Annotated in this window: 52 protein-coding genes (1 of these 52 cut by a window edge); 18 read left to right on the top strand and 34 right to left on the bottom strand. The window is 62.6% G+C overall.

The annotated features are described in order from the left end of the window. Positions 1–232: 232 nt before the first annotated feature. Positions 233–580 carry a hypothetical protein gene (locus DRB19_RS03980; RefSeq protein ID WP_114184741.1) on the top strand — a complete coding sequence of 116 codons (348 nt, stop codon included), beginning with the start codon at positions 233–235 and terminating at the stop codon, positions 578–580. 122 nt (positions 581–702) lie between these two features. Here the strand turns inward: DRB19_RS03980 and DRB19_RS03975 are convergent, their stop codons facing one another. Both DRB19_RS03975 and DRB19_RS03970 read right to left on the bottom strand, forming a co-directional pair. Then, complete coding sequence (locus tag DRB19_RS03975; RefSeq protein WP_114184740.1) at positions 703–975, bottom strand: DUF2312 domain-containing protein; 273 nt, start codon at positions 973–975, stop codon at positions 703–705. 146 nt (positions 976–1121) lie between these two features. Further along, positions 1122–2555, bottom strand: coding sequence for a pyridoxal phosphate-dependent decarboxylase family protein (locus tag DRB19_RS03970; RefSeq protein ID WP_114184739.1), 1434 nt, complete (start codon positions 2553–2555; stop codon positions 1122–1124). 2085 nt (positions 2556–4640) lie between these two features. Here DRB19_RS03970 and DRB19_RS03960 point away from each other — a divergent pair. Next, positions 4641–4880 carry an SMc00767 family acetate metabolism repressor gene (locus DRB19_RS03960; protein WP_114184737.1) on the top strand — a complete coding sequence of 80 codons (240 nt, stop codon included), beginning with the start codon at positions 4641–4643 and terminating at the stop codon, positions 4878–4880. A 262-nt stretch (positions 4881–5142) separates the two neighbouring features. Here the strand turns inward: DRB19_RS03960 and DRB19_RS03955 are convergent, their stop codons facing one another. Then, the gene (locus tag DRB19_RS03955; RefSeq protein WP_114184736.1) at positions 5143–5394 is read right to left on the bottom strand and encodes a dodecin family protein; all 252 of its coding nucleotides are present in this window, start codon (positions 5392–5394) and stop codon (positions 5143–5145) included. 171 nt (positions 5395–5565) lie between these two features. Between DRB19_RS03955 and DRB19_RS03950 the strand changes: the two genes are divergently transcribed. Beyond that, positions 5566–5757: a hypothetical protein gene (locus tag DRB19_RS03950; RefSeq protein WP_114184735.1), complete on the top strand. Its 192-nt coding sequence runs from the start codon at positions 5566–5568 to the stop codon at positions 5755–5757. Between the two features lie 86 nt (positions 5758–5843). Here DRB19_RS03950 and DRB19_RS03945 read toward each other — a convergent pair whose 3' ends face one another. Continuing rightward, a complete protein-coding gene (locus DRB19_RS03945) occupies positions 5844–6428 on the bottom strand; it encodes a hypothetical protein (RefSeq protein WP_114184734.1) in 585 nt (194 codons plus the stop codon). Between the two features lie 202 nt (positions 6429–6630). On the opposite strand from DRB19_RS03945, the gene DRB19_RS03940 reads away from it, so the two are divergent. The 3 genes from DRB19_RS03940 (at position 6631) to DRB19_RS03930 (ending at position 8401) form a co-directional block, all read left to right on the top strand. Then, a complete protein-coding gene (locus DRB19_RS03940; RefSeq protein WP_420870158.1) occupies positions 6631–7293 on the top strand; it encodes a metallophosphoesterase family protein in 663 nt (220 codons plus the stop codon). 258 nt (positions 7294–7551) lie between these two features. Beyond that, positions 7552–7854 carry a hypothetical protein gene (locus tag DRB19_RS03935; RefSeq protein ID WP_114184732.1) on the top strand — a complete coding sequence of 101 codons (303 nt, stop codon included), beginning with the start codon at positions 7552–7554 and terminating at the stop codon, positions 7852–7854. A 235-nt stretch (positions 7855–8089) separates the two neighbouring features. Next, positions 8090–8401: a hypothetical protein gene (locus DRB19_RS03930; RefSeq protein WP_114184731.1), complete on the top strand. Its 312-nt coding sequence runs from the start codon at positions 8090–8092 to the stop codon at positions 8399–8401. Between the two features lie 34 nt (positions 8402–8435). On the opposite strand, the gene DRB19_RS03925 is transcribed toward DRB19_RS03930, so the two are convergent. From DRB19_RS03925 to DRB19_RS03885, 9 genes are all read right to left on the bottom strand, one after another. Beyond that, the gene (locus DRB19_RS03925) at positions 8436–9725 is read right to left on the bottom strand and encodes an NAD(P)/FAD-dependent oxidoreductase (protein WP_114184730.1); all 1290 of its coding nucleotides are present in this window, start codon (positions 9723–9725) and stop codon (positions 8436–8438) included. Positions 9726–9824: 99 nt separating this feature from the next. Beyond that, positions 9825–11942, bottom strand: coding sequence for an adenylate/guanylate cyclase domain-containing protein (locus DRB19_RS03920; RefSeq protein ID WP_114184729.1), 2118 nt, complete (start codon positions 11940–11942; stop codon positions 9825–9827). Between the two features lie 133 nt (positions 11943–12075). Continuing rightward, positions 12076–12570 (bottom strand): GAF domain-containing protein, encoded by a 495-nt coding sequence (locus tag DRB19_RS03915; RefSeq protein WP_114184728.1) that lies wholly within the window; start codon positions 12568–12570, stop codon positions 12076–12078. A 73-nt stretch (positions 12571–12643) separates the two neighbouring features. Continuing rightward, positions 12644–14446, bottom strand: coding sequence for an ABC transporter ATP-binding protein (locus DRB19_RS03910; RefSeq protein ID WP_114184727.1), 1803 nt, complete (start codon positions 14444–14446; stop codon positions 12644–12646). Positions 14447–14758: 312 nt separating this feature from the next. Further along, entirely contained in the window at positions 14759–15301 is a 543-nt protein-coding gene (locus DRB19_RS03905) for an MOSC domain-containing protein (protein ID WP_114184726.1), read from the bottom strand. A 64-nt stretch (positions 15302–15365) separates the two neighbouring features. Next, positions 15366–15812 carry a DUF488 domain-containing protein gene (locus DRB19_RS03900; protein ID WP_114184725.1) on the bottom strand — a complete coding sequence of 149 codons (447 nt, stop codon included), beginning with the start codon at positions 15810–15812 and terminating at the stop codon, positions 15366–15368. 15 nt (positions 15813–15827) lie between these two features. Continuing rightward, positions 15828–16406 (bottom strand): cyclase dehydrase, encoded by a 579-nt coding sequence (locus DRB19_RS03895; protein ID WP_114184724.1) that lies wholly within the window; start codon positions 16404–16406, stop codon positions 15828–15830. 9 nt (positions 16407–16415) lie between these two features. Next, the gene (locus DRB19_RS03890; RefSeq protein WP_114184723.1) at positions 16416–17594 is read right to left on the bottom strand and encodes a zinc-dependent alcohol dehydrogenase; all 1179 of its coding nucleotides are present in this window, start codon (positions 17592–17594) and stop codon (positions 16416–16418) included. A gap of 137 nt (positions 17595–17731) precedes the next feature. Then, entirely contained in the window at positions 17732–18157 is a 426-nt protein-coding gene (locus DRB19_RS03885) for an NUDIX hydrolase (RefSeq protein ID WP_114184722.1), read from the bottom strand. A gap of 197 nt (positions 18158–18354) precedes the next feature. Between DRB19_RS03885 and DRB19_RS03880 the strand changes: the two genes are divergently transcribed. The 4 genes from DRB19_RS03880 to DRB19_RS03865 all read left to right on the top strand — a co-directional run bounded on the left by DRB19_RS03880 (position 18355) and on the right by DRB19_RS03865 (position 23795). Next, positions 18355–19149 (top strand): inositol monophosphatase family protein, encoded by a 795-nt coding sequence (locus DRB19_RS03880; RefSeq protein WP_114184721.1) that lies wholly within the window; start codon positions 18355–18357, stop codon positions 19147–19149. 193 nt (positions 19150–19342) lie between these two features. Further along, positions 19343–20389 (top strand): ABC transporter substrate-binding protein, encoded by a 1047-nt coding sequence (locus DRB19_RS03875; RefSeq protein WP_114184720.1) that lies wholly within the window; start codon positions 19343–19345, stop codon positions 20387–20389. Between the two features lie 107 nt (positions 20390–20496). Beyond that, entirely contained in the window at positions 20497–22683 is a 2187-nt protein-coding gene (locus tag DRB19_RS03870; RefSeq protein ID WP_114184719.1) for an ABC transporter permease, read from the top strand. A 38-nt stretch (positions 22684–22721) separates the two neighbouring features. After that, a complete protein-coding gene (locus DRB19_RS03865) occupies positions 22722–23795 on the top strand; it encodes an ABC transporter ATP-binding protein (RefSeq protein WP_114184718.1) in 1074 nt (357 codons plus the stop codon). Positions 23796–23798: 3 nt separating this feature from the next. Here DRB19_RS03865 and DRB19_RS03860 read toward each other — a convergent pair whose 3' ends face one another. Then, positions 23799–24593: a potassium channel family protein gene (locus DRB19_RS03860; RefSeq protein WP_245439268.1), complete on the bottom strand. Its 795-nt coding sequence runs from the start codon at positions 24591–24593 to the stop codon at positions 23799–23801. Between the two features lie 118 nt (positions 24594–24711). Here DRB19_RS03860 and DRB19_RS03855 point away from each other — a divergent pair, with 118 nt between their 5' ends. Continuing rightward, positions 24712–25371, top strand: coding sequence for an HAD family hydrolase (locus tag DRB19_RS03855; protein ID WP_114184717.1), 660 nt, complete (start codon positions 24712–24714; stop codon positions 25369–25371). 12 nt (positions 25372–25383) lie between these two features. Here the strand turns inward: DRB19_RS03855 and DRB19_RS03850 are convergent, their stop codons facing one another. Then, positions 25384–25758: a winged helix-turn-helix transcriptional regulator gene (locus DRB19_RS03850; RefSeq protein ID WP_114184788.1), complete on the bottom strand. Its 375-nt coding sequence runs from the start codon at positions 25756–25758 to the stop codon at positions 25384–25386. Between the two features lie 118 nt (positions 25759–25876). On the opposite strand from DRB19_RS03850, the gene DRB19_RS03845 reads away from it, so the two are divergent. Further along, the gene (locus tag DRB19_RS03845) at positions 25877–26479 is read left to right on the top strand and encodes an NADPH-dependent FMN reductase (protein WP_114184716.1); all 603 of its coding nucleotides are present in this window, start codon (positions 25877–25879) and stop codon (positions 26477–26479) included. A gap of 75 nt (positions 26480–26554) precedes the next feature. On the opposite strand, the gene DRB19_RS03840 is transcribed toward DRB19_RS03845, so the two are convergent. From DRB19_RS03840 to DRB19_RS03820, 5 genes are all read right to left on the bottom strand, one after another. Continuing rightward, a complete protein-coding gene (locus DRB19_RS03840; protein ID WP_114184715.1) occupies positions 26555–27718 on the bottom strand; it encodes an iron-containing alcohol dehydrogenase in 1164 nt (387 codons plus the stop codon). Positions 27719–27726: 8 nt separating this feature from the next. Next, positions 27727–29121, bottom strand: a complete 1395-nt coding sequence (locus tag DRB19_RS03835) for an aldehyde dehydrogenase family protein (RefSeq protein WP_114184714.1) — start codon at positions 29119–29121, stop codon at positions 27727–27729. A gap of 10 nt (positions 29122–29131) precedes the next feature. Continuing rightward, positions 29132–30502, bottom strand: a complete 1371-nt coding sequence (locus DRB19_RS03830) for a glutamine synthetase family protein (protein ID WP_114184713.1) — start codon at positions 30500–30502, stop codon at positions 29132–29134. 60 nt (positions 30503–30562) lie between these two features. Then, positions 30563–32098: an amino acid permease gene (locus tag DRB19_RS03825; protein ID WP_114184712.1), complete on the bottom strand. Its 1536-nt coding sequence runs from the start codon at positions 32096–32098 to the stop codon at positions 30563–30565. 64 nt (positions 32099–32162) lie between these two features. Next, positions 32163–32951: an N-formylglutamate amidohydrolase gene (locus DRB19_RS03820; RefSeq protein ID WP_114184711.1), complete on the bottom strand. Its 789-nt coding sequence runs from the start codon at positions 32949–32951 to the stop codon at positions 32163–32165. 138 nt (positions 32952–33089) lie between these two features. Here DRB19_RS03820 and DRB19_RS03815 point away from each other — a divergent pair, with 138 nt between their 5' ends. After that, positions 33090–33962 carry a MurR/RpiR family transcriptional regulator gene (locus DRB19_RS03815; protein ID WP_114184710.1) on the top strand — a complete coding sequence of 291 codons (873 nt, stop codon included), beginning with the start codon at positions 33090–33092 and terminating at the stop codon, positions 33960–33962. Positions 33963–33969: 7 nt separating this feature from the next. On the opposite strand, the gene DRB19_RS03810 is transcribed toward DRB19_RS03815, so the two are convergent. The 4 genes from DRB19_RS03810 to DRB19_RS03795 all read right to left on the bottom strand — a co-directional run bounded on the left by DRB19_RS03810 (position 33970) and on the right by DRB19_RS03795 (position 37453). Next, entirely contained in the window at positions 33970–35016 is a 1047-nt protein-coding gene (locus tag DRB19_RS03810) for an AbrB family transcriptional regulator (RefSeq protein WP_114184787.1), read from the bottom strand. Positions 35017–35133: 117 nt separating this feature from the next. Beyond that, positions 35134–36336, bottom strand: a complete 1203-nt coding sequence (locus tag DRB19_RS03805; RefSeq protein ID WP_114184709.1) for a pyridoxal phosphate-dependent aminotransferase — start codon at positions 36334–36336, stop codon at positions 35134–35136. A 140-nt stretch (positions 36337–36476) separates the two neighbouring features. Next, a complete protein-coding gene (locus DRB19_RS03800; protein WP_373867363.1) occupies positions 36477–36968 on the bottom strand; it encodes a VOC family protein in 492 nt (163 codons plus the stop codon). 50 nt (positions 36969–37018) lie between these two features. After that, the gene (locus DRB19_RS03795) at positions 37019–37453 is read right to left on the bottom strand and encodes a DoxX family protein (RefSeq protein ID WP_114184786.1); all 435 of its coding nucleotides are present in this window, start codon (positions 37451–37453) and stop codon (positions 37019–37021) included. Positions 37454–37556: 103 nt separating this feature from the next. Here DRB19_RS03795 and DRB19_RS03790 point away from each other — a divergent pair, with 103 nt between their 5' ends. Both DRB19_RS03790 and DRB19_RS03785 read left to right on the top strand, forming a co-directional pair. After that, positions 37557–38471 carry a LysR family transcriptional regulator gene (locus tag DRB19_RS03790; protein ID WP_114184707.1) on the top strand — a complete coding sequence of 305 codons (915 nt, stop codon included), beginning with the start codon at positions 37557–37559 and terminating at the stop codon, positions 38469–38471. 88 nt (positions 38472–38559) lie between these two features. Next, a complete protein-coding gene (locus tag DRB19_RS03785) occupies positions 38560–42069 on the top strand; it encodes a PAS domain-containing hybrid sensor histidine kinase/response regulator (protein WP_114184706.1) in 3510 nt (1169 codons plus the stop codon). A 33-nt stretch (positions 42070–42102) separates the two neighbouring features. On the opposite strand, the gene DRB19_RS03780 is transcribed toward DRB19_RS03785, so the two are convergent. The 10 genes from DRB19_RS03780 to DRB19_RS03735 all read right to left on the bottom strand — a co-directional run bounded on the left by DRB19_RS03780 (position 42103) and on the right by DRB19_RS03735 (position 51809). Further along, the gene (locus DRB19_RS03780; RefSeq protein WP_114184705.1) at positions 42103–42807 is read right to left on the bottom strand and encodes an aspartate/glutamate racemase family protein; all 705 of its coding nucleotides are present in this window, start codon (positions 42805–42807) and stop codon (positions 42103–42105) included. Between the two features lie 72 nt (positions 42808–42879). Beyond that, positions 42880–43503, bottom strand: a complete 624-nt coding sequence (locus tag DRB19_RS03775; RefSeq protein WP_114184704.1) for a 2-hydroxychromene-2-carboxylate isomerase — start codon at positions 43501–43503, stop codon at positions 42880–42882. A 168-nt stretch (positions 43504–43671) separates the two neighbouring features. Beyond that, a complete protein-coding gene (locus DRB19_RS03770) occupies positions 43672–44157 on the bottom strand; it encodes a M10 family metallopeptidase C-terminal domain-containing protein (RefSeq protein ID WP_114184703.1) in 486 nt (161 codons plus the stop codon). Positions 44158–44166: 9 nt separating this feature from the next. After that, the gene (locus DRB19_RS31810) at positions 44167–44373 is read right to left on the bottom strand and encodes a hypothetical protein (protein ID WP_114184785.1); all 207 of its coding nucleotides are present in this window, start codon (positions 44371–44373) and stop codon (positions 44167–44169) included. A gap of 390 nt (positions 44374–44763) precedes the next feature. After that, positions 44764–45273 carry a DinB family protein gene (locus DRB19_RS03760; RefSeq protein ID WP_114184702.1) on the bottom strand — a complete coding sequence of 170 codons (510 nt, stop codon included), beginning with the start codon at positions 45271–45273 and terminating at the stop codon, positions 44764–44766. A 60-nt stretch (positions 45274–45333) separates the two neighbouring features. Next, entirely contained in the window at positions 45334–47541 is a 2208-nt protein-coding gene (locus DRB19_RS03755) for an FAD-dependent oxidoreductase (protein WP_114184701.1), read from the bottom strand. A 122-nt stretch (positions 47542–47663) separates the two neighbouring features. Next, complete coding sequence (locus tag DRB19_RS03750; RefSeq protein ID WP_114184700.1) at positions 47664–48872, bottom strand: acetyl-CoA C-acetyltransferase; 1209 nt, start codon at positions 48870–48872, stop codon at positions 47664–47666. A gap of 135 nt (positions 48873–49007) precedes the next feature. Next, complete coding sequence (locus DRB19_RS03745) at positions 49008–50801, bottom strand: acyl-CoA dehydrogenase C-terminal domain-containing protein (RefSeq protein ID WP_114184699.1); 1794 nt, start codon at positions 50799–50801, stop codon at positions 49008–49010. Positions 50802–50965: 164 nt separating this feature from the next. Continuing rightward, complete coding sequence (locus DRB19_RS03740) at positions 50966–51289, bottom strand: YnfA family protein (protein ID WP_114184698.1); 324 nt, start codon at positions 51287–51289, stop codon at positions 50966–50968. Between the two features lie 97 nt (positions 51290–51386). Continuing rightward, positions 51387–51809, bottom strand: coding sequence for a MerR family transcriptional regulator (locus tag DRB19_RS03735; protein ID WP_114184697.1), 423 nt, complete (start codon positions 51807–51809; stop codon positions 51387–51389). 378 nt (positions 51810–52187) lie between these two features. On the opposite strand from DRB19_RS03735, the gene DRB19_RS03730 reads away from it, so the two are divergent. The 3 genes from DRB19_RS03730 to DRB19_RS03720 form a co-directional block, all read left to right on the top strand. Then, positions 52188–55418, top strand: a complete 3231-nt coding sequence (locus DRB19_RS03730) for an SEL1-like repeat protein (protein WP_114184696.1) — start codon at positions 52188–52190, stop codon at positions 55416–55418. A 99-nt stretch (positions 55419–55517) separates the two neighbouring features. Continuing rightward, positions 55518–56447 (top strand): sulfite exporter TauE/SafE family protein, encoded by a 930-nt coding sequence (locus DRB19_RS03725; protein WP_114184695.1) that lies wholly within the window; start codon positions 55518–55520, stop codon positions 56445–56447. Then, a protein-coding gene (locus DRB19_RS03720) for a TIGR02186 family protein (RefSeq protein WP_114184694.1) crosses the window boundary here: on the top strand, positions 56444–56994 show its 5' portion. The gene runs 208 nt beyond the window's last position; the window shows 551 of its 759 coding nt (coding positions 1–551); it begins with the start codon at positions 56444–56446; the stop codon falls past the right edge of the window. The genes DRB19_RS03725 and DRB19_RS03720 overlap by 4 nt, the downstream gene beginning before the upstream one ends.

Raw genomic sequence — 56994 nt, 5'->3', positions numbered from 1 at the left:
GAGCTCCGCGTCAAAGCCCGCCTCCCGATCTGCCGCCAAGAAAGGGACCTCCGCTTCCAAGCGTGCGCAGCCCAAGGCAATGGCGGGATCCCGATCCGCAACGAAGTCCCAGGCTGTTTCCGCGAAGTCCCGCTCCTCCGCAGGATCGCGCACAGCAGCACGCTCAACCTCCGGCGCGTCAAGATCGCCTTCTACGACGCGGGCCCGCTCCGCATCCCGCTCGCAGGGCAGCATGTTGAACCCGATGGCATGGCTCTCGAGCCTTGAGACAACGCTCACCTCGCCGCAGGCACGCGCCGTGATGGCGGAAGCCCTCAGGGCAGTCGCGAACGTACTTGAGAGGCCACAGGGCAGCGAGCAGGGACGGGGCAGCGGAACGCAGCAAGGCAGGGACGCCGTGTCGGCCGCAGGAAGCCTCGGCGCTGAGATCGTCGCTGCTCCGCTGGAGGTCGCCGCGGCTGCCATCGGTGCCGCCGGCCAGGTCATGACGAGCGCACTCGGCGGATCATCGGGCGAGGACAGCGGCTCCGGCGCCAGCCGGAAGGGTGGCAGGCGCACCTCCCCGCGGAAGAAATCATAACGGCCGGCAACTAGCCAGCCTAATGACCTGACGATCGGCCAGACGGCTGCGCGTTGCGAGGGAAAATAAAAAGGCCGCCTCATTGTAGGCGGCCTTTTCACCTTCAGAGCTCTAGGACGTTGTCAGGCTGCCTCGGCAACAGGTGCAGGGCCGGCTTCGTCCATAGCCCGCATGTAGACGTCGAGGAGGGTATCGTGCTCGTCGCGCTCGTCCTGATCCTGCTTGCGCAGTTTGATGATCTCCTTAAGGACCTTCACATCAAAGCCCTCGCCCTTGGCCTCGGAGAAGACTTCCTTCTTGGCCTCGTTCAGGTCCTTGATCTCGTTCTCGATCTGCTCGATGCGCTCCACGAACGAGCGGATCCGACTACCCGGAATTCCAGCGACGTCACTCATGGCTTCTCCTTTGCCGTACGTAGGCCGGCACTATCGGCCAAGGGAGTAAGCGGCCCGTTAATTCGGAGCAGCAGCCGCGCAGGAAGCATCAACAGGGAACGTCAGGACTGGGCACTCCCTGGACTAAAGATCTTGGTCGGCTTCACCTATCGAGAGAAGCGAATATCCCGCCACGCGCTCAAGATCGCCTCAGCGGAGCGATCAACGTCCGCTACCGTGGTCGTGCCTGAGATCACCGACAGTCGCATTACCCATTCGCCCTTCCACTTCGCCCCACCGGCAAAAAGGGTAGCGTCATCCTGGATCCGTCGGATCGTTCGAAGGGTCAGGCTATCTCCTTCAGTCAAAGGCTCGTTCGATCCGAAGCGGACAATCACTTGGTTGAGCACCACGTCATTGACGATGCGAACTCCGGACTCCCCTGCCAAGCGCTGAGAAAGACGTTGCGCCAGCAGACAGTGCTCCTCGACCATGCTGGCGATCCCTTCGCGCCCGAGATGACGGAGCATGGCCCAAGTGGCAAACCCCCGTGCTCGACGGGATAGCTCTGGGACGTAATGAGATGGGTCACGCTCGCCCTCGCTAATACCCGGTAGATAACTGGCGGCACTGGTCATAGCTCGTCTGTGAGCTTCGGCATCCCGAACAATGGCGTAGCCGCAATCATAAGGCGTCTGGAGCCACTTATGCCCATCTGTAGCCCAGGAATCTGCTGCCTCTATTCCGACACCAAGGTGAGCGCGGCCTGGACAGGCCCGCGCCCACAGACCGAATGCGCCATCAACATGCACCCAGGCTCCATGCGCGCGGGCTTTCGAAACGATGCTGGAGTGATCATCGAACGCCCCGGTGTTGATCTGGCCAGCCTGTGTGATCACAATCGTTGGCTGTTGGCATCGAGAGAAAGCCTGGGCGAAGGCATCTGGGCGCATGCGTCCCTGGTTATCTGTTTCAATTCGGATGACCCGGTCATGACCGAGACCCAGAAACTGCAACGCGGAGAATACGGTCGTATGGGCCTCGTCTCCGATGAGCACGTGAATGGAAGGTGCTCCAAAAAGGCCACTGCGCTCCACATCCCAGCCTACTCGGCGCAGAACCTCACCGCGGGCCGCGGCCAGGCAGACGAAGTTCGCCACTGTGGCTCCTGTCACAAAGCCAATGGAGGCTTCCCGCGGAAGATCCAACAGATCGAGCAGCCACTGAGCAGAGACGGTTTCAGCGGCTGCCGACGCGGGAGAAGCCGTGTGGTTACCGGCATTTTGCCCCCAGACGGAGGTGAGCCAATCCGCAGCAACGCCAACCGGATGCGAGGCCCCAATAACCCATCCAAAGAAGCGTGGTCCTGTGGTGGCGTGGAGACCAGGGGAAGCCCGTTGGACGAGTTCATGGATCACGTCCTCAGCCGGCGTGCCGATCTCAGGAGTGGGTGCAGCAAAAGTAGCCACGGCGTCCGAGTACGTATGTTCAGGTCGTTGAGGACGTTGACCGATGCCGTTTCGATAACGAGAAGCTTCGGATACGACCGTCTTGAGCAGCGCGTTCGTCAGGCTCCCGTCAGTAGCTTTGCTCCGGTCCATCGTTTGGGCTCCCGGCAACCTCGCCACAACGTGAAGCGGCGATTTGGCTGTAACAACCAGTGACAGCGTACCGCGGCCTCCAGAGAGAACGCAAGGTCACTTCCCCTTAGATATGAGCTGATGACGGGAGGCATTGCGTTCGATGCTCTCTGAACGACAGGATCAGGAAGCGACGCAAGAGGTCCATGCTCACCTGTTAAGTGAGGCCCTAGGTCTCAGACCGAGGTCTGTTTTTCGGCTCGTCTGGAAGATCTATAGGTGTGCCATCAACCATCCTCCGGGATCAACCTGGAGATAATTTCGTGGAGCGCCAATGTTCGAGGAAAAGTATGGGTTCGAGTTCACGACTGAAGTGTCCAATAGGATCCTCAAGCACATGATAGGCTGGCCGTTGCTTATAGGCCTTCTCTGGTACTTTGCTTGATCGCATCGGAGGCCTCAACGCAGGAGCCCCAATCGCTCGGCCATGATCTCCTTGAAATAGCGGCTGGGCAAAATGTCGACCATCATGACGCGGTCGTCAGAACCTCGTGCTTGGTCTTGCGGCGCACGTGCGCTTCGGTCCCGCCGAAGCAGGCTGACTACTCATGGCTTGTCGAGAGTTCCATCCTAGGTTCAATCTCCCAGTTGGGAAGCTGAGCGAACGGATCAGCAGGCTGTGTGCGCATCCGCCTGCCGTTCACGATGCAACTATCTTCGCAGATGCTGCGCTGGGCTCGCCGATTGATTGATTCGAGGCGGAGGTTCCGTTGGTCTTCCTGCTCCTGCGCCTTTTTTCGTGCCTCGTCTGGGAAGTAGAACGGTCTTTGCTGCCGTTCCTGCGCCATGCAGAACGATGCAACCAAGATCCCTGCCAAGCCAAGAGGGACTGCTTTTAGCGAGTTTCTCATGAACATTACGTAGCGGAAAGCATCATAGGAGGAAACTCCGCGTCGCGAGGATCCTCTGTCACCCGGGCTCTTACTGCGTCAAAAAACTTGGCCTCTCGGTCTGTTTTTCCCTCGACCCGACGAACGACCCGGAGTGAACCAATTGCTGTTCACAGCTTCGGTGGAATTGACGAAATCAACGACACCGAGAAACAACACAAACGAGGCGAGGAAGAAGCCGACGCTCAATACGAGGATCATAAGCCAGTCCATGGTCCTGCCCCTCATGGCTAACAGAACTGACTATGATCCTACTCTGAGTCGCCAACAATATTCTTCAAAGGATTACCTCCATTGAAAGGAAGGCTGGCCTATCTCACACATGGCTGACCAACGTGCAGCGATAGCTGAGGTCAGAGGCCATGGGCGCGCCCCTGTGGATGGTAAGGCTCGGAGCGCCGCTCACACGTCACGGCAGCTTAGATGGGTGCAGTACCAGCCTCCGGGCTGCCCTGCCTTAGGGCCCCCTCTCGGAAGCCAATCGCAGCAACTGAGAGGGTGTATCGTTTGAGCACGTGTGAGAGTGCTTTTGCGGTCCTTCGACGACACGTTATTGGGATACGAAGGCCGAGGCCAGGATTGTAGTTGCGTAAGCTGACAGTGCAAAGACAGGGCCAAGGACAGTGGCCGACACAAGCAGGGCGAACGAGAGTTTAAGGGTACGCATCACGGGACTCCTTCACTTCTGAGTCGCAAGCCTAGCCCGAAAGTCTTAACCTTAAGCAAACCTTGGCTTTAAGAGTCCGCCGCCCTCTACCAAATTGAAGCCCCATTCCTAAGTTCACCTAGGGCCGCGCCTCTCGATACGGAGCATGGCTAGTGGCTTCATCCTTTGAACTCGTTCTTCTCCTGTCCCTTGCAGGGCTTACGGGAGCTATCGGGCTTCGCTTCATGTGGATCAGCCATAGACCACCGCCACTTAGGAGACGAAAGCATGCGGACGTTGATCCGATCATTAATCCGAGCCTGCGGATCAAAGTTTATGCCTCAGGCGATGCATTCATCCCGATGCCAGACCATTTGAAGACCCGGGATGAGATGGTGGCTTGGATGACCAAGGAATTACCGAGGCTTACCGCTGCTCCATCGAAATAGTGGGTGCCCGGCGGTCCCTCGTGGCTGTACCATGGCCACTAACGCGGGAGACACAACAGCAATGACCACATCAGATAAGCCCCAAATGAAAAACAGGATTGAGGAGGCCTCATCCTCAATGTCCCCTGAGCAAGAATCTGCAATTCGTATTCTGGCCAATGAACTGCACAGAGTTAATGAAGCTGTTGCGAACTGCGTTCAGAATGGCCTGTCCGTGGAGTTACAAAGGGTGAAGCGGGTTCATTCCGACGAAGGCTACTGGGGTGACATGATCGTTCCTATCATCGTGAAACAGAGGTGAAGGGATTATCCTGTCAGCACTTTCTCTTCAGTCATGACCGTCTCGCTACCGATGATTTGCCCTTGTCATCAGAAGCAAAGAAATAAACATGAAAAAGCCCCGTCCCAAGCACCTTGAACGAGGCTGAGTCTGCCAGGGTGGATCAGGGGATTTTGCCGCGGGAAGTGCGAGAACACCTCCGCACGGAGTCAAGCCTTCGTCTTGATCACTTCTCTATGCTCTCACAGCGCAGCTAGGTGCAACGCTTCTCACACACGCATTCTTACTCGACGCCCAGGATTTCCTCGTTGCCCATGCTCCTCACGCTCTCGCTGTCGTCGAGCTGGAAGGCAATCTTCAGGATGACCCTGAACTGAGTGACTCTGTTGGCATCAACCGCGGCCTCGAACTCCTTGACCCAGACGGAGCGAATGTTCCGCAGCGAGCGCGAAGCGCGCTCCACTGCTTGCCGGGTGGCATCCTCCCAACTCTCGGAGGATTGGGACGACAGCTCAATCATCTTGACGATCGACATGTTTCCCTCCTTCGTGACGTCCTGAACGGGCGTCTAGAGGGAAAGCGCAAGGCCTGCCGCCGTTCCTGGCAAGAAAGGATTAACGCGGCGCGAGCGTCCTCACCTACGCTCCTAAGAATGGCGCGCTGCTGCTATAGTAGCTGTGTCCTTTGGTGACTTCGGAGGAGTGCCATGACCAGTGACGCATTCAAGGTCGGTCAGATTGTCAGGGTAAGAGCAACTGCCCACAACCTCCCACGCGGCTCCTACAGAGTTCTTCGGGTTCTCCCGGCCACAGCCGGTGGGGTTGCCCTGTACTGCATCAAGAGCGAAGCCGAGATGATTGAGCGCGTCGTTGAGCAGCAGGATATTGAGGCGGCATAGGCTGCACGAGCCCCGTTCCAATCAGGCTCGGCTTCTCCCCTTGAGAGGGAGAAGCACTCAAGCAGCAGTTCGATTGCGGCTTACGATCAATTGAGAACCTGGCAGGACTTCGGCACGCCGGGCGCCGGATCCCCGAAGGCCCGGTTGTCGCACGGGGTGCCGTCACGGGACACCCGCTCGACGAAACGGCCCCGGGCTCCGTACCGGACCCTCCTGACCCCACGGAAGTCGCAGAAGCCATGCTCTCGGGCGCAGCTTTGCCAACCCATCATGTCGTCGCCTCTGTCGCGGCCGCGGAAATCGTCTCGCGGCCCGTCGAATCTCCTGCCGGGTCCATCAAACCCTCTGTCTGGACCACCGAAGCCCCTGCCCGGTCCGTCTCCCGGCCAGCCGTCGCCGCCTCTGCCGTATCCCCGGGCGATGTAGGCGCAGCGCTTCGGAATACCTGGAGCAGGATCGCCGAAGACCTCGTTGCTGCAAGGGATGCCACGCCCTCCGACCTCGCGGGCCGAGCTGCGGCCGGGGATGCCATAGATGACGCGAGTCGGATACGGCACACGGCAAAAGCCGTGCTCCTGCGCACAAGGGACAAGATCCTGCGCGACCGCCGCCGGCATGGCGACGATTGATGCGCCGATGGCGAGCGTTGCTGCTACGAGTGAACGAAGCATGTTCTTTCCTCCACAAATGATCGCGGATGCTACGCTTCCCTACATTAACAATCGAATAATGTAGCAATCGGTCGCGGGCCCTCCCGGAAGAGTGACCTCAAGGCATGCGCCGCGTAAATCGTGACATAAGCCCGAAAGACCAGCGTGTTGTAGGCGCTCTGCCCTGCGCATCGGCCCCGAGAGACCTATATTTGCGCCGATGATGACTTACGCGATCGGTGACATTCATGGACGGCAGGATCTTCTCCTGCTGCTGCTCGACAGGATTCGCGATCACGCGGGGGATCGTCTCCACAAGCTCGTTTTTCTCGGGGACTATATCGACCGCGGCCCCGACAGCGCAGCCGTCATCGAAACTGTCCTGACGCTTCAGGATGCACGGCCTGAGACGGTCATGTGCCTCATGGGCAACCATGAGAGCATGCTGCTTAGAGCCGTAAGCGACCCAACGGTCACCTATTGGTGGCTGCGCAATGGAGGGGACGCAACGCTTGTGTCCTTCGGCGTGCGCGAGCCGGCCTCCCTGCCGGCCCACGTCCTAGAATGGCTCAGGAGCCTGCCGGTCTCGTTCGAGGACGAGACGCATTATTATGTCCATGCGGGACTCAGGCCCGGCCGGCGCCTCCAGGAGCAGTCGGACGAGGACAAGCTCTGGATCCGGGAGCCCTTTCTCGATGTGGACTGGGACTTCGGGAGGCACGTGGTCCATGGGCATACCCCGGTTCTGACAGGCGGCCCCGAGACACGCCCTTTCCGCACAAACCTCGACACCGGAGCCGTTTTTCAGGGCATTCTGACTGCGGGGATCTTCGATGAGCGGCAAGGACCGCCCACGGGTTTCATCAGCGCTTCCCTGCCTGACTGAACAATCAGCCGAAGAGCCTCTCCTTAACCCGGGCGCATGGCTGGAAATCGCTACGTTGTTTCCTATAATTCATTGGTGTGGGAGAGTTCGCGACAGCGATGGGCCGCAGAAGGAAAATCTTTACCAAAAGCCATGATTCCGCAGGAATCCGCAGGTTACCTTAGCTTGCCGGATAGCTCTGAGCCCTAAACGGTTCCATGATAAATTCGGCTTGGTTAGTCAGTAAAACCTCACCTGCCGGTGGGGAGGGTCCCTAATATGACGGGTTTCGACGAGGAGTACGCCAGACGGGTCCGCGAGGAATGCTTCAGGGCGATCCTGGAAGCGTCGGTTCGGGATGGAAAGCTCCACTTGAGCGAGCCGGAGATCTACGATGGCGTCATGAGCGCCATCGCGATGATCCATTCCTCGCAAGACCAGACCCCGTCGGTGGAGGCGACCGCGCAGGTATCAGAGGCCATCGCTCGCCATTTCCGCCAGAGGGTCAAGGAACTCAAAGCCGCCAAGGAACAGCTTGGCGTATCGCTGGCTGACGCCGGCAACGGCGAGAACGTGCATTGATCCCGAAGGCCGGACTCAAGCGATTGTGATGTAGGTCGTTAGGCCTGCAAAAACCTGCCCCCGCGTCGATAAAGCCTTGGGAATCTGCGCTATCGGCGTGACAACCCTCCGGCCCTGCGAGGAGAACTGGCCTTGATGGCCCACTGCTGTCCGGCCTTTTGCCGTCATCTTCCCTTGCGGAGTATACAAGGACAGGCTGGATAAGGATCATTGAGATTCGCCACGGGAGCCTTTCATGACGTCATCTTTCTCCGCCTGCCTCGCGGTCGTCCTGGGATTGTCGATACCGACGATGGCCCTTGCGGCAGAACAGGAGCCGTCCCGCGACCAGGACGAGATGCAGGCTCAATTCCGCTCGGGCGAGCGCACCTACTTCCGCGAGCACAGGCTCCGCGCTTACGAGCAGACCAGGGCCGACACTCAGCAAGGGGCAACGTGCGTCACTCCCAAAGGCGTCTGCTGGATTGTGGACCCGCTGCCGCAAGGCGACTCATGCTCGTGCCAGAGCCGGCGTTTCGAAACCTTGCACGGGACCGTGGGGGGCTGAGCAAAATAACCCCGGACGCATCGCCCAAGGCGCTCTACCGGGAGCGGTATTCTCTTGCGGCGTCCGTTGCCTGGTAGGTCCAGTAAGTCAATTGGGCGGCGGCTTTTCCGAAGATGCCGCCGTTCCAGACAAGGCCAAAGGGTTCGAAAAGACGGTACCGGTCGCTCGCGCCGGCGATGCCCTCTGCAATGACGGTCCCACCGATGGCAGTGGTGTTCATGCCATGTCCTCCGAAGGCCGTGCAGAACCAGACACCTGGCTTCAACTGGCCGATTTGTGGCATCAGATGGCGTGCATAGGACATGAGGCCAGACCATGCCACGTCCACCTTCAAGTCCGCGAGTTGCGGATATGTCGTCACCATCTCGCGCCGGAGCATGGCCGCGATATCGCGCGGATCGGTTGTCCTGGTGGTGATGCGTCCACCCCAGAGGATGCGGCTTCCCCCATCGACAGCGCGATAGTAATCCCCTGCCCGGCGGTCATCGAGCACTGCCGCCGACGTGCGGATGGCGCTTTGGACGAGTTCCGGCGCGTGCTCGCTGAGAAGCACATAGGTGGCGATCGGCAGATACGCGCTTCGAAGCTCCGGAAGAACGCCGTCGGTATACCCTCCGGTTGTGAACAAAACCTGCGCCGCGGAGATTTCAGCGTCCGCGGTCCGCAAGACTTTTCGTGGCTGATCGAGGCGAGCGGACATCACGGACGAGTTTTCATAAATCGACACACCAAGGCGAGCCGCCTCCCGCGCCAGGGCGCGTCCGTAATTCAGGGGGTGGAAGTGAAAAGCGCCCTCGTCGAGAACCGCCTCGCGGTATTTCGGCGAGGCGAACATCTCCCTGGTCTCATCTCCAGACAGGTAGCGCAGGTTCAGGCCGAAATCCCGCCTCAGCTTATCGGACGATGCGCGTAGGGCTCCGCGTGAATCGTACCGGAGCGCCTTGGCGATGCCGGCGACCGGATGCGCCGACTTGATGTCGAGATCAGCAATGTTCCGGCGCATGATCTCAACGCCCTCCATGGAGAGACGATAAAGTTCCTTTGCCCCGGCGGCTCCGACGCGTCGCTCGATCTGGGCGAGCCCAGTGGCGTAGCCCGCTGAGACGAACCCGCCGTTCCGGCCCGATGCACCCCAGGCAATGCGGCGCGTCTCGAGAAGCACGACGGATCGTCCGTATCGGGCGAGGGTCAGAGCGGCCGTCAGACCAGCCAGTCCGCCACCGACGATGCATATATCGGCCTCGATCCTGCCATTTGCGCTCGGATATATTTCAGACGTGTCGAGGGTGCGGCTGTAATAACAATCGATGTAGGACGCGGACATGACTTGGTGCGATGCGGGGTGGAACATTCGGCATAGAGGCGTTCAGGTCGGTCTTAGCGCAGGTCCTGAGCACGCCGCACAATAAGCCCGGCCTGAACGTCATTCGGCCTGCGAAGGCTGCAGGTTAGCATGGCAGCGTTGCAGATAAACCTGAAAAAGCCGATCGCCGGGCGCGATGGCGGCAAGCTCGTCGAGTTTGGAGCACGCACCTCTCCAGTCCCCGGAGTCATAGCTCGAACGGGCTTGCTCCCAGGCGGGCAGTGTCTCGAGGCGGTCGGCCGGCGCCTTCAGTTCCGGCTCGTCGGGGTCGAGCGCGCCAAGGAGTTCATACACGGCGATCGGCTGGTGGGCCCCGTCCGGAACCGTTTTGTCCACATAGCGAAACACATACTGGTCCTTCGTGGCCTCGCGCACCGCCTCGCTGACCAGAATGGCTGTCCCATAGCGCTTGTTCAGCTTCTCGAGTCGGGATGCCATGTTCACCGTGTGGCCGAGAGCCGTATAGTTGATCCGATCCACGGACCCGACATTGCCGACCACGGCCTCGCCCGTGTGAAGCCCAAACCGCGTCGGCATGGGAGCTCCGCCTTCAGTGATAAACTCGGCATTGAGATGGTCCAGGCGACGACTGGCGCGCAGGGCCCCGAGGCACGCAAGGGCCACGTGATCCTCGCGCTCCTCGGGCGCGTTCCAGAACGCCATGATGCTGTCGCCGATATACTTGTCGATCGTCGCGCCGGAGCGCACCAGTTCGGCCCCCACCTCGCTGAAGTAGCGAGAGGTCTTGGACATGACCTGCTCGGGATCAAGGCCTTCCGCCATGGTGGTAAAGCCCGCCACATCCGTGAACAGCAGCGTGACGGGCTGACGTTTTCCGCCGAGTTCGGACGAAAAGGTGCGCCCGATAATGCGGCGCACGAGAGCGGCCGGCACATAGCGCATGAAATTGCGCAGGGCGAGTTCGAGCGTGTCGATGGCGCGGGACAGCTCCTGCACCTCGATCACATGGGACTGGGCCGGCTGCGTCTGTCCGAACTCGAACTTCATGATGCGGCGGATATCGCCGGTGGCGCGCCTCAAAGGCAGCGCCAGGTGGCGGGATGCCAGCAGGACGATCAGCAGCGCGAAGATGACGGAGCCGCCGCTGATGACCAGAAGGCTCAAGCGGATCTGTTCGGCCGGTCCCATCATCGTGTCGTAGGGCACGGCAAGGCTGATGAAGAGATTATCGAAGCCGTCGCCCACCTTCTCCGTGCGGCCGAAATAGCGTTCGCCGTTGACGGTGAAGGATGCATTCCGCTCCTGCTGTCCGGGCGCCTCCTGGAAGACCTTGTACATGCCGCTGAGAAGCGGCGATTTCAAGTCGTCCACCGTCAGCAGCCTGTTCTCCTGATCGGCTTGGCGGATCATGCGGTAGGAGTTGCCGTGGGGATGCGCGATCAAGGCGCCGGATGCATCGAAGACCAGGAGTTCCAACTCCGGCGGAAACCGCAGCCGGTCCAGAAACTGGTCGAGGCTCGCCAGGGTCATGTCGACGCCAAACACCACGCCGGGCTTCTGTCGGGCCTCCCGCGCCAGGGTGATTCCGGCCTCCGGCACGTTGCCGAAGCGATAAGGGGGCGTCAGAACCGTGCCTGGACTCGCCAGGCCGAAGCCATACCAAGGACGTTTGCGGGGATCGAAGGCCGTCGGCTGTGGGGCGATCCTGCGAACTTCCCTGCCGTCTTGGTCGGCAACGATCCAGCGGACCATCTGCCCGTCGGGGCTAGGCTCGACGATCATGAAAGCGTACACGCCGTCCTTGAGATCCGTGCTGATCTCCGGAGGCTTCGCGTCATCGATGAGCTGGGTGACCACATGGGTGCCATCGGGCCGGCCCACGAAGATGCCCATGGCGGCGGGCAGAACCTTTTCGAGATCCTTGAGCACCAGGGTCAGGGTCGTGGCGAGTTGCTCCGGGGGCAATTCGGGATCAATGGTCAGGGTGGCGGTATCGAGGACGGATCCGGCAATCCGCAGGCTGCCGGCGAGCTCGTTCCTGACGTTCCCGGCGATCCTTTGAAAGTCGCCCTCGGCGTCGCGAAGGGTAAGCGTGGTCAACTGCTGATGGTTGAAGCCGATGAGCGCGGCCGAGATTGCCAGGACGATCAGGGTGAAGACCAGCGCGACGACAGCCTGGAGAGACCAGCCAATGGACTTCTGCGTCACGCGCTGCATCGCCCATCATCCATGAAAGGCATCCGGTTTCGCCGCACAGGACGGCTTGACCATTAGTAGCACGCAAAACGGGCCTCAAGAAAGGGACCCGAGGCGGCCCACAGGGTGGACTGCTCTGGATGGTCCGGCGCCGCTAAGGGAGCTCAGAGGCGTTCAGGTAAATCTGGACCAGCTGCTCGCAGCCCTGGCGGTCCACCTCGTCGAAACGGGCCGGGCTCGGGCTATCGAGATCGAGAACGCCTAGGACCTCCCCATTCTTGACGAGAGGCACCACGAGCTCGGACCGGGAGGCGCTATCGCAGGCGATGTGGCCCGGGAACGCATGAACGTCCGGCACGACCATCGAGGCCTTCCGCTCCACCGCCGTGCCGCACACGCCCCGCCCGACCGCAATGCGGACGCAGGCGGTCTTGCCCTGGAACGGCCCCAGGACGAGTTCCGGCCCGCGCATGAAGTAGAAGCCGGCCCAGTTCAGATCCGGCAGCAGATCATAGAGCAGGGCCGACATGTTGGCGGCGTTCGCAATGGCATCCGGTTCACCTTCCAGCAACCCCGAGAGCTGCTGAGCGAGGGAAGCGTAAACGTCCTGCTTGCTGGCGGACGCTGGAAGAGCTGCGGTCTGGAACATCAGGCTGATTTATGAAGCCCGCCTGCACTTGTCCAGGGGCAGTCGAACGAACCGCCCTTAGACGGAACAGAACTCACTCCGCCGCCATGTCCGGCCGGGTGAACATGAGCCCTTGGTGGTCGCACAGGCGGCGATAGAGGCCGCCCCTGCCGTACAGGCTTGCATGGGAGCCTTCCTCCACGATTCGCCCCTTGTCGAACACGATGATGCGATCAAGAGCCCGCACCGTCGAAAGGCGGTGGGCGATCACGATGGAGGTACGGCCTTCCATGAGCCTTTCCATGGCTTGCTGGATCAGCGTCTCCGACTCGGAATCGAGCGCGGAGGTCGCCTCATCCAGGATCAGGATCGGCGCATCGGCCAGGAATGCGCGAGCGATGGCCACCCGCTGGCGCTCACCGCCCGAGAGCTTCACGCCCCGTTCGCCCACGAGGGTCGCATAGCCCTTCGGCAGACGCATGATGAAGTCATGGGCGTTGGCGAGTTGCGCGGCGCGCTCGATCTCCACCATGCTGGCGCTCGGACGCCCATAGGCGATGTTCTCCGCAAGCGAGCGGTGAAACAGGATCGGCTCCTGCTGCACGATGGCAATCTGACCGCGGAGCGACGACTGCTTCACCTCGGCTATGTTCTGACCGTCGATCATGATCCGGCCGCCCGTGACGTCGTACAGACGCTGGATCAGCTTAACGAGGGTGGTCTTGCCTGACCCGGACGGCCCGACGAGTCCCACCCGCTCGCCTGCGCGGATGTTCAGCGAGAGGTCGTGGTAGAGCGGTGTCGCGTGGCCGGCATAGTGGAAGTCCACATGATCGAAGAGGATCTCGCCGCGCGTGATCCGGATCACCTTGGCGTCCGGCCCGTTCTTCACCTCCGTCTTCTCGGCATGGATGGCAACGAGCTCCTCCATGTCGTTCACGGAGCGACGAAGATTGTTGATGTGCATGCCGACGTCGCGCAGGTAGCCGTGGATCACGAAATAGGTCGTGAGCACATAAGCCAGATCGCCCGGCGTCGCCTGACCGCGCCACCAGAGCCACAACGCCGTGCCGATGATCGCGGCGCGGATGCCGAGCAAGGCGATGAACTGCACGGTTCCGCTGTTGGTGCCCCGTTGCCAGACCCGGCGGGTGCGGCTTTCCCACTTATCGAGGACGCGCAGCAGGCGGGCATCCTCCCGCGTCTCCGCGCCGAAGGCCTTGACCACCGCATTGCAGTTCAAGGCGTCCGCAAGGGTGCCGCCCATGCGCGTGTCCCAGGTGTTCGCAAGCCGCGTCGCCGGCGCAACGTAATGCGTTGCAAGGAACGCCGTCATGACGATGTACGCGACGGTTCCGATGGCAATGACGAGTCCCATGACCGGCCAGTGCAGGCCCAGCACGACCATCGAACCCAGCAGCACCACAAGCGATGGGAGCAGCGCCAGCAGAAGCGTATCGTGCATGAGATCGAGCGCCCACATGCCGCGCGTGATCTTGCGCACGGTGGAGCCCGCAAAGCTGTTGGCATGCCAGTCCGTCGAGAAACGCTGCACGCGGGCAAACGCGTCCTGCGCCACCCGTGACATGACGCGCAGGGTCAGCTCAACGATGCCATAAAAGGCCAGGTGCCGCATGACGATGGTCAGGAGGCCGAGGCCCGTCATGACCGCGAAAGCGACCATCGCCGTATGCAGCGCAGCCTCGCGGCTGACGCTGCCCGCCGCAATCGCGTCCACGAGTTGTCCGGCAAAGACCGGCATGAACACGTCGGCCAGAGTGGAAACCATCATGGTGGTGACGACAAGCGCTACGTAACGCGGCTCCTCGCGCCAATGACGGAATGTGAAGCTCAATACATCACGGGTTGAATCCCCGTTCTTCATCTGCTGTGTCATCGTTCGGCCAGGCAGCACAAAGGCGTGCCTCTCCTTGAAAGTCCGGAGGAGCGATGAGTAGAAGCCGCTTTCAGCAAGCGCCCGGTATCGCTCTCAATGTCGGTCGTGGGGAAGGTTTAAGGGTACAGGACCCGGTGGTCCCGCTTCGTCCGGCCTAACGCTTTGGTGCTGGCTCGATGACGGGAGGAATGGTCGGCAAGCATACGACAGCCATGCAGTCCTCCCTCGCTTGAAAGCTAAACCTGACGAATATGTAACGTATTCACGTCGAATTGGCAACCGGGGACAGTAACGGGCGAGAACCGGCGTGATTCAGACGCATTCAAGCGCATGATGCGGCCCTTGCGGGAGTTCGATCCGGATCGGATCGCCCGGCCCGATGTCGCCCCCTTCGACGACGATCGCCATCACGCCAGACTTGCGCACGAGACGTCCCTCGCCGTCACGTCCCAACAGTGCTTTCATCAGGCCTTTCTGAAAGCGATCGATCTGGACACAAGGATTGCGCAGGCCCGTCACCTCGATCACGGCCTCGCCGCCAAGGTGGAGCCGCGTTCCCCTCGGCAGCGCAAGAAGATTGATGTCCCGGGTAGTAACATTCTCACCAAGCTCGCCGGCCGAAACGTGAAAGCCTTGTGCCTGCAGCTCGTCGAACAGTTCGGCATGAATGAGATGCACTTGGCGCAGATTTGGCTGGCTCGGATCTTTTGCTACGTGGAAGCGATGCTTCACGGTCGCGCCTCGATGCGCATCGCCTTCGACGCCCAATCCCTTCACGAGGCGAATGCTCATCTGGTTCTGCTTGCCGAAGCGGTGGCGCAGGCTGCAACTGACGGCCGTGATGATCGCATTCATGTTCTTTGCGCTCGGGGTTCGCTGGGGACAACGGAACGCCGCGCAAAGACCTTGTCAAGGCGACTTACAAGACAGTGAGATCGACGATCTCCCAGCCTTGCTCGGCCAGCCGTTGCGCCAGAACGCGGCGATGGCAGTTTTCCGGATCCCGCTCGAAGCACAGGAGACAGATAGGTTGATCGCCCGCCAGGACTGCGAGTTCCCGGAAGGCATCCTGCGCCGGAGCCGAGGTCAGCACCTCCTCGCAGTAGATCCGCCGCATCAGCGCGCTGTCGCCTGCCCGCGCCGCCTGACGCCCCTCCTTGGGAGTTCCGAGTTCTCTGAAATGACGGTAGCCGATGTCCTGACCCGCTAGCGCGTCGCGTAAGGCGGATTTGGAGAACCCGCGCTTTCGCGAAAGCGCCACGGCCCGGACATCCGCAAGCGTCTCTACGCCTGCGTCCTTCAAAGCCATGAGGAAGCGGTCAACATCCGCTCCCTCATAGCCGATCGTGAAGACACGCTTCGCCATATGGCAGCATGTATCCTACATGGACGGCTGCGGGGTTCCGGGCGCCTGAGGCTGCGTCCAGGGTCGCAGCGCGTCGGGGATGCGCATGTCGCGCGGCATCTCGAAATCCCTTGCGGCGCCCCGCATCTCGTTCGGCGACCGGGGCAACCCGCTCCGATCGCTGTAGTCCCAGCGCTGCTCTCTGTTCGACCTGTCGGACTCCCCCGTGAGGGCGTTGGCGCAGTAGATGTCGAGCGCCGTGGCGCCGGCGACCGCGCCCATGGCAATCATGACGTTGTCCCGGTGAGCCCTCGGATCGCTGAGGCCCTTGCCCAGGGTCGCAAGATCGAGCGCGTCGCCGGCGACGCGGCCCCACACCCATGGCGTCGGATCCTTCGACGTCAGAATGCCGACGCCCTTGACGATCTCGCGTACCCCATAGGCGCGGATCAGCGTTTCATGCTGCTCCATGCCAAGCCAGCGGGCCACGCTCCGGCCGCCAAAGACCTCGATGGCGCCAAGCGCAATGCTGAACCATCCTAGACCCTGTGCGAGAGCGTGGGCCGAAGAGTTGTTGTGATGGCCGTGAGACCGGCCTTCGCGATGATGAGCCATGGCGGCACCTCAGCTGGTTTTGAGAACGACCTTGATGCAGCCGTCCTTCTTGTCACGGAAGATTTCGTACATCTCGGGCCCCTGCTCGAGGCCCACCGTATGCGTGATGACGAAGGACGGATCGATCTGACCTTCCTCGATGCGGCGCAGGAGATCGTCGCTCCAGCGGTTCACGTGGGTTTGCCCCGTGCGGATCGTCAGTCCCTTGTTCATGACGGCGCCGAACGGGAGCTTGTCGACGAGGCCGCCGTAAACGCCCGGAACGGAGATGACGCCGGCGGGACGGCAGACATAGATCATCTCGCGCAGCACGTGCGGCCGGTCGCTCTCCAGCATCACGGCCTGCTTGGCGCGATCATAGATCGTGTCAGGCTGGCGCAGGGACACATGCGATTCCATGCCGACGGCGTCGATGCACTTCTCCGGCCCCTTACCTTGGGTAAGTTGATTGAGCCGTTCGATGACGCTCTCCTCATCGAAGTTGATGGTGATCGCTCCGCCCGCTTTCGCCATGCTGAGACGCTCGGGCAACCGGTCGATGGCGATGACCTGCTTGGCGCCAAGAAGAATGGCGCTGCGGATCGCCATCTGGCCGACCGGTCCGGCGCCCCAGATCGCAACCGTATCGGTCGGCTGGATATCGCACTGCACGGCTGCCTGCCATCCGGTCGGAAAGATGTCTCCCAGGAAGAGCACCTGCTCGTCCGTCAATCCATTCGGAACCTTGATGTGCGTGGTATCGGCGAAGGGAACGCGGACATATTCCGCCTGTCCGCCCGGATAGCCGCCGGTCAGATGGGTATAGCCGAACAGGCCTGCCGTCGTGTGGCCGAAGGCCGTGGCGGCCAGTTCGGCATTGCGGTTCGTGCGTTCGCAAACCGAGAAGTTCCCACGCTTGCACTGATCGCATTCGCCGCAGATGATGGTGAAGGGGATGACCACCCTGTCGCCGACCTTGAGCTTGCTCTTGGCTTCCTGCCCGACCTCGACGACCTCGCCCATGAACTCATGGCCCATGATGTCGCCCTTCTTCATGCCCGGCATGAAGTGGTCGTACAGGTGGAGATCGGAGCCGCAGATGGCGCAGCTGGTGACCTTGATGATTGCGTCGCGGGGCTGTTCGATCTGCGGATCCGGAACGGTATCGCAGCGGATGTCGCCTTTTCCATGCCAGCGCAGAGCTTTCATAAGTCGTCTCCCCTTCATCGTGAGTCACGGATGGCCGAGCCCCGGCGGCCCGTCGACAGAGGAAAGACTTCTTGGATGCCTTTGCGTTCCCTTACGCCCGGCAAAAATCGGGATGATGGCTCCAAACGCCGGTGCTGTCAGAGGCTTTCCGGCAGGCTGAGGATAAGCTGGGCAAGAGCAGGCTCGAGCACCTGATGGGCCGCCTCCTCCACGTCGAACCATCGTGCGTCGCGCTGCCCCTTTTCGCGCCAGGAGCTGAGCTGTTTCGAGACCTCGAGCGGATAGACATCGACCCGGCACAGATCGAAATGCGCTGCCCGCCGCTTCCAATAATCATAATGGCCGAGAGGCTTCGGCTTGATCTCTCCCTTGACCCCCGCCTCCTCGACCGCCTCCTGGGCGGCCGCCTTATGGGGCTTCTTACCCTTCATCGGCCAGCCCTTGGGGATGAGCCAACGCTTGGTCTCCCGCGACGTCACGAGAAGGACCTCGATCCTACCGTCCTTGATCCGGAAAGGGAGAGCCGCAACTTGGCAGAACTGTTCTTTTGGGCTCTTGGGCATTCGGAAAGGGTGGGGATTTCCTGACGATGTTGCTAGCAGCCTAGTTGATTGAAGCCGGCTAATAAAGGATCAATTCAGCGGGTCATGGAGACATTGTCTTTCGCCCCGAAGGCAGATTCACGCAAATCTGGCAGATGACGATGACGGCCTGACGATAGCGAGCAGGCTTTTTTGATCCTGGGAGGCGAACGGAAGCCATGACGACGGACGGTTTGGAAACGAGGTTCGCAGCGGCCTGCGCAACGGCCTGGGAGGCCGGCCTTCTGGCTCGCAGGTGCTTTCTCGAGCGACCGCGCTCGCAGCTCCCGGATTTCAAGGGCCATCAGGACTTCCTGACCGCGACGGATGCCGAGGTGGAGGAGCTGATCAGAGCCCGGTTGCACGAGCTCTTCCCCAACGATGCCTTCTTCGGCGAAGAGGGAGGCGGCTCCTTCGAGAGCGATGTATGGGTCGTGGACCCGATCGACGGTACGGCGAACTTCGCCCGCGGCATTCCCCATTTCGCCATTTCGATCGCCTTCGTTCGCGACGGCCGGACCGAAATCGGCGTGGTCTACGACGTGATGCAGAACGAGGTTTACACCGCTCTGCGGGGCCGCGGCGCGCGCCTCAACGGCGAACCGATCCGCGTGAGCGGCCTTTCCCAGATCCGCCAAGCGACCGTCGAAGCCGGTTGGTCCTCCCGCCTCGCCCACGACCCATACATTGCCGTGGTGGAGAATCTGAAGGCGGCTGGCGCGAACGTACGCCGGGCAGGCTCGGGAACCCTTGGCCTCGCCTATGTGGCGGATGGGCGGATTGACGCCTATTGCGAGCTCCACATCAATTCCTGGGACGTCTTGGCGGCTCTTCTCATCATCGAGGAGGCTGGCGGCTGGACCAACAATTTCCTGGCCAAAGACGGCTTACGAAAGGGTAACCCCGTCCTCGCTTGCACGCCGGAACTGGCGGATCTTCTGATCGCCGCAACCGGAATTGCCAAGGAGCCGTGAGCTTGCCAAGGCCGCCGGGGACGGGGTGTGACGCGTCCGAAGCGCCTCCCTCCCGGCAGGCAGTCCTCAGGCCGCGCCTCGTTATCCTAAAAGGCAGCTTCAAAACTTCGGCAAAGCTCTTGACCGGCAGACGCAATGGATGGAGCTTAGCCAGCCAAACAAAAACAAATAAATCCAACGGGAGGATCAGTTTATGAGCAAAAGAAGACATCTCATCGCTGCCAGCATGCTGGCAGGCACGGTTACGGCCTTCTCCTTCATGTCCGCCGGCACGGCTCAGGCGCAGGGCGCGCTGGTCATGTATTGCGGCGTGCAGGAAGAATGGTGCCGCGCCATGACCACCGCCTTCGAGCGGGAAACCGGCGTCAAGGTCTCCATGACCCGCAAAAGCGCCGGCGAAGTGTTCGCCCAGGTGAAGGCGGAAGCCGCCAATCCCCGCGCGGACATCTGGTGGGGCGGCACGGGCGATCCCCACATGCAGGCGGCCGAAGAGGGCCTGACCGTGGAATATAAATCGCCGAAGATGGGCGAGCTACAGGACTGGGCCGTTCGCCAGTGGGAGCAGTCCAAGAACCGCACGGTCGGCATCTATTCGGGTGCGCTCGGGTTCGGCTACAACACCGAGCTCGTGAAATCGAACGGCATTCCCGAACCCAAGTGCTGGGCCGACATCCTCGGCGCCAAGCTGAAGGACGAGGTGCAGGTCGCCGACCCGAACTCATCCGGCACGGCCTACACCCTGCTCGCCACCATCGTGCAGCTCATGGGCGAGGACAAGGGCTTCGAGTACCTGAAGTCCCTGCACAAGAACGTCAACCAGTACACCAAGTCCGGCGCCGCGCCGGCCAAGGCCATGGCCCTGGGCGAGACTACCGTCGGCATCGCGTTCATGCACGACATCGTCACCATGGTGGTGGACAAGGCTCCCATCAAGGTGGTCGCTCCATGCGAGGGAACCGGCTTCGAGATCGGCTCCATGTCGATCATCAAGGGCGCCAAGAACCTGGATAACGCCAAGAAGTTCTATGATTGGGCCCTGACGCCCGCAGCCCAGAAGATCGGAGCCGAGGCCAAGTCTTATCAGGTGCCCTCGAATAAGAGCACTCCGGTTCCGGCCGAAGCGCCGAAGCTCAGCGAGATCAAGCTGATCAACTTCGATTTCGCGAAGTACGGCTCTTCGGAAGAGCGCAAGCGCCTGCTGTCCAAGTGGGACGCAGAGGTGAAGAACCTGCCGAAATAGTCTGGCGGCAAGTCCCGCTCGGCGGAAAGACCTCGTTTCGCCGAGCGCATTAGGCACCTATCCGGGACAGAGTCTGCCTCTGCTCCGGCCTTCGCGAGAGAACAGGCATGTCACGGGCCACCGTTGGCTGGATCGTTTTGGGCTGGGTCGGCTATGTGCTCCTGCCCTGGTACGGCTTTGAGAGAGGAGCAGCTCCCTCCCTCACGGACTACTTCGTGGGCGGGTCGGGTCTCGTGCGGGGACTCGCGGGAGCCTGGTGGCTCCTGCCGATCCTCGTGCCGCTTCTCCTGGCCCTGCGACCGGCCTTGGCGGGATCCCGCCCGGTCGGAAGCAGTTGGCTCGTCGCCTCGGGCCTGTTGGGACTGGCCCTGGTCGTTCTTCAGGGCTTCCTGATCGGCCTCAACGGCTGGACCGTAGACGCCCTGAAGGTGTTCGCCGATCCCGGACCGAGCCAGGACGGCATGGGGTTCGGGGCCGCTCTGACGGCGAGCGCCTTCCTGATCATCCTGTGCCATGGGTTGGCCGCCCGCGGCTGGTGCAGGGGCGACGCCTTTGTGACTTCGTCCATCGGCGTTGTGATCGCCCTGATCGTCATCTTCGTGTTCTTTCCCGTCAGCACCATTCTGGCCAGTGCCTTCGCGGACGACGGCGGAAACTTCGCGCCGCTGACGTTCCTGACGAAGTTCATGGATCGGTCGATCTGGGGGCTCGACTGTCTGACAGGCGAACTGCGTTGCGGCGTGGCCTGGAACACCCTGTTCCTCGGCGTGCTCGTGGCCTTCGGCACCACGGCCCTGGGCCTTGCCTTCGCGCTCATCGCGACACGCACGGCCTTCCGCTACAAGAAGCTCCTGCGCGTGATGAGTGTTCTGCCCATCATCACGCCGCCTTTCGTGATTGGACTTGCGCTGATCCTGCTGTTCGGACGCTCCGGCGCGCTCTCGGCGGTTCTGTTCGAGTGGTTCGGCGTCCCGCGTTCGCGCTGGATCTATGGTCTGCCGGGCATCCTCATCGCACAGCTCCTGGCTTTCACGCCTATCGCGTTCCTGGTTCTGATCGGGGTGGTCCAGGGCATCAGCCCGACCCTGGAGGAAGCGTCTCAAACCCTACGTGCCAAGAGCTGGACGACCTTCCTGACTGTGACGCTCCCGCTCATGCGTCCAGGCCTCGCTAACGCGTTCCTGCTGGGATTTGTGGAAAGCCTTGCGGATTTCGGAAATCCTCTCGTCCTCGGCGGCAACTACGAGGTTTTGTCGACCAAGATTTTCTTCGCGGTCGTCGGGGCGCAACAGGATCAGGGCCGAGCAGCGGTTTTGTCCATCATCCTTCTGGCTTTCACCCTTGGGGCCTTCTGGCTTCAGCATGCTTGGCTCGGCAAGAAGGTCTACACCACCGTCACCGGCAAGGGAGATGCGGGCATTCCCCTGCCCCTCCCGCGGCGGGTGGCTTTGGCTTCCTATCTCACGGCGATCCCCTGGGCGGTTTTCACGCTCGCCATCTATGTGATCATCGTGATCGGCGCATTCGTGCGCTCCATGGGCCGCGACTACACACCGACGCTCGAGCACTTCATCACGGCCTTCCGGATCGAGGGGACCGAGCGCGGCCTCTACTTCTCCGGCTCCGCGTGGGATTCCTTCTTCGCCACCATGAAGGTCGCGGCGCTCTCCGCCCCACTCACGGCGGCCATCGGCCTCCTGACCGCCTATCTCCTGACGCGCCAGCGCTTCTCGGGCCAGCGCGCCTTCGAGTTCGGCACCCTGCTCAGCTTTGCCATCCCTGGTACGGTGGTGGGCGTGTCCTATATCCTCGCCTTCAACGTTCCGCCGATCGAGATTACCGGGACAGGCTTCATCCTCGTGATGTGCTTCGTGTTCCGCAACATGCCCGTAGGCGTGCGCTCCGGCATCGCGACCCTGAGCCAGATCGACAAGAGCCTCGACGAAGCATCGCTCACCCTCGGAGCGCGGTCCGCCACGACAATGCGGCGCGTGGTGCTGCCTCTGCTGCGGCCGGCCATCGTGGCTTCCCTGGTCTATTCCTTCGTCCGCGCGATGACGGCCGTGAGCGCCGTGATCTTCCTCGTGACCGCGGAGTACAACATGGCGACGACCTATATCGTCGGCCGCGTGGAGGCAGGCGAGTTCGGCCTTGCCATCGCCTACTCCACCGCGCTCATCCTCGTCATGCTGCTCGCTATCGTGGCGATCCAGCTTGCGGTCGGCGAGCGGCGTCTCGGTCGCCGGTCTGCCGCCGCGAACGCTCCTGCCGTCGCCGTCGAGGCTCTGCCGTGAACCAAATGACCTCCGTTACTCCCTTGGGTCCCTCCGCCATGTTGAAAAAGCAGGCTGCTTCGGTCGAGTTCCGAAACGTCACGAAGCGCTATGGCAGCGTCACCGCCGTGGACAGCGTCTCGTTCGTGATTGAGCCCGGCCAGCTCGTCACGCTCCTCGGCCCCTCGGGCTGTGGCAAGACCACGACCTTGCGGATGATCGCGGGGCTTGAAATGGCAAGCGCCGGGCAGATCCTGATCGGCGGCCGTGACGTGACGAACCTCTCCGCGGCCGACCGGGATGTGAGCATGGTGTTCCAGTCCTATGCCCTCTTCCCGCACATGTCGGTGCTGGAGAACGTGGCCTACGGCCCCACAGTGCAAGGCGCTTCCAAGAAGGATGCCGTGGCGATGGCGATGGAGAAGCTCTCCCTCGTGGGTCTCACGGGCCTCGAAAAGCGCGCTCCGTCCGAGCTTTCCGGCGGCCAGCAGCAGCGGGTCGCGGTGGCGCGCGCGCTCGTGCTCGAGCCCCAGGTGCTTCTCTTCGACGAGCCGCTCTCGAATCTCGATGCCAAGCTGCGCCGCCGGGTCCGCGAGGATATCCGTGAACTGCAGCAGAACCTCAACCTGACGGTCGCTTATGTCACCCATGATCAGGAGGAGGCGCTTGCCGTCTCCGACCGGATCATCGTGATGTCGAATGCCCGGATTGCTCAGACCGGCACGCCGCGGGAACTCTATGAGGAGCCGGCGGATCTGTTCGTGGCCGACTTCATCGGCGACGCCAACATCCTGACCGGTGCGGTCGTAGATCTGGCTGGCCCGCAGGCGCACGTGCAGATCGACCGCCTGCGGATAGAGCTGCCGCATCGCGGCGTGATGAAAGGCCCGGTGAAGCTCGCGGTGCGGCCGGACGCGATCTTCCTCGACGAGACCATGGCGCAGCCGAACGCCGTCTCCGGCACGGTGCGGAAGGCCTCTTACCTCGGCACCCAGATCGAGTACGAGGTCGAGAGCCCGATTGGCGAATTGTTCGTGGTCCAGTATGGCCGCAAGGAACCTATCGCTCCCGGCACTCCGGTTGCGATCTCGTTCGCGCTTCAGCGCGGAGTCGCCATTATTCCTGGGGCTTGAGCGTTAGATCGCGCCTTCGTCGGGAATGTTCAGGATCGTCCCGCAAGCCTTGCAATGAACCGCATCCCGGTCGTGCCGCTGCAAGGCGCAGGCGGGGCAGGCAAAGCGTACCTTATTAGGCCTCAGCAGAACCTGCACGAGGCGCAGAAACAGCGTCACGCCGCAGATCATGATGACCACCGACAGCAGATGTCCCCACGTTCCCGTGAGCGTGATGTCGCCGAAGCCCGTGGTGGTCAGAGCTGCGATGGTGAAGTAAAGCGCGTCGATGTAGTTGCCGATCTTCGTGTTCGTCCAGCGTTGCGTCTCGAAAACGAAGCCCGTCATGACAAAGATGAAGACGCCTAGATTGACCGATGCGATGATCAATTCCTCATTGCGGCGAAAGAAGACGCTGTCCGCACGCAGGCGCGCGAGCAGTTGATAGGTATGCAACAACCGCAATGTGCGGAGGATCCGCAAGAATCCGATGCCTTCGCCGACGACCGGGGCCAGGAACGAGATGATCGCGGCTACGTCCGCCAGGGTGGCAGGATGAATGAAGTCCTTCCACCGGTTCCGGCTGATGACGAGGCGAGCGATGAAATCCGCCAGAACCACGCAACCGATGATGACGTCGAACCATTCCAGCGCCTGGAACCGCGGCAGGAAGGATGAAACGACGATGAACAGGATCGTCGTGACGTCGAAGACCAGCAGGGCATAGCGAAACTGATGCGCCTCGTGGGTATTCCCTTCATAGAGTTCCCGCAGCCGGCGGACCATTCCGGTCCAGGGCCTCGAAACGCGGGGGGACATTTCCTGGTCCATCACGGGGCACCGTGTGCGGTAACAGTTTATCGTCAGCCGATTTATCTATAAGGCAAAGGCCAGATTCCAACTGGCAGCCCCTGGTTTCCACGAACGAGACGACCCGATGCTCAAAGCCTTGATTTTCGACATGGACGGCACCCTGGTGCACAGCGACCCGGTTCACCTGCAGGCCTTTGCCGAAATCCTGGGGCCGCAAGGGGTCGTGATCGACGAAGAGACCTATCGCTCATCCATCATCGGACGCACAAACGAGTCGATCTTTGCCTCTCTGCTCCCCAGCCATAGCGTTGACGAGCACGAGGAATTGGCGGAGCTCAAGGAGGCGGCCTTCCGCAGACTGGCTTTGGACCTGAAGCCCCTGGATGGGCTCCTCGACGTTCTCGATTGGGCCGAGGAGAACCGTCTCAAGATTGCGCTCGTGACCAACGCTCCAGTTCTGAATGCTACCCACATGCTTGACGCTCTCGGCATTGCGGAGCGGTTTGAGGTCAAGATCACCATCGAGGAAGTGGTGCGAGGAAAGCCGGATCCCCTGCCCTACCTGACGGCGCTGGAAAGGCTTGGCCTTCAGGCAGGCGAAGCCATCGCGTTCGAGGATTCCCCTTCGGGCATGAAGGCCGCCAAGGCGGCAGGTCTTTTCTCGTTTGGCGTGCTGACAGGGCTCTCGGCAGACGAGATGAGGGAGGTCGGTGCGGATCTGACAATCGAGACCTTCCACGACCAGGCGCTCTGGGACGTCTTGGACAGTCACTTGAAAGGGTGACGGCAGAGAACCTTAGGCCGCGTCTGCCTCACCCTCCGAGGCTCCCTGGTCGTAACGGCGCCTAGCCTCCGCAATCTCATGATGGTGTTGCCGAGCCCAGTCACCGAGGCCGCGCACAGTCATGAGCAGGGAGCAACCCAGCTCTGTGAGTTTGTATTCGACCCGAGGTGGAATGGTCGGATAGACCGTGCGTGTCACTAGCCCGTCCCGCTCGAGACCACGCAGGGTCAGGGTCAGCATCCGTTGCGAAATGTCGCCGATGATGCGCCGTAACTCATTGAAACGTCTTGGCCCTTGGCCGAGTTGGACCACGACCTGAACGCTCCACTTGTCGCCGATTCGCGACAGGACACCGGTCACGGTCTTGCAGTCGCCGGTTACATTCATGTGCCCGAGTTCCAAAAAAGTGCCTCCTTGCGGCTTCGTGGAAAAGTTACCAAATGAGCGTCAGTCACAAATCGTAACTTAATCATCCTCTCGCCTCGCGGCAAGTTCAGGAAACAAGATGACGCTCAAGCTTCACACCATCGTCGCCAGCACCCGCCCCGGTCGCGTCGGCCCCAGCGTTGCCAGATGGTTTAACGAGTTCGCCGCCGAGCATGGCAAGTTCGAGCCGGTTCTGGTCGATCTAGCAGACTTCAACCTGCCGATCTTCGACGAGCCCGAGCATCCCATGAAGCAGTCTTACCAGCACGCCCACACCAAGGCCTGGGCCGAGAGCGTGAAAGCTGCCGATGCCTTCGTGTTCGTGACGCCGGAGTACAACTATGGCCCGCCGCCATCCCTTGTGAACGCCTTGAACTATCTTTCCCGCGAATGGAATTATGCGCCCGCCGGCATCGTGAGCTATGGCGGCATCTCCGGCGGCCTGCGCGCGGCGCAAGCCGAAAAGCAGCTCCTGACGACGCTCAAGATGATGCCGATCCCGGAAGGCGTGCCCATGCCGATGGTGTTCCAGCACCTCGACGAGAACGGCAATCTCAAGCCCCTCGACATCTACAAGACGTCCGCCGCGACGATGCTGGACGAACTCTACCGCTGGACCGAGGCGCTGAAGTCCCTGCGCGCGGAGCGCAAGGCTCCCGTCGAAGCCAAGGCGGCTGCGTAAAGCGGTCGAGCGCGAGAAACAAAAAGAGCGCCGTCATCAACCGACGGCGCTCTTTTTTATGGTCATATGCCCGGCTTAAACTTGGCCGGCCAGTGCGCTCTCGTAGAGCTTGCGAGCGCTTTCCTTCGTGATCGGCACCGGATTGCCGCCCGCCGTCGGATCGTCGGGCGCCATGGTGGACATCTCGTCGAAGCGGGCATTGTCGATCTTCAGGCCCTCCAGGGTGTGCGGCACGCCGAGATCCCGACGCAGTTTCAATACCCAGTCGAGGAAAGCCTGGAACGAAGCCTCGAGGCCGATATAGGCGGCAAGGCGCTCGATCTTCTGTTCAATCGCCTCGCGGTTATAGACCAGCACGTAGGGCATGAAGACCGCGTTGGTGAGGCCATGGTGCGTGTCGTAGAGCGCGCCCGCCGGATGCGAAAGCGCGTGGATCGCTCCCAGGCCCTTCTGGAACGCGGTGGCGCCCATGGCGGCGGCGGACATCATGTTGGCGCGGGCCTCGATATCCTTACCGTCCTTATAGGCGCGCGGCAGATACTCCTTCACGAGGCGGATGCCTTCGACCGCGATTCCGTCCGCCATCGGATGATAGCCGGGCGCGCAATAGGCCTCGATGCAGTGAGCCAGCGCATCGAGGCCCGTTCCGGCCGTAATGTGGGGCGGCATGCCGACCGTAAGCTCCGGATCGCAGATCACGATCTTCGGCATCATGAGAGGATGGAAGATCACCTTCTTGGTGTGGGTGGCCTCCTGGGTGATAACGCCCGCGCGGCCTACCTCCGAGCCGGTGCCGGCGGTGGTCGGCACCGCGATGATCGGCAGGATGCCCTTGGGGTCCGCCCGGGTCCACCAATCGCCGATATCCTCGAAATCCCACATGGGGCGGGTTTGGCCTGCCATGAAGGCGATGACCTTGCCGGCGTCGAGCGCCGATCCGCCGCCGAAGGCCACGACGCCGTCATGCACACCGGCCTTGAGAGCTTCGAGACCCTTATAGACATTGGTCTCGACCGGGTTCGGCTTGATGTCCGAAAAGATCGCGGCCTTGAGGCCTGCGGCGCCGAGCTGAACGAGCGCCGCCTTCGTCATCGGCTGCGTCGCCAGGAACGGATCGGTGACGATGAGAGGAGCCGACATGCCCACCGATCGGCAGGCCTCCGCCAGCTCAGAGATACGGCCTGCGCCGAAGCGAACCGGGGTTGGGTAGTTCCAATTGGAGCGGGGAGAAGCGGTCATGTCAAAACTCAAAGCGCGTGGCGCAGGTGGTAGGATTTCGGACGGGTGAGCGACTCGTAGGCCAGCCGCGACAGGCTCGCGCCGCGGCCCGTATCCTTCACGCCGGTCCAGGCAAGGGCGGGATCGAGATAGTCGCAGCGGTTCATGAAGACGGTGCCGGTTTCAAGCTTCTCGCCGATGGCTTCCGCCGCATCCACGTCGGAGGTCCAGATGGCGGCCGAGAGACCGTAGGGCGAGTCATTCATAAGACGGATCGCTTCCTCGTCGCCGCTGACCTTCATGATGCCGACGGTGGGACCGAAGCTCTCCTCGCGCATGACGCTCATGGAGTGATCCACATTCGTGAGCACCTGCGGCGCCAGATAGGCGGTGTCGCCTACATCCGCCGCGAACTTCCGGGCATCGATATGCGCCTTTGCGCCTTTCGCAACCGCTTCTGCATTCTGCTCGCGCACGAGGTCCGCAAAGCGCTTGTGCGCCATTGGACCCAGCGTCGTCGCTTCCTCCAGCGGATTGCCGAGAACATACCTGTTCACGAGATCGACTGCGCCCTCGACAAAGCGGTCATAGTGCTTCTCGTGCACATAGATGCGCTCGATGCCGCAGCAGCACTGGCCCGAATTGAAGAACGCGCCATCCACCAAGTTTTCGACAGCATGGTCGAAGTTGGCATCCTGGCGCACATAGGCCGGGTCCTTGCCGCCGAGCTCGAGTCCGAGCGACGTGAAGGAGCCTGCCGCCGCGCGCTCGATGGAACGCCCGCCGGAGACCGAGCCGGTGAAGTTGCAATGATCCACGAGGCCCGCACCCAAGATGCGGCTTGTCTGGTCATGGCTCAGCACGAGGTTCTGGAACAGACCCTTGGGCATGCCGGCACGGTCCATGGCCATCTGGAAACGCTCGCCCGCGAGCAGGGTCTGCGAGGCGTGCTTCAAGAGAACCGCGTTGCCGGCCATGAGCGCGGGCACGATGGTGTTGATGGCCGTGAGATACGGATAGTTCCAGGGCGCGATCACGAGCACGAGGCCGACAGGCTCGCGTTTGATCATGCGGCGGAATCCCGGCTTTTCGTCATCGGCCGGAATAGGCCTCAGGCTCTGCTCCGCGATACGGATCATGTAGCGCGCCCGCTCCTCGACGCCGCGGAACTCGCCGCCGTAGCGCACGGGACGGCCCATCATCTGGGCGATCTCGGGCACCACCTCCTGGTTCATGGCGAGCAGCGCATCGAGGAAGGCCTCCACCTTCCTGGCGCGCTCCGGGAGGGGCACGTTGCGCCACTCTCGCTGCGCCTCGCGGGCCGCCTTGACGGCTGCCTCGATCGCGGCCTCAGACATGATCGGACGGCGTACGAGTTCGCGCCCATCGACGGGGGAAATGCAGACGATATCGGTATCGGCCATGATCTTGCTTTTAGATGATCTCGAAATAACGGGCGAGCTGCCAGTCCGTGATGGCCTTGCGGGCCTCGCGTTCTTCCCATTCGCGCGTCGCGGCGTAATGGTCAACAAAGGTGTCGCCGAAGAGCTGACGAGCGGCCTGCGACGCTTTCAACCGCTCAGCCGCCTCCCCCAGCGAACGCGGCAGGGCCCTCTCCTTCGGGTGCTCCACCGCATAGGCGTTGCCCTGGATCGGCTCGCCCGGCTCGACCCTGTTCTCGATGCCCCAGAGCCCTGAGCCGATCGCGGCCGCAAGCGCGATGTAAGGGTTGATGTCGGCCGCCGCGACCCGGTACTCGACGCGTTGAGACTTTTCGAAACCTGGGATGACCCGGAGGGCCGTCGTGCGATTCTCCACACCCCAGGCGGAATCCGTGGGCGCCCAGAAGCCCGGAATGAGCCGGGTGTAGCTGTTCACCGTGCAGGCCACCATGGCGAGAAGTTCCGGCATCAGCTGCTGCTGGCCGCCGACGAACCAGCGCATGGCGTCCGACATGGAATGCGGACCTTTGGGGTCGTAGAACGCGCCCTTGCCGGTCTTGATGTCCTGCAGGGAGGTATGCAGATGGCCCGACTGGCCGGGCCAGTCGCGCGACCACTTGGCCATGAAGGTGGCCATCCAGCCTCGCCGCTGAGCGATGATCTTGGTGAAGGTCTTGAACAGGGCCGCCTTGTCGGCAGCCTTCAGGGCATCGTCGACACGGATCGCGGCTTCGAGCACGCCCGGTCCAGTTTCCGTATGCAAGCCTTCGATCTCGAAATCCATCTTGTTCGCGACGTCGAGGAGCTCGTGGTAGAAATCCGCGTGGACGCCGGCGCGCAGTACTGAATAGCCGAAGAAGCCCGGCGTGATGTTCTTCAGATTGCGGTAGCTTTTCTCGCGAACGGAGTGCGGCGTCTCCTCGAACAGGAAGAACTCGAACTCCGCCGCGGCCGAGACCGCATAGCCCATGTCTTCGGCCTTTTTAAGCACCCGTCGCAGCACGCCGCGCGGGCAGGCATCCTCCGCATAGCCATCGAACTCGGCCAGGAAGAACGGCAGATCGTTTTCGAACGGAATGAGCCGCATGGTCTCCGGCAGCACGCGCACCGGCGCATCCGGATAGGCGGTGTGCCAGCCGGTCAGCTTGGTGTTGTCGTAGAGCTGATCGTTCGAGTCCCAACCCAGCACCACGTCGCAGAACCCGAAACCCTTCTCGAGAGCGGATTCGAATTTGTCGCGCGCCATGTACTTGCCGCGCATGATGCCGTCCGTATCGACGATGCCGACTTTCACGAACGGCAGATCGCGGCTGCGCACATAGGCCACTGCGTCGGCGGCCGTCTTGATCTTGGGAATGTCCATGCAGGAACCTAACGGAATGAGGGAGACGGGAGCGCGCCCGAGGCGCGCTCCCCTGCAACATCAATAGGACTTGTACTCGCTCTGTCCCTTTGTAAGGGCAAATTCCTCCTCGGGCGAGAGGATGAGCTTGTGACGTCCATGGACGAGGAAGTAGGCCATCATGATCGCGTAGTAGATCGCCACCCCGAGAACGCCCTTCTGGAACACGGGATCCGTGAGCTGGAAGTAGAGCGTCACGGCGGCGATGACCATGCAGACCACTGCGCCTGCGATGCCGAACGGGCTCACGTAAGGCCGATGGAGGTTCGGGAACTTCTTCTTCAGGACGATGTAGGACATGCCCTGCATAAAGTATGCGAGCATCGCACCTGCGACCGCCATGTTGAGAAGCGTGCCGCCGATGACGCCGGCACCCGCCTCGGCGCCCACCGAGAACCAGATGACCAGCATCACCAGAAGGCCCATCACGGCGCCCGCGATCAACGCCACGTGAGGCGTCTTGCGAGCTCCGTGGGTCACCGAAAGGAAGCTCGGGAAATAGCCCGCCCGCGAGAGCGAGTAGATCTGCCTTCCGAACGCGAAGATGATCGTATGGAACGATGCGATCAACCCGATCACCGCGATGGCCGCCAAGATCTTGGCGATGTCGGAGCCGAACAAGGTGCGGAACCCGTCAAGAAGCGGCTCGCCCGATTTGCCCAGGCCCACCGCGCCCGGCGCGATGCTGGTGTTCAGGAACAGCACGAGGAAGGCCGAGACGATCAGCGTCAGGATGCCGGCGATGATGCCCTTGGGCATGTCACGCTGCGGATCGTGCGACTCCTCGGCTGCCAGGGGCAGCTGCTCGATGGCCAGGAACAGCCAGACCGCGAAGGGAAGCGCCGCCAGAACGCCACCGACCCCCATGGGCAGGAACGGCCCGTTTCCATTCGGCAGTTCCGCGCCATCGGAACCGATGTTCAGCGCCCAGCGGGAGAAGTCCAGCTGGCCGGAGAACAGAACCGACAGATAGAAGGCCGCCAGCACCGCAAGAGCCATGACGGTCACCGTCACCGTGACGCGGAACGAGAGTTCGACGCCGATGATGTTGAGGCCGACGAACAGGGCGTAGCACAACACCCAGTAGACCGGCTGGAAACCCGGCGCCGTGCCGAAGATCGCCGACAGGTACGAGCTGATGAAGAACACGATCACGGCCGGCGTCAGAACGAACTCGATGTTCTCCGCGATGCCCGTGATATAGCCGGCCCATGGGCCCATCGACGTACGGGCGAAGGAGTACGCTCCGCCCGTATGTGGAAGAGCGGGCGACATCTCGGCCAGCGAGAAGGTCAGGCCGAGATACATGGTGGCGATGATGATGGTGGCGAAGAACATCGAGCCGAAGCCCTGCGTCAACCCGAGGTTCCAGCCCGAATAGTGACCGGAGATCACCGCTCCGACGCCGAGCGCCCAGAGGGACCACACGCGGGCATAGCGCTTGAGACGCCGGGCCTCGAAATAGCTGTCGTCCACTGTCGTATAGGTAATGCCCGCGGCGCCCTGCGCTCCTGCCGGCGGGGCGTGAGCCCCTGTACTCTCTTGACCAACTGACATCGACTCTTCCTCCAAGAATAAGTCTGTCCCCTGAGCCATGGCACACCCTGCGCCATTCTCGTCTTCACAGCGTCCGCGCTCCCTCCCTCAACAGAGGCGCAAGACGTTTCGACCACGACGCCTGTCCGTCTTCCGTGCGGATCAGGTCGTTGCGGATTTCGATCATCAGAGACGCGAGACCGCGCCGTTCTGCGTGGCGCTCCAGGGTGTGGAACACCCGGTCTGCTGGTGAATAGGGTTGGTTCATGCCGATGGTCAGAGCAGGATCCTGCCTGAGGCCGGATTCCACGCTGCGGGCGAACCGCTCGTCCCGGTCAAAGATGAGCCCGATCTCCCAAGGCCTTTGAACATCGCGATAGACCGGCGTGAACGAATGGACGGAAACAACAGCGCTGACCTGTCCGGCCGCCCTGCGGGCCTCCGTGAAAGCGTCGACGGCGTCGTGAAAAGCGTCGTAGACCTCCCTGACGCGCAGGGCGCGCTCCTCCGGACCCAGATCAAGATTGCCGGTGATCGTCGTGCGCTCGCTCAAGGTCGTGATCGAATCAGGCGCGGAAGGATCCCGGTTGAGATCGAGCACCAGGCGCGACACGGTCGCGTGGATGAGCGGCGCATCGAGCAGTCGCGACAGGTCCTGGGCGACCGCGAGCGCCCCCGGATCCCAGGCAATGTGGCTCTCAAGCTCGGATGGGCTCAAGCCCAGGGTCCCGTAACGACTTGGAAGGGTGTTGGAGGCATGCTCGCAGATGAGGAGGATGGGGGAAGCGCCCTGGGCATTGTCAATGCGAGCAACCGGCTCTCCAACCTGAACAGCTGGCCGGGCATCGGCGGCTCTGCGACTCGCATGCTCCATGCGGTCCTCCGTTAACCTGCTGCGGGCAGGCTGGCACCCCTATTTGAACGTTTGGTACGTCCATTCATGTTTTTATTGTCTTGAAATTTCTGATACGGCTTTCGTCAACAGTCAAGGCAGGGTTGTGGATCTTCAGACATGCGCAGTGGAAACAATGTTGCTTCGGCCGATGGCTCAAGCCTTGCGGAACGCATTCGTCATGAGATGGACGCCTTCACGCCGAGCGAGAAGCGGGCTGCGCATCTGCTCCTGAGCCACTACCCCTTTGCGGGACTCGATACGGTGGCGGAATTCGCCTCCCGGGCCGGCATCTCGGCTCCGTCGGCCCTGCGCTTCGTCACGCGCCTTGGTTTCAGCGGTTTTCCCGAGTTCCAGAAGCATCTGCGCGAGGAACTGGAGGCACAGCTCCTCTCCCCCCTGGCGAAGGCAAGTCCAGGGGACAAAAGCCACGGCGCGCCGGCCCTGTCGTCCTTTGCCGAGGCGGTGATCGCGAATCTGACAGCGACCGTGGAAAACATTGCGCCGACGGAATTCGACGCGATCGTGGCCCTGCTGAGCGACCGGCGCCGACACATTCATTTCACCGGTGGGCGCTTCACCGGAGCATTGGCCCGCTATGCGGAAAGCCATTTCCGCATCGTGCGCAGCGACGTGCACTTCATCGAGAGCCAGCCGGCCCTCTGGCGCGACCGGATGATCGAGATCGGCCGCAAGGACGTGATCGTGTCCTACGACATCCGCCGCTACCAGGAAGACGTGATCGCCCTGTCGGAGGCGGCTGCCAAGCAGGGCGCGACGGTGGTGCTTCTCACAGACCCCTGGCTCTCGCCCATCGCCCGGGTGGCCCGTCACATCCTTCCCGCGCATGTGACGGTTCCGTCCAACTGGGACTCCTCGGCGGGCCTGATGCTGCTGACGGAAGCCCTGGTGGCGGCGGTCACAAAGCATCTCTGGGAGACCGCAAAGCCCCGCATGGAAGCGGTCGAGCGGTTGCGGAACCCGAAGAGCTGAATCCTTGTCAGGCCTGCGGGGGATCGCCTCGCTGCAGCCAGGCCACCACGAAGGGAACCACGAGCCCGATCCCCAGGAAGCGGACGAGGTGGTGTATCCCCACATAGAGCGGGTCGAGCCCCAGAATCAGGGCCAGCACCGTCATGGCCTCCAACCCGCCCGGCGCGAAGGCCACGAGCCCGTCGGCGAAGCTCACCCCGGCCGCCCAGGATGCGAGGGTTGCGAAGAAAACCGCGACTCCCATGCCGATCGCGAAAGAGCCGAGGCCGGCCAGCAGGCTCTTCTTGAGGGTCGATCGCTGCAGGTTGCGGAAGCGCTCGGCGATGAAGATCCCGATCAGCACAAGGCCGCCCGTTGCGATCACGGGCGGGATGACGCCGGTGACCCATTCGGCAGCATGGCTCACGGTGCTCGCAACGGTCGCCCCGAGCAGGATCGGAGCCGCCACCTTGAGTGCCTTGAAAATCGCCCCCACGGCAAGGCCGCCGAGAAGCACGAAAGCCATGCCGGCGGGGCTTGCGATGGGCTGCTCCTCACCGATGAGTGCGCCTGTGTTCTGTCCCCCGCCGGTGAAGACCACGATGCTGGGCAGGAGTGCGATCAGCACGAACAAGCGCAGGTTCTGCACGATGGCGATCGGCGCCACTGCCGCCTTCCGGTCGGCCGCGATGGCCAGCACCGTCGAAAGGGCTCCGGGCACGGAGGCCAGCACCGCATCGTCCCTGCGCCAGCCAGAAACCCGGGTGAGCCAGAGGGCCGATGCGGATGAAATCGCCACGACGGCAATCACCAGAAGGACCAGGCTCGACGGATAACGGGCCATGGCCGCAAGGGCCGCAGGCGTGACGGCCGCTCCCATGGTGGCGCCGGAGATCAGCATCGCGGCATCGGCGAGGGCCCGGGGCATGGGCACGGCCCATCCGGTCAGGCCCCACAGGGCAACGGCGATCGCCGAGCCCGAGAGCCAAGCTGCGGGCACCCCGAGCATGTGGAATGCAAGCCCGCCAAGGCCGGCGATCAGGATCTGGGTGAGGTTCGCAAGGATCGGGTGCATGACGAAATGGCGGAGCCCGCAACAGACCCCGCGGCGGTCAATGAACCCCAAGAGGCCCGAGGTCAAATGTCCTTGGCGCGGGCAAGCCATGCGTCGGCCAAGGGCTCGTGCTCTGCATCAGGCTACGAGCTTCGGCAGGGCGGCGCTGATGCGGCGGACAGCCTCCTCGAGATCCTCGGCCCTGCGGGCGTAGCACAGGCGCAGGTACCCCTCCCCCGCTTCGCCGAAAGCCGAGCCCGGCGCCAGACCCACATTGGCCTCGTCGACGAGCCGGAAGGCGATCTCGTTGGAGTTCCTGGCGCCCCTGATCCGGAAGAACGAGTAGAAGGCCCCGCTCGGCGGCGGCAGATCGACGAGACCCGTCTCGGCGAGATGCCCGACGATATCCCGTCCAGTCCTGGCATTGGCGATCTGCATGGCGACGAAATCCTCGCCCTGTTCCAGGGCCGCGACGGCAGCGCGCTGGGAGAACACCGGCGTGCCGGAGCTTTGATACTGGATCAGGTTCTCGATGATCTGGCCCAACGCCGGCGGGGCTTCGAGCCAGCCGATGCGCCAGCCTGTCATGGCCCAGTTCTTCGAGAATGTCTGGATGAAGAGGATGCGGTCCTCAGGCGTCATCACGTCCCGGAACGAGGGCGCGCGGCCATCTACCGTCAGGGTCGGGTCGTAAATGAAGCGGCCGTAGATTTCGTCCGCGACGATCCAGATGCCGTGCTTGCGGGCGAGATCGAGGATGGCCCGGAGGTCGTCGTGGCTTGCGGTCCAGCCCGTGGGGTTGGCCGGGGAGTTGATGACGATCGCGCGGGTGCGAGGCGTGATGGCCTGCTCGAGGCGCTCGAAATCGAGGCTCCAGCCACGCTGGTCGAAGTTCATGGGAACGCCCACGGGCCGGGCGCCGGAAATCGAAATGGCGCCCCCGAAGTTGGGCCAGGCAGGCGTCGATATCAGCACCTCGTCGCCGACGCCGGCGATCATCCGCATGGCGATTTGAATGGCCGGCATTCCGCCGGACGTCACGAAGAAGCGCTCAGGGTCCACCGGCGCCCCATAGAGCCGCTCATGATAGCTGGCCAGCGCCTGACGCAGTTCGGGAATGCCGCGCTGATAGGTGTAGAACGTCTCGCCGGCCGCCAGGGAGCGTGCCGCCGCGTCGCAGATGAAGGACGGCGTCGGCAGGTGGCCCTCGCCGACCCAGAGCGGAATGATCCCCTGTCGGTTGCGCCCGTAATTGAACACGTCGACGATGCCGCTCGTTGGAGCGAGTTCCGCCTCCGGCCGGAGATTCATAACAGACGGGATCGACACGGAGGCGTTCATTAAAAGGCTCCTTGAGCAGGGCACAGGGATGACCTGTGACCCGCTCAAAGGCAAGCCTCAACCCCGAACCCATGAAAAGAAACGAAACATCCGATCGAATCCCGTGATGGATCGGGCGACCGGGCGGCCTTAGCGTCCCGTCAAGCTTCGCGGCTGGCGAGCAGACCCTGAATGTCCAGGCGCTGGGTGAACATCTTCAACTGCCCGTCAGGGGTTTTGGGCCATTGGTCGTGAGGCCGGTCCCAGTAGAGTTCGACGCCGTTGCCGTCAGGATCCCTGAGATAGAGCGCCTCGCTCACCCCGTGATCGCTCGCGCCGTCGAGCGGGATGCCTGCCTCGGCCAGACGAACGAGAGCATCCGCAAGGGCCGCCCGCGTCGGATAGAGAATGGCCACATGGTAGAGCCCGGTGGTGCCGGGAGGCGGCGGCGAGCCGCCCTGGCTCTCCCAGGTGTTCAGGCCGATATGGTGGTGGTAGCCACCGGCCGAGATAAACGCCGCCTGGGCGCCATAGCGCTGCATCAGCTCGAAGCCGAGGACGCCGCAATAAAAGGCCAGCGCCCGGTCGAGATCGGCCACCTTGAGGTGCACATGTCCGATCCGAACACCGGGGTCGATGGGGCGGGCCGCCAGAGCCTCGGCAGCCTCCAATGGTGCGGTGGGTAAAGTCATGAGCTTTTCCCTCAGGCTGACTGGGGAGAAAACGTGCGAGGGGTCTTGGCGGATCCTCCCCGCAGGGCATAAGGGCCGTCCCCGATGAGAGCCTGAGCCAGGAGCGCGACGATCCAGAGCGCCAGGTATTCCCAGCCGCCGTTCGGATTGTTGAAGAAGAAGCCTGCGGGGCCGTGAACGGTGACGATCGCGCCGAGAAGGATCGGCACCAAGGCCAGGGCGGCCCAGCGGGCATAGAATCCGAGGATCAGGGCGAAGCCGCCAACGACCTCCGCTAGGATGGTCAGATAAGCGAAGGACGGAGGCAGGCCGAGGCTGCCGAAGAACTGGGCCGCGCCGGCAGGAGTGAAAACAAAGATCTTCAGGCCTGCATGGGCGAGGAAAAGAATGCCCAGCGTGATGCGAAGGATCAGGGCGGCATAGGGAGCGGTGCGAGTGTCGATCATGGCGATCTCCTGAATGTCGGTGCTTCCCATATGACCTCATACTGGCGATGTGATAACGAGCAGAATGGAATATGAACTCACACCCACAGAGTGAGGCGTCCCGGTGCTCGACCGCATTACCAGCATGCAGGTTTTCGTCCGTGTCGCAGGGCTCGGCAGCTTCTCGGCTGCGGCGCGGTCGTTGGGTCTCTCGCAGACCATGGTGACGAAGCACATTGCGGCCCTCGAGGGCAGACTGGGCGTCAAGCTGCTGCACCGCTCGACCCGAAGGCTTGTTCTCACCGAAGGCGGGCGCAACTATCTCGCGGCCTGCGAACGCATCCTGGTCGAGATCGAGGAGGCCGAGGCCTCCTCCAGCCTCGACCGCATCGAGCCGCGCGGAACCCTGCGCCTCAACGTGCCCCTCACCTTCGGTTTTCGCGAAATTGCGCCGGCGCTGGCCGAGTTCGGCCGCCTCCATCCAGCTCTGACGGTCGATCTTGGGCTCGCCGACCGTTACGTGGACCTGATCGAGGAAGGATGGGATCTGGCGATCCGGATCGGGCGCCTCAAGGATTCGAGCCTTGTGACCCGAAAGCTTGCGCCGTGCCGCATCGTGGTCTGTGCGGCCCCCTCCTACCTCGAGGCTTATGGAGTACCGGCAACGCCGGAGGATCTCGGCCGGCACAATTGTCTTGGCTATACCCTGCCCAGCACCTTGAGCGCCACCCGTTGGCTCTTCGGCCACGAGGGTGAAACTGCGGTTCCGGTCAGCGGCAAGCTCCGGGCCAACAACGGCGATGCCCTCCTGGCGGCGGCCGTGGCCGGCCAAGGCATCATCTACCAGCCGACGTTCCTGGTCGGGGACTGCCTTCGCGACGGCAGCCTCGTGCGCGTGCTGGCGGAACATCCGGTTCCGGAGTTCGGCGTACATGCGGTGCTACCTTCGGGCCGGCAGGCGCCTGCGAAGGTTCGCGCCTTCGTGGAGTTTCTGGCCCGGCGGTTTGCGCCTGAGCCAGGATGGGATCGCGGGCTCTAGCGGCCTCGGGTCAGGCGGCTCACCTCAAGGTGGCGTTCGTCCCGTCGAACATGTAAATCTGTCCCGGTTTTTCCATGAGGATGCGCATATGGTCGCCAGTTGGGTGGTTATCCTATCGGCCCTGGTCTATCTCTGCTTCCTCTTCATGGTCGCCCATTGGGGGGACCATTCGGGGCGGCGTTTCATTCTCGGGCCGGCGCGCTCCACCGTCGCGGCCCTGTCGCTCGCGGTCTATTGCACGTCCTGGACCTTTTATGGATCGGTGGGGCTCGCCAGCCGATCCGGATTCGACTTCCTGACCATCTATATCGGACCGATCCTCGTCATCGGATTGGGACATGCGCTCATCGCCCGTGTGGTGCGGGTGGCCAAGACGCAGAACATCTCGTCGATCGCCGACTTCGTGGCCGCCCGCTACGGCAAGAGCGAACGCGTCGCGGCCATCGTGAGCGCGATCGCGCTCATCGGCTCCATTCCGTACATCGCGCTTCAGTTGAAGGCGGTCTCGTCATCCCTCAATGTTTTCCTGACCGCAGCCAATGCAAGCGTTCCGCTGCAGGTCTCGGTGTTCGGCGATCTGGCGTTCATCGTCGCCCTCGTGCTCGCGGGCTTTGCCGTGGCGTTCGGCACACGCCACACGGACGCAACCGAGCACCAGGACGGCCTGATCATGGCGATCTCGGTTGAATCGATCGTGAAGCTCGTGGCTTTCCTGATGGTCGGGTTCTACGTGACCTTCATCATGTTCGACGGCTATGGGGCTATTGTCGAGCAGCTGAACCAGCAAGGGATCAGCACCAGCCTGGTCGAGCGTACATCCGGGTTCGGCAGCTACATCACGCTTATTCTGCTTTCGAGCTGCGCCGCTCTGCTCCTGCCGCGCCAGTTTCACATGACCGTAGTGGAGAACCGGTCCATCGACGACGTGAAGCGGGCCGCATGGCTGTTTCCGCTGTATCTCATTCTCATCAACATCTTCGTCATTCCCATCGCGCTTGCGGGCCTAGCCGTTTTCCCGGAGGGCGCCGTCGACCGGGACATGACGGTGCTGGCGCTGCCGCTCTTCGATAACGCGGGTGTGCTCGCGGTCATCACGTTCCTGGGCGGCTTCTCGGCCGCGACCGCTATGGTCATCATCGACTCGGTCGCCGTGGCGATTATGATCTCGAACCATCTGGTCATGCCCATCGTCCTGCGGCGGCGGGCATTTGCAGGCATGGAGCTCGGCGGGTTCGTGCTGGGCGTCCGCCGGGTGTCGATCGTCGTGGTGATCCTTCTGGCCTATGTCTATTACCGGGCGTCCGGAGAGGCAGCGCTTGCGGCCATCGGCCTTCTGTCTTTTGCGGCGATTGCGCAGGTCGCACCTGCCTTCCTCGGCGGCCTCATCTGGTCGCGGGGCACGGCGCTCGGCGCAAGCGTCGGCCTCCTGGTGGGCTTCGCCACTTGGGCCTACACGCTGCTTCTGCCCAGCCTGATCTGGGACGGCGTCTTCTGGTCCGATCTGGTGGTCACGGGACCTTTCGGGCTGACAGCCCTCAAACCAACGGCCCTGTTCGGCGTCGACCTGCCACAACTAACCCACGGGGTCGTCTGGAGCCTGACGCTCAACATCCTGACTTATATCGGCTTCTCCCTCTGGCGACCCGCGACGGCGCTTGAGCAGCTACAGGCCAATGTTTTCGTGGGTGAACCCAGCGTCTCGACGGCTCCGAGCTTTCGCCTGTTTCGCGCAAGCGTCACGGTGGACGAGTTGCGCGCCGCTGTGGCGCGCTATCTCGGCGAGGAGCGGACGACGCGATCCTTCGAGGGCTTTGCCCATAGCCGCGGTCAGTCGCTCGAGTCCCGCGCCGAGGCTGACATCCATCTTCTGCGCTATGCCGAGCACCTCCTGGCCTCCGCGATCGGCACCGCCTCCTCGCGCCTAGCTCTCTCACTCCTCCTGCGGCGGCGCACCGTCTCCACCAAGGCGGCCCTCAAGCTGCTCGACGATGCCTCGGCAGCCATCCAGCAAAGCCGCGATCTGCTCCAGCATGCGATCAACTACGCCCGACAGGGCATCACGGTGCTCGACCGGGACCTGAGGCTGCTCGCCTGGAACCAGGCATTCGTCGATCTCTACGATCTGCCTCCGAACCTCGTGCGCGTCGGCGTGGGCATGGACAATATCGTGGCCTTCAACGCGGAACGCGGCTCCTATGGGCCGGGCGAATTCGAGGATCTGATCGCAGCTCGAATCTACTCCTTCCAGCACGACATGGAGCCGGTGCGTCTCAGGCTCCATCCGTCCGGCAAGGTGATCGAGATCCGCTCGAATCCGCTACCCGACGGCGGCATCGTCACTACATATACGGACGTCACCGACACGGTGCAGGCAGAGGAGGAGAGCCGCCGCGCGAACGAGACGCTGGAACAGCGCGTCCGCGAACGCACTGAGGAACTGACCCGTCTGAACGAAGCGCTCACGAGCGCAAAGGCGGAGGCCGACGAGGCGAATATCTCCAAGACGCGCTTCCTCGCGGCCGCCTCTCATGACATCCTCCAGCCCCTGAACGCCGCGCGTCTCTACGCGACCTCTCTAGTGGAGCGCGACCGGGAGGCCGGTGACGCGACCCTGGCCGAGAACATCGACGCCTCGCTCGATGCAGTTGAGGAAATTCTGACGGCGCTCCTCGACATCTCGCGCCTCGATACCGGCGCCATGAGGCCGCAATGGTCGAGTTTCCGCATCGATGAGCTGTTTCGTCAGCTGCAGCGCGAGTTCGATCCGGTGGCTCGGAACAAGGGGCTCAAGCTCACCTTCGTGCCCTCCTCGCTGACGGTTCGCTCCGACCGCCGTCTGCTGCGGCGTCTGCTCCAGAACCTCATTTCTAACGCAATCAAGTACACCCCGTCCGGACGTGTGCTCGTGGGAGCGCGCCGGAAAGGAACCCACCTGACGCTGGATGTGCTGGATACGGGCTTGGGCATTCCCCCGTCGAAGCAGCGCATCGTGTTCCGTGAATTCCAGCGCCTCGATCAAGGGGCGAAGGCAGCCCGCGGCCTTGGCCTTGGTCTTTCCATCGTGGAGCGCATCGGACGGGTCCTGGGCCATCCCGTGGTCCTGAAGTCCGAGGCAGGGCGCGGATCCCTTTTTCGCGTCGAAGTGCCGGTCGTCGCGGCGCTTCCGGCCACGGCGGCGGCCCCCGAAGCGCCGCGCCCTCTAATGACGCCCCTTTCCGGATTGCGCGTGCTGGTCATCGACAACGAGCCGGCCATTCTCGAAGGCATGCGGCTTCTTCTCGCCAATTGGGGCTGCGAGGTGTGGACGGCGGCGGACCTGGATGCGGCGCAGGGGATTCTCAAGACCCACAAAGTTGGGCCGGACGTCATCGTCGCTGATTACCACCTCGACGACGGCGATGGTCTCGATGTCATCAAGGCCCTGCGCTGGAAGACACAGGTCAATACGCCGGCCATTCTCGCCACCGCAGACCGCACGCCCACCGTGCGTGAGGCCGCCGCGGCCATGCATGTCCATGTTCTCAACAAGCCCGTGAAACCAGCGGCGCTCCGCGCGCTCCTGACCCAATGGCGGGCGATGCGCGCAGCGGCCGAATGAGGAGCGGCTGAAGGGCTCCGCTGGTCTAGGAAATCATCCGCCGAGGGCGCGATTGACGGCCGCGAGGGCGTGGATGGAGGTGGTATCGTAAAGCGGCACAGAGCTGTCCTCGTCCGAGACCAGGAGCATGATCTCGGTGCATCCAAGGATGACAGCCTGCGCGCCTCTTTCGACCAGGCGAGCGATGATACCCCGGTACGCCATCCTCGATGCTTCGAGAACCTGCCCCACCACAAGTTCCTTGTAGATGACGTCGTGCACGACCTGCCGGTCATCGGCTTCGGGTACAATGACGTCGAGGCCGTATTGCTCCTGCAGCCGGCCCTTATAAAAATCCTGCTCCATCGTGAATGCCGTGCCGATGAGGCCGACACGCTCCAAACCTGCCGCCTTGATCCGCTCGGCCGTCGGATCGGCGATGTGGAGCAGCGGAATGCCTGCCGCCGACGTGATTGCATCAGCCATCCGGTGCATCGTGTTGGTGCAAAGGACGATGAAGTCCGCGCCGCCCCGCTCCAGCCGGATCGCCGCATCCTTCATGGCATCAGTGAGCCTGTCCCACTCCCCCTCATGCTGAAGCCGTTCGACTTCGCCGAAATCGACGGACCACATCAAGCTGCGGGCGGAGTGCACCCCGCCAAGCCGCTTCTGCATCTCTCTGTTGATGATGCGATAGTATTCGGCCGAGCTCTCCCAGCTCATGCCGCCGATGAGACCAATCGTTGCCTGCTGGCGCATGAAGCCCCGCTCAAATCCTAAGAACCATCAGAAAGCCAACCGACCTAATCGCGGCATGAATGCCGCTGTGTCTCAGACGTCCGGCCTGTATGGCTTGCGGCCAGCCGTTAAGGCATCGTCGAGGAGCTCGAGGCGATCCTGGCCCCAGAACACCTCGCCGTCGAGCACATAGGCAGGCGAGCCGAAGACGCCGCCCGCGATCGCATTTTCCAGATTGAGCGCATAGATCGCCTCGGTGGTGCTGCCGACGGCGATGTCCATCAGGGACGTGGAATCGAGGCCGGCCTGCTCGGCCAGCTCGGTCAGAACGACAGGGTTGCCTAGGTCACGCTCCTCCTCCCAGACGGCCGCATAGGCGCGACGCAGGAACGGATCCGGGTCCTTTCCGGATGCCGCAACCGAGATGACGAACCGGTCCGCGAGATTCACGTCGAACGGCCAGTATTTCGGCTGGAGGTTGAAGGACAATCCGCGCTTTTCGCGCCAACGCTGCAGTTCGACCATCCGATAGCGCTGCCGCACCGGGTGGCGCTGGGCGAGCGGCAGTCCGCCGGTTTCGGAAAAGACGCGGCCGAGGAAGACCGGCTTGTAGTTCACCTCGGCCCCATGCCGCCGCGCGATGTCCATGAATGACGCATGGCCGATATAGGCCCAAGGGCTGACGAGGGAGAAATAGTAGTCGATGACGCGGGGCATGGATCGATTTCGCGGTTGAACAGGGGACAGGAAGGTACCGCGTCGTCCGGAATGATCAAGCCGTTCCTTTCAGCACCCCGGTCTGAGAGCGCGATAGCCTGAAACCCTAGGGCCCCAGGCTATCGCACGACTGACACACGCTTTGAGATGGGCAGGCGCCAAAGGCCGTCAGGTAATAAAGAAATCTGAATCGTACAGAGCCTTGATCCCCTTGAGGGTGAGCGTCCCTCCATTGGGCGTAAAGCTGGTAAAATCAATCGTGAAGCCTCCACGCCCCACCGTCACTGTATCATCGCGCCGATCGAGCCTGCCATCGTGATTGGTATCCAGATCGGCAAACGAATCGAGCATGCCCGGCTCCCCCTCCCCCAAGGATTGAATGTTGATCTGGTCGTGCCCGCGGCGGAAATCGGGGACCACGTCATTCCCCTGAGCGCCGAATTCCAGGTCGACGATGAACGTATCCTTGCCGGAGCCCCCGATCAGGGTGTCGTCGCCAAGGCCCTCCCGTGAAGAGACGAGCCGATCGTCGCCGCGCCCGCCCCAGAGCACGTTATTGCCCTCCTCGCCGAGAAGAAAATCGTTGCCGTTGCCGCCGAACAGCCAATCATTGCCTAGAGCATCGGACGAAAAAGCGGATCCACGACGCTCCACCTTTCTCCGCTAGGCAGGGGTAGGAACGGAGCGGGTCCGACAAATCGTCCGATGCTCTAGGCCGCCCGACAGGTTGTCATTCCCGCTGCCGCCCCACAAAAAATCGCGCCCTTCGAAACCCGACAGACGATCGTTTCCGGCGCGGCCGTAGAGTTGATCGGCTCCAGGACCGCCAGAAATCGTGTCTTCACCAGACGTACCGGACCGAGTCGCCATTTAAATCTCCTGAGTGAACCTGACGCTCCGGGGCCGCCGCCGCACGAATTCGATCCATGCCGGATCAGTCGCGGGGCCCGGAGCTGTCACGTGTGCAATGCTTCGATTGAAAGTATAGCTATGCTGATGGCCAGACGAACTCTCTGGAGCTAGCGGCGAAACCTCGACCCGGCGGCTTCATGACGTCCTCCAGTTATTGGGAGTGCAGATTTTCTGAGAACATCTGCTTTCCAGAACTGACTCAACAGCCGCTTGAATCGTGCGCCGAAGGGCGCCAATCGTCAAATACCTCTATCGAGATTTGTTGGAGTAACCCCGCATTCCCGGGGCGTGGACCTTGTCGCTTCATGCCCGCCGCCTACGGAATGGCCAGCAATTCCTTACGGGCGTTCACGCCATGCCCATTCCGGTTTCCCGCTGAAACAGGATGAGGTCGAAGGACGGGGCCTCAAGGCCTAAGCCGGTCAGAAGACAATGCGCCTGACCGCGATGATGGGTTTGGTGATTGAAGAAATGGATGAGCGTAGACGCCAATGGTTGCTCGATGGTCACAGGATTGGAAATCGTCTGATAGCGGATGTGTCCAACCAGATCGATGGCGGACAATCCTTCAACATAATCGACGATACGCGCATCCTCCCCCTCTCGCGCGCGCCGAAGGTCGGCGAGTGTCTCGAACAGGATAGCGTCGAGCCGGTTCGGCGCCTCACCTTCTCCCGTGAAGCGCCTCAACCAGATGCGATCGGTCGCGAGGAGATGGTTCAATGTGCCATGAACCGATTTGAAGAAGGCGCCCCGATCCGCATGGTAATCCGCCTCGGGGAGCCGCGCCGCGGCATCATACAGACGCCGGTTGCACCAGGCATTGTAGCCCGCCAGCATCATGAAGTGAGGTTTCATGTTGGTCCTCTGTCGTTCCAGGACGACCTACCAGGCGGCCCGGAACGACAATAGCATAACTCAAGCGGCCTTCTTGTCCTTGGCGCGTCCATAGAAGGTTTCGCCGGACGCCGCCATCTCGTGAAGAATACGCGGGGGTGCGAAGCGGTCGCCGTGCTTGGCCTGCAATTCCTTGCACAGCGCCACGAAGTTTTTGGCGCCCATGAAGTCGATGTAAGAAAGCGCCCCTCCGGTAAACGGCGCGAAACCGAAGCCGAGGATCGAGCCCACATCCGCCTCGCGGGGATCCGTGATGACACCTTCCTCCACGGTGCGCGCCGCCTCCAGGGCCTGCGTCACGAGGAGTCGGCGCTTCAACTCCTGCATGTCCAGAAACTCTGCTTCCAGGTGCTTGGGCTGGAGCGCGGTCAGTCCGGGCCACAGGCGCTTCGGCCCGGCTTCCGGATAATCATAGAAGCCCTTGCGGTTCTTGCGGCCCTGACGACCTTCCTGCTCGACCAGACGGGCAAGAAGCTGCTCCTGCTCAGGCACGATGGCGGCGTCCCCGAGCTGCGCCTTCGTGGCCTTGAGGATCTTGAGGCCGAGATCCACGCCGACCTCGTCGTTGAGGGAGAGCGGTCCAACGGGCATCCCAGCCTGCTTGCCGGCATTCTCGATCATCGCAGGCGGCACACCTTCAACGAACATAAGATGTCCCTCGAGGATGTAGGCGAGGACACAGCGATTGGCGAAAAAGCCACGGGAATCATTGACGACGATCGGCGTCTTCTTGATGGCGCGGACATAGTCGAGCGCGGTCGCGAGGGCCTTGTCGCCGGTCTCCTTGCCCATGATGACTTCCACCAGCATCATCTTCTCGACCGGTGAGAAGAAATGGATGCCTATGAACTGGACCGGATTCTTCGAGTTCTTCGCAAGGCCGGAGATCGGCAGGGTCGAGGTGTTCGACGCGAAGATGCAGTCCAGACGGATTACAGCCTCCACCTTCTGAACCACCTCGGCCTTCACCTTGGGGTCCTCGAAGACGGCTTCGATGACGAGATCGCAATCGTAGAGATCCGCGTAATCCGCCGATGCGGTGATGCGGGCGAGCAGCTCATCGCGGTCCGCCGTCTTGGCGCGGCCCTTCATGATCTGGTCCGACATCAGCTTGTGGGAATGCGCCTTGCCCTTCTCGGCCGCCTCCACGTCCCGGTCGACGAGCACCACCTCAAACCCGGCATTGGCCGTCACGTAGGCGACGCTCGCGCCCATGAAGCCTGCGCCAACGACGCCAACCTTCTTGAGCTTAGTCTGCGGCACATCCTTGGGACGGCGCGCGCCCTTGTTCAGCTCCTGCATGGAAATGAACAGCGTGCGGATCATGGCCGCTGCTTCCTTCGAGCGCAGGATCTTGGCGAACCAGCGCGACTCCACCTTAAGGGCGAGGTCCATGGGAAGCTGCAGGCCCTGATAGACGGCCTCCAGGATGGCATAGGCCGCCGGGTAGTTATCCTGCGTCTCCCGGCGGTAGATGGCGTTCGCGGCAGGCCAGATTTGCATGCCGGCGGCCGAGTAGACCTTGTTGGACGGGAGCTTGAAGCCCTTCTGGTCCCAGGATGCGACGGCCGATCCGCCCTGCTTGATCCAGTCCTTCGCGGCCTGCACGATCTGGTCGCGGGGTGCGACCGCATGGGCAAGGCCCATGTTGCGCGCCATGAGCGAGCGGATCTGCTCGCCCTTGAACAGCATCTGAAGGGCATCCCCGGTCTGCATGAGGCGCGCGACGCGCTGCGTGCCGCCGGCTCCGGGGAAGAGGCCCACCTTGATCTCCGGCAGGCCGACGCGCGTTGCATCGGCGTCCGACAGAACACGGAAATGACACGCGAGCGCGAGTTCGAACGCGCCACCGAGGCACACTCCGTGCACCGCTGCGGCAAATGGCTTGCCGCAGGTCTCCAGGCGGCGATAGAGCAACGATAGCTTGCGCGATTCCTCGTAGAAGAAGCTCATGGCCTCCTCCTCGCCCTTCTCCTTCGCGAGCTTCGCGTATTGCGCGCTCAGTCCCTGGAGCATGGTGAGGTCGGCGCCCCCCGAGAAGGCATCCTTGCCCGAAGTGATGACGCATCCCTTGATCGCCTCATCCACCGCGACCGTGTCGACAAGATGGGCGAGCTCCTCCATCACCTCGGGAGTGATAACGTTCATGGACCGATCGGGCGTGTCCCAGGTTGCGAGCGCGATGCCGTCCCCATCGACGTCGAAGCGGAAATTGGTGAAAGTGGTCATGGTGTCCTCCCGGAGGGGTTCCCGTCATCCCGACTGTCACGCAGCGAAGAGTCGGGATCGTTGTCCGATTTCTGGTTTTACGATCCCGGGTTCCGCTGCGCGGCCCCGGGATAACGATCGCCTCAAACCCGCTCGATGATCGCTGCTGTGCCCATGCCGGCCGCGACGCAAAGCGTGATCAGGGCCGTCTGTTTTCCGCTGCGCTCCAGTTCGTCCAGCACCGTGCCCAAGATCATGGCGCCGGTGGCCCCGAGTGGATGGCCCATGGCGATGGCGCCGCCATTCACGTTTACCTTCGCGGGATCGAGATCGAGCGCCTGGATGTAGCGCAGCACGACGGCCGAAAAGGCTTCGTTGATCTCGAACAGGTCGATGTCGTCCTTGGTCATGCCAGCCTTTCTAAGGGCGAGCTCGGACACATCGATAGGCCCCGTGAGCATGAGGGCGAGGTCGGAGCCGATGGATGCGAAACCCTTGATGCGCGCCCGCGGCTTCAGACCGGCCTTTTCGCCGCCCTCCTTGGAGCCGAGAAGCACGGCGGAAGCGCCATCCACGATGCCGGAGGAATTGCCTGCGTGATGGACGTGATTGACATATTCCACGTCGGGATGGGCCGCGATCGCTACCGCGTCGAACCCGCCCATCTCGCCCATCTGCACGAAAGCGGCCTTGAGCTGGCCCAGGGACTGCATGTCGGTTCCGGGCCGCATATGCTCGTCCTTGGCCAGGATGGTAAGACCATTGATATCCTTGACGGGCACGACGGAGTTCTTGAAGCGGCCGTCGTCCCAAGCCTTGGCGGCGCGCTTCTGGGACTCGACCGCGTAAGCATCCACATCGTCGCGGGAAAAACCGTACTTGGTGGCGATGAGATCCGCCGAAATGCCCTGGGGCAGGAAATAATTGGCAATGGCTATGCCCGGATCGACTGGCCATGCGCCACCTGACGCGCCCATGCCGATGCGGCTCATGGATTCGACGCCGCCACCGATCGTCAGATCCTTCATGCCGGACATGACCTGCGCGGCCGCAAGGTTGACCGCGTCAAGCCCGGAGGCGCAGAAGCGGTTGATCTGTACGCCCGGAACTTCCTTGCCGAACCCTGCCTTGAGGGCAGCCGCGCGCGCGATGTCGCCGCCCGCCTCGCCGACCGGATCGACGCAGCCGAGCACCACGTCCTCGACCAGCATCGGGTCGAGATCGTTGCGCTTGCGGACCGCGTCCAATGTCGTGACCGCGAGATCGACCGCCGGCACCTCGTGCAGCGAGCCATCCGGCTTGCCACGTCCGCGCGGTGTGCGAACGGCGTCGTAGATGTAGGCGTCAGGCATGAAAGCCTCCCAAACTATCATGTTTCATCCCGGGTCTGCGGAGCAGAACCCGGGATCGTTATCGAAAAGAGAACGCTTCACTCGTCAGGCGATCCCGGCTCTTTCGCTGACGCTTCGGCCGGGATGACGCTATCGTCAAAAGGCTTCGACAGGCATCGCCATTGTCGTGTCCGCACCGGTCGAGATGCAGGCGAGGCGCGACGCGGTTTCCGGCATCAGGCGCTCCATGAAGAAGCGGCCGGTCAGAAGCTTCGCGTCCATCTTCTCGGCGACGCCGTTGCCCTGCTGTTTCTTCGAATGTGCGACCTTGGCCATCTTGGCCCACATGTAGCCCATGGCCACGAGGCCGAAGAGGTGCATGAAGTCCGTCGCGCCTGCGCCGGCGTTGTCGGGCTTGGCCATGGCGTTCTGCATGAACCACATGGTGGCCTGCTGGAGATGGCCCAGCCCTTGCTGGAGCGGCGCAATGAAGCTCTTCAGGTTCTCGTCTCCTGCATTCTCCTGACAGAAAGCACCGACCTCGTTGAAGAACCCCATGATGGCGCGCCCGCCATCTTTTCCGAGCTTGCGACCCACGAGATCCATGGCCTGGATGCCGTTCGCTCCCTCATAGATCTGGGTGATGCGGGCGTCGCGCACGAATTGCGACATGCCCCATTCCTCGATGTAGCCGTGGCCGCCGAACATCTGCTGCGCCTTCACGGCGTTGTCGAAGCCGAGATCCGTCAGCACGCCTTTCACCACCGGCGTCATGAGACCCATGTGGTCATCCGCCGATTGCCGCTCCGCCTCATCCGAGGAGCGATGGGCGATGTCGCTTTTGAGCGCGGTCCAGACGACCAGGGCGCGGGCGGCCTCGTTAAAAGCCTTGATGGACAGGAGCGTGCGGCGCACGTCGGGATGGACGATGATCGGATCTGCCGGCTTGTCCGGGAACTTCGCCCCCGTGAGCGCCCTGCCTTGAAGGCGGTCCTTGGCGTAGGCCACGGCGTTTTGATAGGCGACCTCGGATTGCGCCAATCCCTGCACGCCCACGGCAAGACGCGCTTCGTTCATCATCACGAACATGGCGTTGAGGCCGCGGTTCTCCTGGCCGATCAGCCAGCCTTTCGCCCCATCATAGTTCATCACGCAGGTGGCGTTGCCGTGGATGCCCATCTTGTGCTCGATGGAGCCGCAGGAGACGCCGTTTCTTTCTCCAAGGGATCCATCCTCCTTGACGAGGAACTTCGGCACCACGAAGAGCGAAATGCCCTTGGTGCCGGCGGGGGCGCCCTCGATGCGTGCGAGAACCAGATGGACGATGTTCTCGGCCATGTCGTGCTCGCCGGCCGAGATGAAGATCTTGGTGCCGCTGATGGCATAGGAGCCGTCGCCGTTGGGAACGGCCTTGGTCTTGAGAAGGCCAAGATCCGTGCCGCAATGGGGCTCGGTCAGGTTCATGGTGCCGGTCCATGCCCCCTCGACCATCTTAGGCAGGTAGATGTCCTTGATGTCCTGGGACGCGTGAACGACCAGAGCCGCAATGGCCCCCTGGGTCAGCCCCGGATACATTCCGAGCGCGAGGTTGGCGGAGGAGAGGAACTCCTGCATCACCGTGTTGAGGGTTGTGGGAAGTCCTTGTCCTCCGAACTCCTCGGGAGCCGACAGGCCCATCCAGCCGCCGGCCACGAAGGCCTCATAGGCTTCCTTGAAACCTTTGGGAGTGGTGACGGAGCCGTCCGGATGGCGCTTGCAGCCCTCTTGATCGCCCGGGAGATTGAGAGGCGCAAAAACCTCCTCGCAGAGCTTTGCCCCCTCGCTCAGGATCGCCTCGACGGTGTCGGGGGTCGCATCGGCAAAGCCCGGAAGATTGTTGTGGCGTTCGATGGGAAAGACATCGTTCAAAAGGAACATCACGTCTTCGACGGGGGCTTTGTAGACCGGCATGGAACCTCCTCCAGATCGGAAACCCAGCAACCGGCTGCGAGCGACGGTACCGGTTCGGCAGATAGTTCACATATAAACTATCGGGGCGCGTTGGGGAAGAGCTAGGGCGCGAAATCTCCCGCGGAACGGCTACGGTTGGGTTTTTGTGAGTTATCCGAGGGAATTCAGGCAGGACGAGGCCCCAGCAGAATAATGCTAGCCCCGGCAAGGCAGATGACGGCGCCGATTAGGTCCCACCGGTCAGGGCGAATGCCCTCGACGGACCAGAGCCAGACAAGAGAAGCCGCGATGTAGACCCCGCCATAGGCCGCAAAGGTCCTGCCTGCGGCGCTCTCGATCCGAGCCAGCAGAAAGGTGAAAAGCAGGAGGGAAGCCGTGCCAGGTACGAGCCAGAAGGCCGAGGCTCCTCGGCGAAAATAAGCCCAGGCCGAAAAGCAGCCGGCGATCTCGGCCAAGGCTGCCATCGTATAGACGAGATACGTCCTCATGGGGACGCTTTTGCTGCGGACATGCAAGCCCGTCAACACGGGTAGCCGGCCGCAGAAGCGGTCGGGCAGCCCTAACAGTCCGGGAGAAAGTTGGTGCTTAGGCCGCTACGGCCAGACCGGCGCGGCGCGCCTTGAGCTCGGCCAGGGCCTGCTCGATCTCGGTCTTTTGTTGCTCCAGATGGGTGATCTGGTCTTCGATCTGATCAAGCGAGAGGGTCAGGTTGGCGACCCCATCGGCTACGCGGTCTTCGGCCAGCATGGCGCGGATCTCGGTCAGGGTGAAGCCGAGCTGCTTGCCCTTCAGGATCACGGAGAGGCGGTCGCGGTCGCGGGCGTCGTAGATACGAGCGGTTCCCTCGCGGCGGGGGGACAAGAGACCCCGGTCCTCGTAGAAACGGAGGGTTCTCAAGGTCACGCCGAATTCCCGAGCCAAGTCACCGATCGTGTAAGACTTCGCGTTGTCGGCAATTGCGCCGTTATCCGAGATGGCCGCGTATTTTCCAGTCGCGTCGATATTCATAGCCCTGCCCCGTCTATTCCTTTGTTCCCGAACCGGGTTCCCCAGGAACCGACGATTCAAATGTAATCAAATTATATAACATTATTTTGTCGTCGCCGCAAGAGCTTTGCAACACAGACGTGCATCCCAGCGGAATCGAGGCCTCCTCTGGGGGAGCGACGAAGAGGAAGGGGTGACGCTCGGGCACGTCCTCGAATTCGCTAACTGCCCTTGCCTTAACGGCTTTTTTACTACGTTGGCGGAAAGCTGCGCCGTCGACACCAGGGTCACGAGGCGCTTCAACTTTGATTCGCCATAGCCAGCCTCCCGTGTCGCCACGATGCGCCTGGTACGGGGCCAAGCCGTCGTTCGAGTTCCCAGTTCCCCCTGGACGCGGCCATGAGACGACATCTGCTCTCCCATCTCGAAGATCTTGATCTGGATGCACTTGAGGTGGCCGAAGCCACCGCCCGCAGGGCCGGGATGACCCTTGAGGAATGGCTCGCCGCAGCTCTGGCCGAGCATTCGGACAAGCCGGAACAGCCCCGCCGGCGGGCAGGCGAGGACGTGGAAGGCATCATCAACCGCATCATGAAATCCGCCGGTGAGCGAGCCGCCGAAACCGTGACGACCGCCCCCTCCAGGCCGGCCAAAGGCGACCACCTACCCCATGACGAGGCTTCTCGAACCGCTATCGCGCTCGAATCCATGGCGGGCTGGATCGAGCATGCCGAGGAACGGTTGAGCGAAACCGCCCGGCTTTCGGCCGATCACCAGGACCAGATGACCTCGGTCCTGTCCCAGGCCCTGTCTGCGCTCAAAGAACGCCTGGATACGGTCGAGCGCAGCGTGGTGACGGAACGGGCAACTCCTGCGCGCATCGAATTTCCGGTTCAGGACGCCATCAAGGCCCTTGCCCCGTTATCCGAGACCTTGGTGGGCCTGCGTGGCGACATGTCCCGCCTCGCGGACCGGCTGGAGCAGCCGGCCAATGCGTCCCTGGCTCCCGCCGTTGCGGCGGTGCGTTCGGATATCGAGCGGGTCAAAGCCCAAATGGAAACCCTTGCGACCCATGACGACATCGCCGCGATGGATCTTGCCATCCATCGCATCGGCAAGGAGCTGGAACAGGGCCGTTCGACCAAGGACATCCTGACTTTGGCCACGTCGACGGCGGCGATCTATCGGCAGGTCCAGACCCTGTCCGAAGATCTTGCCGAGGGGCTGCACCGGCGCATCGGCGCCGAGATCGAGCTGATCAAGGACAAGATCGAGGGAATCGCCAAAAGAGGCATCGACCCTTCCGCTATCGAATTCCTCGGCGGCCAGATCGTCGAGATGCGTCAGGAGCTCGCCCGGCGGGCGGAGCCGCAGCAAATCGAACGCCTGTCTGGCGAGGTCGGCTCCTTAAGCCGGCAGATCGCGGAGCTTCGCGACAATCAGGTCGGGCGAAGCGATTTCTCGGCGCTCAAGAGTTCCTTGGAGAATGTCTGCTCCGCGTTGGGCCGCACGGCCGCCGCCCAGGAGGCGAGCACCGTCCCCGAGCAGCTCCAGAACCTGAGCCAGCGTCTCGATGTGCTGGCAAGCAGGCCTGAGCCCGAACCCGCCAATCTCGACCCGATCGCCGGGCAGCTGGCGCTCCTGACCGAACGCATGGCCGCCATGACGGACGCGCGTTTTGAGCAAAACGACGCGCTCACATCGATGATCGAGCGCCTGTCGTCCCAGGTCCAGGCGGTCGCCGACAACGCTCCGTCCCAGGAGCCCCTACTCAAGCGCTTCGACCGGCTTGAGGACGAGTTGCGGCAGGTCGGCCAGCAGGCCGACACCTCTAATGTCGAGCTGCTGCTCAGATCGATCGGGGAAAGACTCGAACAGCAGCCGACGGGTTCTCCATCGGCGTTCGAGGCGCTTGAGAAGCGAATCGTCACCCTTGCGGACCAGCTGGCCCAGTCGCCGGCGGAGCCCCTTCGTGAGATTTTCGAGCAGGCTGCAACGCACCTGAAAAACCTTCAGGACGAAACCGCAGCCATTGCCGAGCGCGCTGCCCGAACGGCCCTCAGGGACATCCAGCCGGGCGCCCCGGCAACCGGGGATCTCGACGCCCTAAAACAGGGATTCGTGGAGCTGAAGGCGCTCCAGACCCGGTCCGACAAGAAAACCCAGCAGACCCTGCGCGCTGTCCACGACGCGCTAGAAACTCTCGTGTCCCGCCTTCCGGGCGAGAAATCCATCACCCGGCCGGTCGGCGCTGAAACGATGTCCCCCGAGGCCAACCCGTCCAACGCGCCGTCGGCGGATCGCCTTGAAGCAGCGGTACGCAGGCTCCACGCGGCGGCCTTGTCCCAAATGGAAGAGGTCTCCGCCCCGCCTGTGGAGGCTCCTTCGCGGGCGAGCCCAGGTAAGGCGCAGACGCCAGATCCGCTGCGCAATGCTGTCGGCTCCTCCTTCCCCCAGGATGCGGACCTCGGCATTGTGCGCGCGAGCTTCATCGCAGCCGCCCGGCGGGCCACCCAGACAGGAGCGCCTGATGGGAATGCCATGGCGGCCACCGAATGGCCGGACCTGCCCGAATCCTCTCACCTATCGGCAGAAGGCCCCGAAGGGGAAAGCGACGAGGCAGAAGCGCCCCTGACCACTCCGTCGCTCATAGCGCGTATTCGCCGGGGCCTCGTGTCCCGCCGCCGCCCGCTCCTGTTCAGCCTCGCAGTCCTTATCCTGGCAGCGGGAACCACCCAGATCCTGCATACCAGGCAGCCGACGCAGCCCAAGGCTTCGCCGCCGGTCGAGACGACGGCGCACCTTGCACCCAAGCAGACCGAACCTCTGCTGATTCCGGCGCCCGCAAACCCCGTCACGGCGCCGGTTCCGCAGGAGTCGCTCAACCTGTTTCAGCCCACAAGCCTAACCGCGTCCCCGTCTGTGTCCCCCAAGTTCCTGATCCCGCCCGAGACAATCGGTGAACTTCCCGCTCAGGTGACGGCGGAGCTGCGCGCGGCAGCCCTGGCGGGCGACGCGGCCGCAGTCCATGAGATCGCAAACCGGGCTGCGGAAGGAAACGGCGTTCCTCACGACCCGCCTCTGGCGGCCCGCCTTTACGAGAAGGCCGCCAAGGCGGGCTTTGCTCCCGCGCAGGAGCGTCTCGCCATGATGCACGAGAAGGGCGTGGGTCTTCCGAAAGACGCCAAGCTTGCCGTGACGTGGTACGAACGGGCGGCCCAGGGCGGAAATATTCGCGCCATGCACAACCTCGCAACGCTGCTCGCCTCCGGCGTCGGTGGAAAGCCCGACTATCAGACCGCCCTGAACTGGTATGGCGAGGCCGCCGAGGCAGGCGTCCGGGACAGCCAATTCAACCTGGGGGTCCTTTACACCAAGGGAATTGGAACTCGCCCGAACCTGACAAAAGCCTTCACATGGTTCGCTCTGGCGGCCGCCCAGGGCGACGAAGAAGCGGCCAGGAAACGGGATGAGATCTCCACCAGACTCGGGGAGGCCGATCTTGCGGCTGCAAAAGCCCTGGTCCAAGGTTGGCAGCCGCGGGCCTCGGACCCAGTGGCCAACGGCGGAGCGTCCTGGAGCTCCGGGCGGACTGCGGCCCTTGGGTCAATGGCTGGCGGCAAGAGTTGACGGCGCGGGATGCACTCAGGTTCCGTTCAGACACGGTCCTTAAAGTCGCCCCCGACGTCATAACAAGAATGTGGCTGCACCGGCCATAGGGGTACCGGGGTGCAAATTTATTTGCCTATCGCCGAAATGCCCGTGAGCGTTCTCCTGATTCTCGGGATGGGTGCTGCGGTCGGCTTCATCTCGGGCCTGTTCGGCATCGGCGGCGGCTTTCTCATGACGCCGCTCCTGATTTTCCTCGGCATTCCACCGGCTGTCGCCGTGGCCACCCAGTCGGCGCAGATCGTCGCCTCTTCCATGACCAGCGTGCTCGGAGCCCTGAGGCGTGGCGCCCTCGATCTCAAACTCGGTGGGTTCTTGGTGGCGGGCGGCTTCGTGGGCTCCGCCCTGGGCGTCTGGTTCTTTGCCGCAGCCCGCAGGGCCGGCCAGCTCGATCTCGTCATCGTCATTTCGTACGTGACGCTCTTTACCGTCGTCGGAAGCCTGATGATGAAGGAGAGCATCAGGGAGTTCCTGACCAAACGCAAAGGCGGATCCGTCCGCCTGCGCCGCCGCGCAGGAGAGCACGCGCCTTATCTGGGCCTGCCCGCGCGCGTGCGCTTCTACCGCTCCAAGCTCTATGCCAGCGTCATTCCCATCGTGGGGTTTGCCCTGTTCGTCGGGTTCGCGGGCGCGCTGCTTGGCATCGGCGGCGGCTTCATCGTGGTGCCGGCGCTCTTGTACATCTTCCGTGTTCCGACGACCGTCGTCGTGGGCACGTCGCAGTTCCAGATCGTGTGCACCACGCTGGTGGCCCTCATCCTGCATGCGGTCGCGAACCAGGCCGTCGACATCGTCCTGGCGATCCTGCTCATCGTCGGCGGCGTGTTCGGAGCCCAATTCGGGGCGCGGGCCGGGCGAAACCTGCGCGCTGAACTGTTTCGCTTCCTCCTGGCGATCCTGCTGCTCGCGGTGGGCCTGCGATTTGCCATGGAGCTCGTGGTGACGCCTGCGGAGCCCTTCTCCATCACGGTCGGCGAGACGCGCACATGAGGGCGCTGGCATGCCTCATGTTCTTTCTCGCCGTCGGCCCAGCCGCGGCCGAGACCCTGATCACGTCCCTGTCGAACAGCCGGGTGCTGATCAACTCCAACTATACCGGCACGTCCATCGCGATTTTCGGCGCCATCGGAAGGGATGCGCAGACGGTGGCCCGCGCCACCGGCTATGACGCGGTTGTCACCGTGCGCGGCCCGAGCCAGTATGTGGTGGTGCGCGAGAAGGAGAAGCTCGGACCCGTCTGGATCAACCAGGAACAGCAGAAGTTTCCGGTCGCGCCCGCCTATCTGAGCGTCCTGACGTCCCGGCCGATCGAGGAAATGACGAGCGACCAGCTTCGCCAGCGCCAGAAGGTGGGATTGCGCGCCATCATCGGCGCCCCCGACTTCACCAACACCCGCGAGGGAGCCGACAGGCCGTTCCGGGACGCCCTCTACCGTCTCAAGGCGCAGGAAGGTCTTTACGTTGAGGACCCACGCGGCGTGACCTTTCTGACGCCGGACATCTTCCGGGCGGGCATCCCGCTGCCCGCGACGGCCCC

Origin of the sequence: Microvirga aerophila, assembly GCF_003332305.1 — a bacterium.
Taxonomy (GTDB): Bacteria; Pseudomonadota; Alphaproteobacteria; order Rhizobiales; family Beijerinckiaceae; genus Microvirga; species Microvirga aerophila.
Note: the sequence above shows the minus strand (reverse complement) of the source record. Positions and strands in the feature narration are given on the sequence as shown.

Coding starts and splice junctions, on each gene's coding strand:
- DRB19_RS03970 (WP_114184739.1), bottom strand. CDS start 2,555: ATGGACCGGAGCAAAGCTACTGACGGGAGCCTGACGAACGCGCTGCTC.
- DRB19_RS03845 (WP_114184716.1), top strand. CDS start 25,877: ATGACGCTCAAGCTTCACACCATCGTCGCCAGCACCCGCCCCGGTCGC.
- DRB19_RS03880 (WP_114184721.1), top strand. CDS start 18,355: ATGACGACGGACGGTTTGGAAACGAGGTTCGCAGCGGCCTGCGCAACG.
- DRB19_RS03915 (WP_114184728.1), bottom strand. CDS start 12,570: ATGTTCCAGACCGCAGCTCTTCCAGCGTCCGCCAGCAAGCAGGACGTT.
- DRB19_RS03810 (WP_114184787.1), bottom strand. CDS start 35,016: ATGCACCCGATCCTTGCGAACCTCACCCAGATCCTGATCGCCGGCCTT.
- DRB19_RS03905 (WP_114184726.1), bottom strand. CDS start 15,301: ATGAATGCGATCATCACGGCCGTCAGTTGCAGCCTGCGCCACCGCTTC.
- DRB19_RS03860 (WP_245439268.1), bottom strand. CDS start 24,593: ATGTCCCCCCGCGTTTCGAGGCCCTGGACCGGAATGGTCCGCCGGCTG.
- DRB19_RS03955 (WP_114184736.1), bottom strand. CDS start 5,394: ATGTCGATCGTCAAGATGATTGAGCTGTCGTCCCAATCCTCCGAGAGT.
- DRB19_RS03930 (WP_114184731.1), top strand. CDS start 8,090: ATGACGTCATCTTTCTCCGCCTGCCTCGCGGTCGTCCTGGGATTGTCG.
- DRB19_RS03885 (WP_114184722.1), bottom strand. CDS start 18,157: ATGCCCAAGAGCCCAAAAGAACAGTTCTGCCAAGTTGCGGCTCTCCCT.
- DRB19_RS03745 (WP_114184699.1), bottom strand. CDS start 50,801: ATGCCGGTCTACAAAGCCCCCGTCGAAGACGTGATGTTCCTTTTGAAC.
- DRB19_RS31810 (WP_114184785.1), bottom strand. CDS start 44,373: ATGGCGACTCGGTCCGGTACGTCTGGTGAAGACACGATTTCTGGCGGT.
- DRB19_RS03840 (WP_114184715.1), bottom strand. CDS start 27,718: ATGACCGCTTCTCCCCGCTCCAATTGGAACTACCCAACCCCGGTTCGC.
- DRB19_RS03730 (WP_114184696.1), top strand. CDS start 52,188: ATGAGACGACATCTGCTCTCCCATCTCGAAGATCTTGATCTGGATGCA.
- DRB19_RS03890 (WP_114184723.1), bottom strand. CDS start 17,594: ATGAAAGCTCTGCGCTGGCATGGAAAAGGCGACATCCGCTGCGATACC.
- DRB19_RS03850 (WP_114184788.1), bottom strand. CDS start 25,758: ATGAATGTAACCGGCGACTGCAAGACCGTGACCGGTGTCCTGTCGCGA.
- DRB19_RS03960 (WP_114184737.1), top strand. CDS start 4,641: ATGACCACATCAGATAAGCCCCAAATGAAAAACAGGATTGAGGAGGCC.
- DRB19_RS03760 (WP_114184702.1), bottom strand. CDS start 45,273: ATGAAACCTCACTTCATGATGCTGGCGGGCTACAATGCCTGGTGCAAC.
- DRB19_RS03835 (WP_114184714.1), bottom strand. CDS start 29,121: ATGGCCGATACCGATATCGTCTGCATTTCCCCCGTCGATGGGCGCGAA.
- DRB19_RS03855 (WP_114184717.1), top strand. CDS start 24,712: ATGCTCAAAGCCTTGATTTTCGACATGGACGGCACCCTGGTGCACAGC.
- DRB19_RS03740 (WP_114184698.1), bottom strand. CDS start 51,289: ATGAGGACGTATCTCGTCTATACGATGGCAGCCTTGGCCGAGATCGCC.
- DRB19_RS03895 (WP_114184724.1), bottom strand. CDS start 16,406: ATGGCTCATCATCGCGAAGGCCGGTCTCACGGCCATCACAACAACTCT.
- DRB19_RS03805 (WP_114184709.1), bottom strand. CDS start 36,336: ATGAACGCCTCCGTGTCGATCCCGTCTGTTATGAATCTCCGGCCGGAG.
- DRB19_RS03920 (WP_114184729.1), bottom strand. CDS start 11,942: ATGCAGCGCGTGACGCAGAAGTCCATTGGCTGGTCTCTCCAGGCTGTC.
- DRB19_RS03775 (WP_114184704.1), bottom strand. CDS start 43,503: ATGCCCCGCGTCATCGACTACTATTTCTCCCTCGTCAGCCCTTGGGCC.
- DRB19_RS03870 (WP_114184719.1), top strand. CDS start 20,497: ATGTCACGGGCCACCGTTGGCTGGATCGTTTTGGGCTGGGTCGGCTAT.
- DRB19_RS03980 (WP_114184741.1), top strand. CDS start 233: ATGTTGAACCCGATGGCATGGCTCTCGAGCCTTGAGACAACGCTCACC.
- DRB19_RS03750 (WP_114184700.1), bottom strand. CDS start 48,872: ATGCCTGACGCCTACATCTACGACGCCGTTCGCACACCGCGCGGACGT.
- DRB19_RS03900 (WP_114184725.1), bottom strand. CDS start 15,812: ATGGCGAAGCGTGTCTTCACGATCGGCTATGAGGGAGCGGATGTTGAC.
- DRB19_RS03940 (WP_420870158.1), top strand. CDS start 6,631: ATGACTTACGCGATCGGTGACATTCATGGACGGCAGGATCTTCTCCTG.
- DRB19_RS03830 (WP_114184713.1), bottom strand. CDS start 30,502: ATGGACATTCCCAAGATCAAGACGGCCGCCGACGCAGTGGCCTATGTG.
- DRB19_RS03925 (WP_114184730.1), bottom strand. CDS start 9,725: ATGTCCGCGTCCTACATCGATTGTTATTACAGCCGCACCCTCGACACG.
- DRB19_RS03910 (WP_114184727.1), bottom strand. CDS start 14,446: ATGACACAGCAGATGAAGAACGGGGATTCAACCCGTGATGTATTGAGC.
- DRB19_RS03815 (WP_114184710.1), top strand. CDS start 33,090: ATGCGCAGTGGAAACAATGTTGCTTCGGCCGATGGCTCAAGCCTTGCG.
- DRB19_RS03865 (WP_114184718.1), top strand. CDS start 22,722: ATGTTGAAAAAGCAGGCTGCTTCGGTCGAGTTCCGAAACGTCACGAAG.
- DRB19_RS03825 (WP_114184712.1), bottom strand. CDS start 32,098: ATGTCAGTTGGTCAAGAGAGTACAGGGGCTCACGCCCCGCCGGCAGGA.
- DRB19_RS03735 (WP_114184697.1), bottom strand. CDS start 51,809: ATGAATATCGACGCGACTGGAAAATACGCGGCCATCTCGGATAACGGC.
- DRB19_RS03785 (WP_114184706.1), top strand. CDS start 38,560: ATGGTCGCCAGTTGGGTGGTTATCCTATCGGCCCTGGTCTATCTCTGC.
- DRB19_RS03820 (WP_114184711.1), bottom strand. CDS start 32,951: ATGGAGCATGCGAGTCGCAGAGCCGCCGATGCCCGGCCAGCTGTTCAG.
- DRB19_RS03875 (WP_114184720.1), top strand. CDS start 19,343: ATGAGCAAAAGAAGACATCTCATCGCTGCCAGCATGCTGGCAGGCACG.
- DRB19_RS03975 (WP_114184740.1), bottom strand. CDS start 975: ATGAGTGACGTCGCTGGAATTCCGGGTAGTCGGATCCGCTCGTTCGTG.
- DRB19_RS03795 (WP_114184786.1), bottom strand. CDS start 37,453: ATGATCGACACTCGCACCGCTCCCTATGCCGCCCTGATCCTTCGCATC.
- DRB19_RS03950 (WP_114184735.1), top strand. CDS start 5,566: ATGACCAGTGACGCATTCAAGGTCGGTCAGATTGTCAGGGTAAGAGCA.
- DRB19_RS03935 (WP_114184732.1), top strand. CDS start 7,552: ATGACGGGTTTCGACGAGGAGTACGCCAGACGGGTCCGCGAGGAATGC.
- DRB19_RS03755 (WP_114184701.1), bottom strand. CDS start 47,541: ATGACCACTTTCACCAATTTCCGCTTCGACGTCGATGGGGACGGCATC.
- DRB19_RS03945 (WP_114184734.1), bottom strand. CDS start 6,428: ATGCTTCGTTCACTCGTAGCAGCAACGCTCGCCATCGGCGCATCAATC.
- DRB19_RS03780 (WP_114184705.1), bottom strand. CDS start 42,807: ATGCGCCAGCAGGCAACGATTGGTCTCATCGGCGGCATGAGCTGGGAG.